This window comes from Pseudomonas farsensis, from assembly GCF_014268805.2.
GTDB classification, from domain to species: Bacteria; Pseudomonadota; Gammaproteobacteria; order Pseudomonadales; family Pseudomonadaceae; genus Aquipseudomonas; species Aquipseudomonas farsensis.
This window is the reverse complement of the sequence record NZ_JABWRF020000001.1, coordinates 746,225-803,895: the sequence shown is the minus strand read 5'-3', so window position 1 is coordinate 803,895 and position 57,671 is coordinate 746,225. Positions and strand designations below refer to the sequence as shown.

The following is a 57,671-nucleotide window of genomic DNA, read 5'->3' as shown; positions in this document are numbered from 1 at the left end:
TCGTCAGCGCTGACCAGCAAGCCTTGCAGCAGTGCACTACGCACATGCACAGTGAGCCCGCGCTCGGCGCGCGCCCGCTCGATGCGGGGCAACAGGGCGTCCCAGCGACCATCCAGCAGGTTCAGCGGCAGTTGAACATAAGCCACATCCGCCTGCTCCAGCGCCTGCTCCAGCTCGGCCGGGTTCTGCACCGAAACGCCCAGCTCAGCCACCACGCCAGCCCGCACCAGCTCAAGCAGCTCGGCCCACACCCGGCCATTACAGGCTCGAAGATGCTCGGCGCGATGCAGCATCAGCACATCGAGGCGGGCCACCCCCAGTTTCTGGCACGACTCGAACACACTGGCGCGTACGGCTGCGGCGACCACCGCAGACGGGCTACCCTCCGGCAGTTCGGCCAGCGGCGAGAGCTTGGTGATGACCTTGGCCCGCCCTGCCCAGCCATCGGCCAGCGCCGCGCCGACCACCGCCTCGCTATGCCCGTAGGCTCGCGCGGTGTCGATGCACGCCACACCGTGGCGAATGGCGCCGCGAATGATCGCGCACGCCTGTTCGATCGACGGCATGCCGGAACCGTTATTGATGCCATAAGGCATGCCCAGCTGTACCGTGCCCAATACCAGCTTGTGCAACAGCGTTCTGATAGCCGGCGTCTGTGGGTCGGCGAACAGGTGCTGGCACAGGGTTTTCCAACTGACCCCGACCGGGTCCTGCACCTGGGCGAACACCCGCGTTACCAGCAGGTAGTCATCCAGGCAATCGACCGTGCAACGCCCGGCACTCCAGCCCGCGTCACGGTAGCGTTGAAAATAGCGCTCACCGTGCTTGCGACGCAGCATCGGCGTGACATGTTCGTGGTCATGGGCGCTCGGTGACTGGGTCAGCGTCCAGCGCAGCCCTTCGAGCCAGAACACCTCAGCACTCAGCCCATAAGGCAGCCCGGACTGTTCACCATTGCAGCACAGATAGCCTTGGCCACCGTCGAGGAAGGCCTGCTCCAGCTCATCGAGCAGCGCACCGTCGGGGAATACATTGTCCCCGGTCAGGCGAAACACCACGGTACGGTCCGGATAACCGGCAAGGCTGTCGACCATGCGCTGCAGCGGGCTTTGCAGGCTGCCCCGATGGCAGGCCAGGCCGTACTTGAGCGCTGCGGCGGCGAGCGCATCGTCGCTGGCCTCACTGGAGGTCGCCAGCACGACCGGGCGGCCTGTATTACCGGCCCGCAGCCCCGCCAGCACCGCCAACGGGATGCCGCCAACGGGCAACAATACCTTGCCAGGCAACCGCGTAGACGTGGTTCGAGCCTGCAGAACTGCGACCGAGCTCATGCCAGCACGTGCTCAAGGGCCGCCAGCACCGCGTCCTGCTGTTCCAAAGTCATGGTCTGGAACATTGGCAGGCTGATCGCCTCGCGGTAGTAGTTTTCGGCTTGGGGGAAATCCCCGGCCTTGAAGCCCATGCGCGCATACCAAGGTTGCAGATGCACTGGAATGTAGTGCAGGTTGACGCCAATGCCCTGCTCACGCAGCGCTTCGAACACCTGACGGTGGGACTTGCCAGCGCCCGCCGAAGCCAGCCGGATTACATAAAGATGCAGCCCGGAATAGCTGTCCGGGTGCTGCCAGGGAGCCTGCACCGGCAACTGCGCAAGTTTCTCATCGTAACGCCGAGCCAGCTCGTGACGGCGCGCCACATAGCTGTCCAGTCGATCCATCTGGCTCAACCCCAAAGCCGCCTGCAGCTCGGTCATGCGGTAATTGAAGCCCAGTTCGATCTGCTGGTAATACCACGGGCCATCGGCCTCATGAGTCATCGCTGCCGGGTCACGGGTAATCCCATGGCTGCGCAACAATGCCATACGCGCAGCCAACTGGTCATCATTGGTGACGGCCATGCCGCCCTCGGCGGTAGTGATGATCTTGACCGGGTGGAAGCTGAACACAGTGATGTCGCTGTAACGCCCATCACCGATGAAGCCATCGCGGTACTTGCCGCCAATGGCGTGGGACGCATCCTCGATCACCCGGAAGCCGTAGCGCTGCGCCAGTGCATGGATGGCCTGCATGTCGCACGGCTGCCCGCACAGGTGCACAGGCACAACCACTTTGGGCAGCCGACCTTCGCGCTCTGCCACCTCCAGCTTGGCCGCCAGGGCATTCGGGCAGAGGTTGTAAGTGCGTGGGTCGATGTCCACGAAGTCAACCTGGGCACCGCAGTACAAACCGCAGTTGGCAGAGGCAACGAAAGTTATAGGCGTGGTCCACAGCCAGTCGCCAGGCCCGAGCCCCAACGCCAGGCAAGCGATATGCAGCGCCGAGGTGGCGCTATTGACCGCCAGGGCATGACGCGCGCCGACATGCCCGGCAACCCGCTGCTCGAACCGGGGGACCATGGGCCCCTGGGTCAGGAAATCGGACTGCAGCACTTCGACCACGCTGTCGATATCGGCCTGGGTGATGTCCTGGCGACCATAGGGGATCATGGCTCAGATGCTCCCGATCTTGTCTTTGTTGATGTCGATCCAGGCCTGCAGTTGCTCATCGCTCATCCACTCGCTGTTGTTGTCGCTGGCGTAGACGAAGCCCTCGGCGACCTTGGTGCCATCCTTGATGCGTTTGGGGCAGGTGGCCCAGTCGTTGATCACCGGCAGGATCTTGAAGTGCTCGGGGTATTCATAGGTGGTGTACGAGTCTTCGGCGCTGATCATCTGCTCATGCAGCTTTTCGCCCGGACGAATGCCGACAACCTTCTGCGCAGCATCCGGGGCAACTACGCGCGCCAGGTCGGTGACTTTCATGGACGGGATCTTCTTGACGTAGATCTCACCACCTTCCATGTCGTCAAAGGCATGCCACACCAGCTCGACGCCCTCTTCCAGCGAAATCATGAAGCGGGTCATGCGCTCATCGGTGATCGGCAGCTCGCCCTTGTCCTTGATCGACATGAAGAACGGGATGACCGAACCACGGGAGCCCATGACGTTGCCATAACGCACTACCGCCATACGGGTCTCATGGCCACCGGCGTATGAGTTACCAGCAACGAACAGCTTGTCGGAGGCCAGTTTGGTGGCCCCGTACAGGTTGACCGGGCTGCTGGCCTTGTCGGTGGACAGCGCCACAACGCGCTTGATACCACGGTCGATGCAGGCATCGATCAGGTTCATGGCGCCGTTGATGTTGGTCTTGATGCATTCGAACGGGTTGTATTCGGCGGTCGGCACGATCTTCGTGGCTGCGGCGTGAACCACGTAATCGACGCCATCAAGGGCACGGTAAAGGCGCTCTTTGTCGCGGACATCACCAATGAAGAAACGTACGCGCGGATCACCTTCGAACTTCTTGGCCATGTCCCACTGCTTCATCTCATCGCGCGAAAAGATGATGATTTTTTTAGGGTTGTATTTGGCCAGGGTCATTGGCACAAAAGTATTGCCGAACGAGCCGGTACCACCGGTAATCAAAATGGTCTTGTTGGTTAGCATGTTACGGCTTCCCTAGATGACGTCCTGGCGATCGACAGGACGGAATGAGCGAAACGGTGCCGGGGTCAGCCGCAAGAACGACCACACCTTCCAGCACAGTATGAAAACAAATGCACAACACACCCCCACCGGAACGGCCAGGCCACCCAGCCATGGCGACAGCGAGGCACCTAAAATAACGAACACGGCCAGGCCGAGCACATGGCTCTGGATGATCGGCTTGTCCAGCGACTGCGCATAAAGGGCATAGTGGGGAACCATGCCCAGGCCATAGATGCAGGTCCCCGCGAGCAACCACGGGAACAGCGACCCATGCTCGACGTACAGCGGCTTGTCGAGCCAGGAGAGTAACGGGTAGATCAATGCCAGAGCGCAAAGCACGAAACCGAGCGACAGCAATACAGTGTGGCTGAACAGCTTTTTCAGTTGCGCCACGAAAGCCACCGGGTCGTGCGCGTGGTAGGCCTTGATCAGAGCCGGGTAGCTAAAGGCGAATACGCCGGCGTCCAGAAATGCAACTAGCGCGGTACTGATACTGGCAAACAGCACATAGGCGCCAAGGGTATCGAGATCGACCAACGCCTGAAACCAATACCGATCCAAGGTGAACAGCGCTCGAAGCGACAACGTCGCGACCAGCATCGGCGCAGCCACGGCGATACCACGGCGCAGCCAGGGCCAGTCCACCGACGCATGCCAGCCCCCGATACCGAGCCTGGACAATTGCCAAACGGCCGCCACAACACCGAATGCAGACCCAGCGACCCACGCTTGGAGCACATGTTCAAGCGTGCGCCATGCGGGGTCGAGCATCATCATCAACGCGACCACGATCGCCCACAGCCCGGATCGCAAAAACAGGCTGAGGGTTGCAATCAGCTGATAGCCACAGGTAATCAGCAGGCGCATGAGTTCCTGATTGAGATGTTCCAGCACCAATAGGCAAACAAACCAGGGGAGCAAGACCCAAGGTAGCCACCCGGCTGCAAACACGACAAGGGCCACAGGCGCCAGCCCCCCATAAAGGAGCACGCAGAGAACGGCCTGAGACTTGAGATACCCACCCCACCCTGTGCGCTCACGCGTGAGCAGTTCGCGCGTCGAGTAGGCGTGAAAATCAAGCCCTACCGCATACAGCGCATAGCCAACCGTCGCTGCCAGCAGCCCGTAGATACCCACTTCCCCGGGCGTCAGGAAACGCGCGAGCAGGAAGACCAAAAGGAATTTCGCCAGCAAGGTCGACGCACGCAAGAAGATATTGATTAAAGGCAGCAAGCTTGGAATCCGCACAATACAGAAAACGCTCTCGAAAAGGAGGGCTACAGCAATTTGCCACCAACCCCAATACTGCCCGACAGCAAAATCGAAGGATTATAACGCCATCAACCCCGCCGTTCATCCTTTTCTGTCTATCCGACGATTGAGCAAGCTCAGCCGACAGCCATATCGGGGCACGGCTCGAAAACTCGAGACGCAGGTCATGCAAGCCGAATAGCACCGGAATCTCGCCCATCGTTGCTGACGCACGAAGCCATTCTGATATGATTTCAATGCAACCTCACCTACCCTGCCTTTTTACACAGCGCCTGGCGAGCCACTAGCGGTGCTACGAACTCGTTGACATAAGCGCTCAATCGCTCCAGAGCAGTCAATTGATAAACCCGAAGCAACACACAACAAAGCGTGACAAGCAGTAGAACCTAGGGCCAGCAGCTGCCACCGTGCTTTGCTTGACGACGCAGGAGGCGTTCATCCAAAGTGTGCGCCTTATTGATGAAAGGGCCTCCTAATGAGTGACAAGATCGTTAAGACGCTAGCCTGTGAGTGGCAAGCCGCAGGTATCGAGCGTGGCGACATCATACTCATCCACAGCAGTATTTCCAGGCTCTTGCGCCGCTTGGTAAAGTCGGGTGCTAAAGCAGACCCCGCCCTCATCGTCCAAAGCCTGCTGATTGCGCTTGGAGAGGAAGGCACGCTGGTCGCCCCGCTCTTCAACTTTGATTTTACCCAAGGCATTGCGTTCGACATACGAACCTCAAAGAGCGCCATGGGCGCACTGACGGAAAGTGTCCGGCAATGGCCTGGCGCAGTTCGCACCGGCCACCCCATCTACTCGTTCGCCATCGTTGGCAAACACGCACCCGCCTTTGCGGGCATTGATAATTTCAGCGGTTACGGTGCGGACTCGCCATTTGCCGTACTCCACCAACTGGATGGGAAAATTGGCGTTATCGACTTACCTGAACAACACAGCATGACGTTCTACCATTATGTAGAAGAGTCATTATCCGCCCCTTATCGATATCACAAGACATTCTCCGGCCCCTACACCGATGCCGAAGGCCTTACCTCCGAAAGGCGGTACGGCCTTTTTGTAAGGGATATTGAGCAAGGCGTACTGACACACGTAAACCCCATGGGCGAGCTGCTGTGGGAGAACGGTTTCTACAGCGGCACCCGCCCAGGTATAGGTTCTGGCATGCGCGTTGTTAAAGCAGCCACGGTTTTCAATGAAGCTTCCAGGATTTTGAAGGAAGGAAAGGCAAAAGGCATTCTCTATGAAGTACAACAGTAACTTTACCGACATTGAGGTCGGCGAGTACTGCCATACCTTGGCACAACGCTTGTTCCCGATCTGCCGCAGCCTCACGGGTCCGGGCGTGCGCGAAACCCTTGCAATCATTGGCGAACACCTGCCCGGCCTTCAGATCGAAGAAGTACCGAGCGGCTATCAAGCATTCGACTGGAACGTCCCGAACGAATGGCATATCAAGGATGCCTACCTCGAGGACGCCAACGGCAACCGGCTTATCGACTTCAAAACCAACAACTTGCACGTCCTGGGCTATTCAGAGCCCATCGACACTGTTTTGACACTGGAAGAACTCCAACAGCATCTTTATTCGCTCCCAGCGCAACCGGAGGCGATTCCCTACATCACGTCCTACTACTCCCGACGCTGGGGTTTCTGCCTGACCCATACGCAACGCCTAGCCCTGAAACCCGGTAACTACCGCGCCGTAATCGACGCAGAACTCAAGCCAGGCGTTCTCAACTATGCGCACATCGTAATCCCGGGAGAAAGCACTCAAGAAGTGTTCCTGTCCACTTACGTGTGCCACCCATCCATGGCCAACAACGAGCTGTCTGGCCCAGTGGTGACAACGGCCTTGATCAATTGGCTAATGTCACTGCCTTCACGGAAGTACACATACAGGGTTGTCTTCATTCCCGAGACAATTGGCTCAATCGTCTATCTGAGCAAACACCATACGCAACTCAAACAACAGGTGATCGCCGGCTTCAATATTTCCTGCGTTGGCGATGATCGCTGCTACTCATTCCTCCCCTCGCGCAACGGCGAAACGCTGTCAGACAAAGCCGCTAGACACGCCCTACAGCACATCGACCGGAATTATAAACGCTACACGTGGATGGATCGCGGAAGCGACGAACGCCAGTACTGCGCCCCCGGCATCGACTTGCCAATCGCCACCATCATGCGCAGCAAATACGGCGAGTTCCCTGAGTACCACACCTCACTGGATGACCTCACCCTGGTCACCCCTGCCGGGCTCGGCGGAGGCTTCGCCGCTCTTCGCGACGCATTGGAAATCATCGAAAACAATCAGACACTCAAGTGCACGGTACTCTGTGAACCTCAGTTAGGAAAACGCGGTCTTTATCCTACAATCAGCACAAAGGATACTGCCGGCAAGGTCCGTACGATGATGGGGCTTATCTCGTACTGTGATGGCACCCTCAGCCTGCTGGAAATCGCGGAGAAAATAGATCACCCCTTCCAAGACCTGGTGCGAATCGCCAAACCGCTGATCGAGAACGGTTTACTGGCACCCTTCGACAAAAGCCAACACTGAGCCCCCTCCCGCGCTGGATGATCCTTCAGCAGCGCGGTGGCTTCCTCCTTCAGGCAACTCCATGCCAGCACAACAAAATCACCCAATGCTGTGAGATCATTGCGCGCAAGAGCATGAGCTCAAAGGAAACACTGAGGGTTATGGAACTTTTTAGAAAGCGCATGCTGGCGCTCCCCCGCCGCTACAAGCGGATACTGCAAGTGATCACCGACGTGCTACTGCTCTGGCTAGCGCTGAGCATGTCGTTCGTCGTGCGCCTTGGCTTCGATGACCTGAGCAACCCACTGCTTGCTCACCCCTGGCTGTATGCAGCAGCTCCCTTGGTGGCTATACCTATCTTCATCCGTTTCGGCATGTACCGGGCGGTACTACGCTATTTCGGCAACGACGCCCTTATCACCATCGCCAAGGCCGTTACGCTTTCGGCCTTGGTGCTGGCCTTGGTGGTGTACTGGTACAGCAACCACGAGACCGTGGTGCCGCGCTCCATCGTATTCAACTACTGGTGGCTAAGCACCGTGATGATCGGCGGCCTGCGGCTCATCATGCGCCAGTACTTCCTCGGCGACTGGTACGCCACCAAGCAACACATGCCGTTCACCAGCCGTGACCACGGCCTGCCAAAGGTAGCCATCTACGGCGCAGGCACCGCTGGTAACCAGCTGATGGCCGCCCTGCGCCTGGACCGGACGATGTACCCCGTGGCATTCATCGACGATGACGAAAGCCTCAGAAACCGTGTGATTTCCGGGCTCCAGGTCTACAGCCGCAAAGACATCCAGCGCATGATCGACGAAACGGGCGCAGACGAGATTTTACTGGCGATTCCGTCGGCCAGCCGCTCCCGGCGCCGGGAAATCCTCAACTTGCTGGAACACTTCCCCCTGCATGTACGCAGCGTACCGAGCGTCATGGACCTGGCCAGCGGCCGGGTAAAGGTTGACGACATTCAGGAGGTCGATATCGCCGACCTGCTCGGTCGCGACAGCGTACCCGCACAGAATGACCTGCTGGCACACTGCATCACCAACAAGGTTGTGATGGTAACTGGCGCCGGGGGATCGATTGGCTCGGAGCTGTGCCGCCAAATAGTCACTCTCAAGCCAAAGGCATTGCTGCTGTTCGAGCATAGCGAGCTCAACCTGTACAACATTCAGAGTGAGCTGGAACAGCGCATCGAGCGCGACGCCCTTCGCGTGCAACTGCTGCCATTTCTGGGCTCCGTACGCAACCAGAAGCACCTGCACGACACCATGCTGCTGTGGCATGTCAACACCGTCTACCACGCAGCCGCCTATAAGCACGTACCCATGGTTGAGCACAATATTGCCGAAGGCATCCTCAACAATGTGATCGGCACGCTCAACACAGCCCAAGCAGCCCTGCAGGCGAACGTTGCCAACTTCGTGCTCATCTCAACCGACAAGGCCGTACGCCCCACCAACGTCATGGGCAGCACTAAACGCCTGGCAGAGCTGACACTTCAAGCATTGAGCAAAGAAACCGCGCCCGCATTGTATGGCGATTCTGCAAACGTAGCCCAAGTCAACAAGACCCGCTTTACCATGGTGCGTTTCGGAAATGTTTTAGGATCGTCCGGCTCAGTGATCCCCTTGTTCCACAAGCAGATCAAGGCCGGTGGCCCCCTCACCGTAACCCACCCGAAGATCACTCGTTATTTCATGACCATTCCGGAGGCAGCACAACTGGTTATCCAGGCCGGCTCCATGGGCCTAGGTGGCGACGTGTTCGTACTCGACATGGGCGACCCGGTAAACATAGCAACCTTGGCCGAAAAGATGATCGTGCTTTCCGGCCTGAGCGTGCGCTCGGAGCAAAACCCGCACGGCGATATCGCCATCGAGTTCACCGGCTTGCGGCCTGGCGAAAAACTCTATGAAGAACTACTGATCGGCGACAACGTCTCGCCAACCCAGCACCCGATGATCATGAGCGCCAATGAGGATTACATAGGCTGGGAGGCGCTCAAGGGCAACCTGTCACTGCTGCTGGACGCTGTGGCCAGAGAGGATTTCAACCGGGTTCGCCAACTATTGAGAGAAACTGTCAGCGGCTACTCCCCTGAAGGGGAAATCGTGGATTGGGCCTACCAACGGCGCCGCTCCGACAGCCACTGAGCGCACCCCAGTCAAGGTATTTCAAACTGAACATCACGCCCAAGCTCCGCAAAACGGAGCTTCAGGGCATTGCTCAGCACAGCCTTGGCCCTCGCCTCGCCATGCACCAGCAGAATTTTCCCGGCGGCAGATCCCGACGCAAACTGCACCAACCCCGCCTGATCCGCATGCCCCGAATACCCACCCAAACTCATCACCTTGGCCCTGATGTCATACATCCGCCCATCCAGATCAATCTGCACAAACCCTTCCGCCCCCTCGCTCGCCTGAATCACCGCCCCCGGCGTGCCCTTGGCCTGATACCCCACAAACAGCACCTCATGCCGCGAGTCCTCGAGCATGGCCTTGAGGTAATTGACGATGCGCCCACCCGAACACATGCCATTGCCGGCAATCACGATAGCTGGCCGCCCGGTGCTCTTGAGGTAGTTCACCACCTGCTGGTGGCGGGCATGGGTGTCGATGCTGATGAGCTGCCGAAAGCCTAGCGGTTCGCGCCCCTGCACGACCCGGTCGCGGGCCTCGGCGCGCCAGAACTGGTGCAGTTCGCGGTACACATCGGTGATACGCCGCGCCAGGGGCGAGTCGAGGATGATCGGCAATTGCGACCAGTCAGGGAAGTCGCCCGCAGCACTACCGCCAGGCTTGTTCAACAAGGACTTGCGGTGAAGGATGTCTTCCAGGTCATACAGCAGCTCCTGCGTACGGCCCAGGCTGAACGCAGGGATAAGAACCGTGCCTTGGTCGAGCAGTGCCCTGTCGATGGCGGCTTCCAGCGCCTTGCGCCGGTCGCTGCGGTCGGCGTGCAGGCGGTCACCGTAGGTGCTTTCGAGCACCAGCACGTCGGCACGTTCAGGCGGCTGCAGCGGGCGCAGCAAGGGGTTGTCGGGCGCACCGAGGTCACCTGAGAACACGACGCGCGTGTTACGGCCACCCTCGCCTACCTCGCACTCGACGTAGGCCGAGCCGAGCAAGTGGCCAGCGCGCTGCAAACGGATGGCGCAGTGCACCTGTGGCTGATCGACGACGGTGTACCACTGCTCGAACGCCAGCACTACGATGTGTTGCTGCAGAAACGCCAGGTAGCGCGCCACCTGGGCCGCGTCGCTACTGACTTCCAGCTTGTAGGCGTCTTCGAGTATCAGCGGCAATAGCTTGGCGGAGGGCTCGCTGCAGTAGATCGGGCCGCGAAAGCCTGCGGCGAACAGCGCCGGGATGCGGCCGACATGATCAAGGTGCACGTGGGTGACCACCAGCGCCTGGACGCCGCTGATATCGAAACCAAGCTGACCGCGTGGCGCTGCGTGCGCAGCATCCGCGCCCTGCTCCAGGCCGCAATCAATCAGCAGGCTGGTGGTGCTGTCGAGATGAAGCTGGTGACAGGAACCAGTGACGCCGCGCGCGCCACCGTGATGGGAAATGGAGGGAAAAGCCATAGCACCGAGTCCTTTGCAGCATAGGGAAGAAGTGCACTATTAAGTCACTCCTTCCTGCGCTGACACAGGGCATGAAAACCCCAGTCTCGGTAGGAAAGTTCTTTAGTTTTCGGCCAACGCCTGCTGGCGAGCCGAAGCGCGAATCTTGCGCTTGCCGCGCATCAAGCCGTAGGCGCCGAGCAGCGGGCCCACCGCAAGGCCCAATACCAGAGCCACGAGCACCACAACCGCTACAGGCACGGCCGGCGCAGCCCAGCCGAACAACACCAAGGCGACGGTTTGCTGGTTTTCCAGCACGAAGAACAGCACAACGGCTGCCAGCAGCAGCACAAACAACGCCAGCACGGCGCGCTTCAGATTATGCATTGCAGGGATCCTTTGGTTCAGACTGACTCATGCTCGTCTTCATCTTCATTTACCCGATCACGCAATTCCTTGCCGGGCTTGAAGTGAGGGACGTACTTGCCTTCGAGGCTGACCGACTGGCCGGTCTTGGGGTTACGCCCGACGCGCGGTGCACGATAATGCAGCGAGAAGCTGCCAAAACCGCGAATCTCGATGCGATCACCGGTGGCAAGGCATTGAGCCATCTGTTCAAGCATGGTCTTGATGGCAAGCTCTACGTCCTTGGACGAGAGCAGCCCCTGATGGGTGACAATACGTTCGATCAGCTCCGACTTCGTCATATTTTTCCCTTCGTTATCAAGCAGCTAGATCATTGCTTAATCAGTTTGTAGCACGCCCCGGCAGATTTGAACAGGGCGGTTCTTGACTAAACAAAAAAATTCAAGATTGATACGGCAGGAAATCTGCAATTAGCCAGGCGGGCCGCAGAGAAGCGTCGAACAGCGCAGCGGTAAATAGCAGGCATAAAAAAAGGGTGGCCCGTAGGCCACCCCTTTTTACCGATCAAACAGAACTCAGTTCTGTTTGGCCATTGCTTCGCGCAGCAGCGCAGCCATGGTGGTATCGGCAGCCGCTTCCGGAGCGTTTTTCAGGCTCTGGATGGCTTCGCGCTCTTCAGCATCGTCCTTCGACTTGATGGACAGGCTGATAACGCGGGATTTGCGGTCGACGCTGATGATCTTGGCTTCGATCTCTTCGCCTTCCTTCAGCACGTTACGGGCGTCTTCAACGCGGTCACGGCTGATTTCGGAAGCCTTCAGAGTAGCTTCGATGTCGTCGCCCAGGGTCACGATAGCGCCCTTGGCATCAACTTCCTTGACGATACCTTTAACGATAGCGCCTTTGTCGTTGATCGAAACGAAGTTGGAGAACGGATCGTCTTCCAGCTGCTTGATGCCCAGGGAGATGCGCTCGCGCTCTGGGTCAACCGACAGGATGACGGTTTCCAGCTCGTCGCCCTTCTTGAAGCGACGCACGGCTTCTTCGCCGGCTTCGTTCCAGGAGATGTCGGACAGGTGAACCAGACCGTCGATGCCGCCGTCCAGGCCGATGAAGATACCGAAGTCGGTGATCGACTTGATGGTACCGGAGATCTTGTCACCCTTGTTGAACTGGCCGGAGAAATCTTCCCACGGGTTCGATTTGCACTGCTTGATGCCCAAGGAGATACGACGACGCTCTTCGTCGATGTCCAGAACCATGACTTCCACTTCGTCGCCAACCTGAACGACTTTCGACGGGTGGATGTTCTTGTTGGTCCAGTCCATTTCGGAAACGTGTACCAGACCTTCAACGCCTTCTTCCAGCTCAGCGAAGCAGCCGTAGTCGGTCAGGTTGGTAACGCGAGCAGTCACACGAGTGCTCTCTGGGTAGCGGGCTTTGATAGCAACCCACGGATCTTCGCCCAGTTGCTTCAGGCCCAGCGAAACGCGGTTGCGCTCGCGATCGTACTTCAGGACCTTGACGTCGATCTCGTCGCCAACGTTGACGATTTCGGACGGGTGCTTGATACGCTTCCAGGCCATGTCGGTGATGTGCAGCAGACCATCAACGCCGCCCAGGTCAACGAACGCACCGTAGTCGGTGAGGTTCTTGACGATACCTTTGACCTGCTGGCCTTCCTGCAGCGATTCCAGCAGAGCTTCGCGCTCGGCGCTGTTTTCGGCTTCCAGGACACTGCGACGGGAAACGACAACGTTGTTGCGCTTCTGGTCCAGCTTGATGACCTTGAATTCCAGCTCTTTGCCTTCGAGGTGGGTGGTGTCGCGCACTGGGCGGACATCAACCAGGGAGCCCGGCAGGAACGCACGGATGCCGTTAACGTCGACAGTGAAGCCGCCTTTAACCTTACCGTTGATAACGCCCTTGACCACTTCTTCGGCAGCGAAAGCAGCTTCCAGAACAATCCAGCACTCGGCGCGCTTGGCTTTTTCACGGGACAGCTTGGTTTCGCCAAAGCCGTCTTCGACCGCGTCCAGCGCAACGTGAACTTCGTCACCAACTTTGATAGTCAGTTCGCCAGCTTCGTTGTAGAACTGCTCGAGCGGGATGACGCCCTCGGACTTCAGGCCAGCGTGTACGGTAACCCAGTCGCCGTCGATGTCGACAACGATACCGGTGATGATCGCACCCGGCTGAAGATTGAGGGTTTTCAGGCTTTCTTCAAAGAGTTCTGCAAAGCTTTCGCTCATTTTAATTCCTGTAGATTCGGACGCAAAAAAACGCCCATAGCCACATTCCAGACAATGTGGGTTTCGTTAAGTAAAGAAAAGCGGACAGGCCGTTGACTGGTGCCCCTGCCTGCTCTCCTCTCCATCAGGCCAGATCGCGCTGAGCGAGCTCGCTTCTGATGCGTTGCAACACCTGTTCAATGGACAGCTCCGTGGAATCCAGCTGAATGGCATCGGCCGCCGGCTTGAGCGGGGCCACTGCGCGCTGGGTATCACGCTCATCGCGTGCACGGATCTCATCTAGCAGACTCGACAGACTAACATCTTCGCCTTTGCCCTTCAACTGCAGGTAACGGCGGCGCGCCCGTTCCTCGGCGCTGGCGGTCAAAAAGACTTTCAGGGGGGCATCGGGGAACACCACCGTGCCCATGTCGCGCCCGTCTGCAATCAGGCCCGGCGCTTCGCGGAAGACGCGCTGGCGCTGCAGCAGGGCTTCACGCACCGCGGGCAGCGACGCAACCATCGAGGCACCGGCCCCGACGGTTTCGGTACGGATCACATTACTGACATCCTCACCTTCGAGAATGATCTGCTGCAACTTGCCAGGCTCGGCCGCGATGAACTGCACATCGAGGTGGGCAGCCAGCGCCTTGAGCAGCTCTTCGTTGGTCAGGTCGACGCCGTGATTGGTGGCGTTGAACGCCAGCAACCGGTACAGCGCGCCAGAGTCCAGCAGCTTCCAGCCAAGCTCGCGGGCGATCAGGCCTGCAACGGTACCTTTGCCCGAGCCGCTTGGGCCGTCAATGGTGATGACCGGCGCCTGCGCGTTCACGACTTGGCCTCTTCTGCCACGCGAATGCCGACTTGCTCGCAAAGCGCCAGGAAGTTAGGGAACGAGGTGGCGACGTTGGCGCAGTCATGGATGCGAATCGGCGCGTTGGCACGCAGCGAGGCAATGCTGAACGCCATGGAAATACGGTGATCGCCATGGCCGTGCACTTCACCGCCGCCGATCTGGCCGCCATCGATGATGATGCCGTCAGGGGTTGGCTCGCATTTGACGCCCAGCGCGAGCAGGCCATCAGCCATTACCTGGATCCGGTCGGACTCCTTGACCCGCAACTCTTCCGCGCCGCGCAGCACGGTGCGCCCTTCGGCGCAGGCAGCGGCAACGAACAGCACCGGGAATTCGTCGATTGCCAGTGGCACCAGGTTTTCGGGGATTTCGATCCCCTTGAGCCTGGCACCGCGCACGCGCAGATCGGCCACCGGCTCACCGCCGACTTCACGCTGGTTTTCCAGGGTGATGTCGCCGCCCATCAGGCGCAGGATGTCGATCACCCCGGTGCGGGTCGGGTTGATGCCAACGTGCTCAAGCACCAGGTCAGAGCCTTCGGCGATGGACGCAGCCACCAGGAAGAACGCCGCCGAGGAAATATCCGCAGGCACTTCGATGCGCGTGGCGCTGAGCTTGCCACCTGCCTGCAGCGAAGCCACCGGGCCATTGGACTGCACCTGGTAGCCGAAGCCACGCAGCATGCGTTCGGTATGGTCACGGGTTGGCGCAGGCTCGGTGACGGTGGTCACGCCCTCAGCGTACAGGCCCGCCAGCAGCAGGCAGGATTTGACCTGGGCACTGGCCATCGGCAGCGTGTAGTTGAGCGCCTTGAGCTTCTGGCCGCCACGAATGGTCAGCGGCGGGCGGCCTTCAGGGCCAGTTTCGACCACTGCGCCCATTTCCCGCAGCGGGTTGGCCACGCGGTTCATCGGGCGTTTGGACAGCGAAGCGTCGCCAGTCATGGTCACATCGAACGGCTGGGCGGCCAGCAGGCCCGACAGCAGGCGCATCGAGGTGCCGGAGTTGCCCAGGTAGATCGGGCCAGGTGGCGGCTTCAGGCCATGCAGGCCGACACCATGAATGGTGACGCGGCCATGGTGCGGGCCTTCGATGACCACACCCATGTCGCGGAAGGCCTGCAGCGTGGCCAGGGCGTCTTCGCCCTCGAGGAAACCTTCCACTTCGGTGGTGCCTTCGGCCAGCGAGCCGAGCATGATCGAGCGGTGCGAAATCGACTTGTCGCCCGGTACGCGAATCCGTCCGGACACGCGTCCACCAGGTTGGGTCAGGAAAATCAGGTCGTTGGCGTTCATAGCGTCCACATAGGCCCGGCGGGCCAGGATTTTACTGAAATGCTCGCGGGCAACCCGGGCGCGGGTGAATACACCCAGCAGTTGGTGCCCATCCCCTGCATCGACCGCGTCGCGCAAGGCGTCGAGGTCACTGCGAAATGTATCGAGTGTGCGCAGGACCGCCTCGCGGTTGGCGAGGAAGATGTCGTGCCACATGATCGGGTCGCTGCCGGCGATTCTTGTGAAATCGCGGAAGCCTCCCGCAGCGTACCGGAAGATATCCAGGTTTTCATTGCGCTTGGCCAGCGAGTCGACCAAGCCAAAGGCCAGCAGGTGCGGCAGGTGACTGGTTGCTGCCAGCACCTCGTCGTGGCGCTCCACCGGCATGTGCTCGACATCGGCATCCAGCGCACGCCACAGGCGGTCGACCACGGCCAGCGCGGCAGGGTCGGTTTCGGCCAGCGGCGTCAGAATGACTTTGTGGCGGCGGAACAGCGCGGCGTTGGAGGCCTCTACCCCGCTCTGCTCGGACCCGGCAATCGGGTGGCCGGGCACAAAATGGGTAAGGCGCGCGGCGAACGCCTCGCGTGCAGCGCGCACCACATTGCCTTTGGCGCTGCCGACATCGGTGATGACCGCATTACCCAAATCGATTTGCGCCAGCCGCGCCAGCAGCTTTTCCATGGCCAGGATCGGCACTGCCAGCTGGATCACGTCAGCACCGACGCACGCTGCGGCAAGGTCTTCCTCGCAGCGGTCGACCACGCCCAACACCACGGCCTGGCGACGCGACTCGGCATCCAGATCGACGCCCACCACTTCGCGGCACAGCCCGCTTTCGCGCAGGCCCTTGGCAAAGGAGCCGCCGATCAGGCCCAGGCCCACCACGACGAGGCGGCCGATGATCGGCGCAGGATTGTTTGTTACAGCATTAACCACGAGTGCGAACCCTGTTCATGTATCAAGAGAGTCTTGCAGCCCATCGCAGGCGACCTGGATGGGCCATCAGGCCAACCTCAGAGCACCGCCTTCGGATACGAACCCAGCACCTTCAGCGCCACAGCCTCCTGGCTGATCTGCTCCAGCACCGCCTTGATCAGCGGATCACGGTGATGGCCGACGAAGTCGATGAAGAACACATAGGTCCACTTGCCGCTGCGCGAGGGGCGCGTCTCGATGCGAGTGAGGTCGATACCGTTCTCGTGGAAAGGCACCAGCAGCTCATGCAGCGCACCGGGCTTGTTGCTCATCGAAACGATGATCGAGGTCTTGTCGTCGCCGGTTGGCGGCACTTCCTGGCTGCCGATCATCAAGAAGCGCGTGGCGTTGTCCGGGCGGTCTTCGATTTTTTCGGCAAGGCGGGTCAAACCATAAAGGTTGGCCGCCATATCACCGGCGATCGCCGCAGAATTCCACTCGCCCTTCACCCGCTTGGCGGCCTCGGCGTTGCTCGATACCGCCACGCGCTCGACGTTCGGGTAGTGTGCGTCCAGCCACTTGCGGCACTGGGCCAGCGACTGCGCGTGGGAGTAGATGCGGGTAATACTGTTGGTCTTGGTGCTTTCGCCCACCAGCAGGTGATGGTGAATACGCAACTCGACTTCGCCGCAGATGACCATGTCGTGCTCAAGGAAGCTGTCCAGCGTATGGCTGACCGCACCCTCGGTGGAGTTTTCCACCGGCACCACGCCGAAGTTGACGGCGCCTGCCGCCACTTCGCGGAACACTTCGTCGATAGCTGCCATTGGCCGGCTGACCACGGCGTGACCGAAGTGCTTCATGGCTGCCGCCTGGGTGAAGGTGCCTTCCGGGCCCAGGTAGGCAACTTTGAGCGGCTCTTCAAGGGCCAGGCACGCCGACATGATCTCGCGGAACAACCGCGCCATCTCTTCGCTACCCAACGGCCCCTTGTTGCGCTCCATGACGCGCTTGAGCACCGCCGCTTCACGCTCGGGGCGGTAGAACACCGGGGTTTCGCCCTCGGCCAGCGCAGCGGTTTTCACCCGCGCGACTTCCAGGGCGCAGCGGGCGCGCTCGCTGATCAGCTCGAGGATTTTCTCGTCGAGGCTGTCGATGCGTACACGCAGCGCCTTGAGTTCCTGTTCGGCCATCAGCCGTGCTCCTTCTCGAATTCAGCCATGTACTGCACCAGCGACTCGACCGCATCCAGGCCCAGGGCGTTGTAGATGGAAGCGCGCATGCCGCCGACCGAGCGGTGGCCTTTGAGGTTGAGCAGGCCGCGAGCGTCGGCACCGGCCAGAAACGCCTTGTCCAGGCGTTCGTCAGCCAGGCGGAACGGCACGTTCATCCACGAACGGGCGTTGTGGCTGATCGGGTTGCTGTAGAAGTCGCTGGCGTCGATAAAGCCGTACAGACGGTCTTTCTTGGCGCGGTTGCGCTGCTCCATGGCCGCGACACCGCCCTGCTCCTTGAGCCACTCGAACACCAAACCCGAGAGGTACCAGGAATAGGTGGCCGGGGTGTTGTACATCGAGCCGTTGTCGGCCGACACCTTGTAGTCGAGCATGGTCGGGCAGCTGCTGCGGGCGTGGCCCAGCAGGTCTTCGCGAACAATGACCACCACCAGCCCGCTTGGGCCGATGTTCTTCTGGGCACCGGCGTAAATCAGGCCGAATTGCGACACATCGGTCGGGCGCGAAAGAATGTCCGAAGACATGTCGACGACCAATGGCACGTCACCGGTTTCGGGCACCCAGTCAAACTGCAGGCCGCCAATGGTCTCGTTGGACGCATAGTGCACATAAGCCGCGCCTTCGGTCAGCTTCCACTCGTTCTGCCCGGGAATAGCCAGGTAGTCATAAGGCTTGGCGCTGGCGGCAACGTTGATATTGCCGAAACGGCGCGCTTCTTCGATGGCCTTTTTCGACCAGATGCCGGTCTCGATGTAGTCGGCAGTGGCGTTTTCCGGCAGCAGGTTCAGCGGAATCTCGGCGAACTGCTGGCTGGCACCGCCCTGCAGGAACAGCACTTTATAGTTCGAGGGGATGGATAGCAGGTCACGCAGGTCCTGCTCGGCCTTTTCGGCGATGGCCACGTAGTCGTCGCTGCGATGGCTCATTTCCATCACCGACAGACCCTTGCCATTCCAGTCCAGCATTTCGGCCTGGGCACGCTGCAGCACAGCGTCGGGAAGCGCGGCAGGGCCTGCGCAGAAGTTAAAGGCTCGTTTGCTCACATCCACTCTCGCTCTGCCAAATAGGACAAATCGTAACTTCAACGCCCCGCCGCCCCTAAAGAAGGGCCGGCGTTGCGTCTTTAATCAGTCAAACGGGGCGACCTTGGTCGCCCCGTTCGGGTTGTTGCACAGGCTTACTCTTGCGGCGCCTCTTCGGCGCCGAGGTTGTCGTCGCCTGCTACATCCAGCACATCGACCTCGGCGTCTTCGCCCTCGACAATGTCGTCGAGCTCTTCCTCGGACGGCTCCTGGATACGCTCAAGGCCCACCAGCGTCTCGTCGCTTGCCAGCTTGATCAGCGTAACACCCTGGGTGTTACGGCTGAGGCTGGAAACCTCACCAACCCGTGTGCGCACCAAGGTGCCCTGGTCGGAGATCAGCATGATCTCCTCGCCTTCCTGCACCTGGATAGCGCCGATCAGCAAGCCGTTGCGCCCTTTGGTACCCATGGCGATAACGCCCTGACCACCACGGCCGCGACGCGGGAACTTGGACAGCGGCGTGCGCTTGCCAAAACCACGCTCGGAGGCGGTGAGGATCTGCGCACCGGACTCCGGGATCAGCATCGAGATGATCTGCTGGCCCTTGCCGAGCTTCATGCCGCGCACACCACGGGCGGTACGGCCCATTTCACGCACAACGCTTTCGGCGAAGCGGATCACCTTGCCGGCGTCGGAGAACATCATGACCTCCTTGGCGCCGTCGGTGATGGCCGCGGCGATCAGGGTGTCACCCTCTTTGAGCTTCAGGGCAATCAGGCCGCTGGTACGTGGGCGGGCAAACTGCGCCAGCGGGGTCTTCTTGACGGTACCGGAAGCAGTGGCCATGAAGATGTACGCACCGGTCGGCTCGGCAGCCCACTCAGGGGTATCGCCTTCTTCTTCGTCGATTTCGTCGACTTCGACCAGCTCACCCTCAAGCACGGTGTCGTCGCTGTCCTCGAGCTCTTCGTCGGGGTCTGCGTGCTGCTGCAGCGCTTCAAGGTCGATCTGCAGCATGGCGGTGATGCGCTCGCCTTCTTCAAGCGGCAGCAGGTTCACCAGCGGGCGGCCACGGGCAGCGCGGGATGCCTCGGGGATTTCGTAGGTCTTCTTCCAGTACACCTTGCCCTTGCTGGAGAACAGCAACAGGGTGGCGTGGCTGTTGGCGACCAACAGGTGCTCGATGTAGTCCTCGTCCTTGACGCCGGATGCCGACTTGCCTTTACCACCACGGCGCTGGGCCTGGTAGGCGGACAGCGGCTGGGTCTTGGCATAGCCACCATGGGAAATGGTTACCACGCGCTCTTCTTCGGGGATCATGTCGCCGTAGTTGAGGTCGTGGCTGGCATTGAGGATTTCGGTGCGGCGCACATCGCCGTACTCGGCACGAATAGCCTCGAGCTCTTCGCGGATCACTTCCATCAGGCGCGTGGCGCTGCTGAGGATGCGGATCAGCTCGCCGATCTGCGCCAGGATTTCCTGGTACTCGGCCAGCAGTTTTTCGTGCTCAAGGCCGGTCAGGCGGTGCAGACGCAGGTCAAGAATGGCCTGGGCCTGTTCCGGCGACAGGTAATACTTGCCATCACGCAGGCCGTATTGCTCGGGCAGGTCTTCCGGGCGGCACGATTCGGCGCCGGCACGCTCGACCATCACCTGCACGGCGCTGGACTCCCAGGCAGTGCTGACCAGTGCTTCCTTGGCCTCGGACGGCGTCGGCGAAGCCTTGATCATGGCGATGACCGGGTCGATGTTGGACAGCGCAACCGCCTGCCCTTCAAGGATGTGGCCACGCTCGCGTGCCTTGCGCAGTTCGAACACGGTACGCCGGGTGACGACTTCGCGGCGGTGACGCACGAACGCTTCGAGCAGGTCCTTGAGGTTCAGCAGGCGCGGCCGGCCGTCGATCAGGGCAACGATGTTGATGCCGAACACGCTCTGCAGCTGGGTTTGCTGGTAGAGGTTGTTGAGCACCACCTCCGGCACCTCGCCGCGGCGCAGCTCGATGACCACGCGCATACCGTCCTTGTCGGACTCATCGCGCAGCTCGGTGATGCCTTCGATCTTCTTCTCTTTGACCAGCTCGGCGATCTTTTCGATCAGCCGCGCCTTGTTCAGCTGGTACGGCAGCTCGGTGATGACGATCTGCTGGCGGCCACCGACCTTGTCGATGTCTTCGATGCTCGAGCGGGCGCGCATGTAGATGCGGCCACGGCCAGTGCGGTAGGCCTCGATGATGCCTTGGCGGCCGTTGATCTGGCCGGCAGTCGGGAAGTCCGGACCCGGGATGAACTGCATCAGCTCATCGACCGTGATCTCGGCGTTGTCGATCAGCGCCAGGCAGCCGTCGATGACCTCACCCAGGTTGTGCGGCGGGATGTTGGTCGCCATACCCACGGCAATACCGCTGGAACCGTTGACCAGCAGGTTGGGGATACGGGTCGGCATGACCGCAGGGATCTGCTCGGTGCCGTCGTAGTTGGGCACCCAGTCGACCGTTTCCTTGTGCAGGTCGGCCAGCAGTTCGTGGGCCAGCTTGGTCATGCGCACTTCGGTGTATCGCATGGCCGCGGCGTTGTCGCCGTCGACCGAACCGAAGTTGCCCTGACCATCGACCAGCAGGTAGCGCAGCGAGAATGGCTGCGCCATGCGCACGATGGTGTCGTACACGGCCGTATCGCCGTGCGGGTGGTACTTACCGATCACATCACCGACCACACGGGCGGATTTCTTGTACGGCTTGTTCCAGTCGTTGCCCAGCTCGCTCATCGCGAACAGCACGCGACGATGCACGGGCTTCAAGCCGTCGCGCGCATCGGGCAGTGCTCGCCCGACAATCACGCTCATCGCGTAGTCGAGGTAAGACTGTCTCAGTTCGTCTTCGATATTGACCGGTAGGATTTCTTTGGCCAGTTCGCCCATGAGAAGCCTGATTCCTTTTTCTGGTGAAACTTCGCGTGATCCCACTTGGGACGAACGAAGCTCGCCGCCGCAGCGTGAAGGGGTGCGACGACATACGACAAATCAATGAGTTGTGCCATGGATCTGCGCAATGAAAGCCGCGATAACGAGCGGCCTTGGAAACTGCCGGATGTTACCACAAAGGCCGCCCGCATGGGAGATATGGCAAGGCGCCGCATCGTGCAATCGGCCCGCTTGGCGCGCCCCCATGGCAAGGGCCGCGCCAGGCCACTGGCAAACGCCGTCAGTGCAGGCGTTTACGGCACATCAGCTGGGCAAGTTTGGCCGCATCCGGGCGCTCGACGATGCCTTTTTCGGTGACGATCACATCAATGAGGTCTGCCGGAGTGACGTCGACAACCGGGTTGTACGCCTCGATATCGGCGGTCACCTGGATGCCCGCAACTTCCAGCAACTCTTCTTCGCCGCGCACCTCCAGCGGGATGTCCTCGCCGGTGGCCAGGTTCAGGTCGATGCTGCTGCTCGGCGCCACCACCATGAAGCGCAGGCCATGGTGCATGGCAGCGACTGCCATCTGATAAGTGCCGATTTTCGCCGCCACGTCGCCATTGGCAGCGATACAGTCAACGCCGACCACCACCCAGGTAATGCCTTTGGTCTTCATCAGGTGCCCGGCGGCGGCATCGGCGACGATGGCCACCGGCACGCCGTCTGCGGCCAACTCCCAGGCGGTCAGGCGCGAGCCCTGCAGCCAGGGGCGCGACTCGCAGGCATAGACCTGCTCGACCATGCCTTCCATGGCGGCGGCGCGGATCACCGCCAGCGCCGTGCCGAAGCCCCCCGAGCCCAGCGCCCCAGCGTTGCCGTGGGTCAACAGTGCCTGCTCGCTGCCTTGATGCTTGCGGATCTGTTCCAGGCCAAACTGCGCCATGGTCAGGTTGGCTTCACGGTCGCTCTGGTGGATGGCCACCGCCTCGGCCTCCATGACCGCCAGCAGGTCGTCGCCTGGGCGTACGCGCTGCAAGCGCTCGCGCATGCGGTTGAGCGCCCAGAACAGGTTGGCCGGGGTTGGGCGTGCTTCGCCAAGCAGCAGGAAGTCCTCTTCCAGCGACTCCTCCCAGCTATCGCCCTCGGCCAGGCGCTGACGCAGGGCCAGCACCAGGCCGTAGGCTGCGCATATGCCAATGGCCGAGGCGCCGCGCACGGCCATGTCACCGATGGCCTCGGCCACCTGCGCCACGTCGGTGCAGGCCAGCCAGTGCTGCTCGAGCGGCAGCAGGCGCTGGTCGAGCAAATGCAGCGCGCCATCACGCCACTCGATGCTGGTCACCGTCTCCGCTGCCAATAGTTGCTCGCGCATCGCCACTCCCGTCACCCAGCCATCAAAAGCCGGCGATTATAGCGACCCTGCGCCCTGGACGCTCGGGTATACTGCGCGTTTCGCCCAACCGAGCCCGGTAGATGCCACGCACGCCCACCTCCACCTTGCTTGTCGACCTGCTGCTGATACCGCAATGGCTGGTGCCGGTCGAGCCTGCCGGCGTGGTGCTTGAGGGCCACGCACTGGGCATCAGTGATGGCCAGATCGCCTGGCTGGGCCCGCGCGAACGGGCGCCTCAGGCCCAGCAGGTGCGTGAGCTGCCGGGCTGCCTGCTGACCCCGGGCCTGGTCAACGCCCACGGCCACGCCGCCATGAGCCTGTTCCGCGGCCTTGCCGATGATCTGCCACTGATGACCTGGCTCAAAGAGCACATCTGGCCGGCCGAGGCACGCTGGGTCGACGAAATCTTCGTCAGCGACGGCACCGACCTTGCCATTGCCGAGCAGCTCAAGGGCGGCATCACCTGTTTTGCCGACATGTATTTCTTCCCGCGGGTCGCTTGCGAACGCGTGCAGCAAAGCGGCATCCGCGCACAGGTCGCCGCGCCCTTGCTGGACTTCCCCATCCCTGGGGCGGCCAGCGTCGATGAGGGCCTGCACCAGGCTATCGAGCTGTTTGGCGAGCTGCGTGACCACCCACGCATCCGCATGGCCCTTGGCCCGCATGCGCCGTACACGCTCAGCGATGCCAGCCTTGAGAAAATCCGCATCGTCGCCGACCAGCTGGACGCGCCGGTGCATATGCACATCCACGAGACTGCCGGCGAAGTCGAGCAGGCACTTGCCGACAGCGGCGAACGGCCACTGGCCCGCCTCGCCCGCCTTGGCTTGCTCGGCCCCAACCTGCAGGCCGTGCACATGACCCAGGTCAGCGACGATGATCTGGCGCTGCTGGTAGAAAGCAACACCAGCGTGGTCCACTGCCCCGAGAGCAACCTCAAGCTGGCCAGTGGCTTCTGCCCGGTGGAGCGCCTGTGGCAGGCCGGGGTGAACGTGGCGGTCGGCACCGACGGCGCGGCCAGCAACAACGACCTCGACCTGCTCGGCGAAACCCGCACCGCAGCCCTGCTGGCCAAGGCCGTGGCAGGTTCGGCCACCGCACTGGATGCCCACCGCGCCTTGCGCATGGCCACCCTCAACGGCGCCCGGGCGCTGGGGCTTGAAGCAATATGCGGCTCGCTGGAGGTCGGCAAGGCTGCCGACGTGGTGGCGTTCGACTTGTCGGGCCTGCTGCAACAACCGGTGCATGACCCGGTCTCACAATTGATCTACGCGACCGGTCGCGACTGCGTCAAAGACGTCTGGGTCGCCGGCCAGCCCTTGCTGCTGGACCGCCACCTGACGCAAATGGATGAAGCGGCGCTTGCGGCCAATGCCCGCGCCTGGGGCGCGCGCATCGCCGGGCGCCAGGAATGAACAGCCACACGCCTTGGCGTGTGGCTGTGACAGTATTTATAGAAGCTTTCAGAGGACTGTTCAGATGAGCAACGTCGACCACGCCGAAATCGCCAAATTCGAAGCCCTGGCACACCGCTGGTGGGACCGCGAAAGCGAGTTCAAGCCGCTGCACGACATCAACCCGCTGCGGGTCAACTGGATCGATGAGCGGGTCAGCCTGGCTGGCAAGAAGGTGCTGGACGTCGGTTGCGGCGGCGGCATTCTCAGCGAAGCCATGGCCCAGCGCGGCGCCAGCGTCACCGGCATCGACATGGGCGAGGCACCGCTGGCCGTGGCCCGCCTGCACCAGTTGGAGTCGGGCGTCGAGGTCGAGTACCGGCAGATCACCGCCGAAGCCCTGGCCGAGGAAATGCCCGAGCAGTTCGACGTGGTCACCTGCCTTGAAATGCTCGAACACGTCCCCGACCCGTCTTCGGTAATCCGCGCCTGCTACCGCATGGTCAAGCCGGGCGGCCAGGTGTTCTTCTCCACTATCAACCGCAACCCCAAGGCGTACTTGCTGGCCATCATCGGCGCCGAGTACATCCTCAAGATGCTGCCGCGCGGTACCCACGACTTCAAGAAATTCATCCGCCCTTCCGAGCTTGGCGCCTGGAGCCGTGTGGCCGGCCTTGAAGTGAAGGACATCATCGGCTTGACCTACAACCCGCTGACCAAGCACTACAAGCTGAGCAACGACGTTGACGTCAACTACATGATCCAGACCCTGCGCGAGGAATGAGCATGCGCCTTCGAGCAGTACTCTTCGACATGGACGGCACGCTGCTGGACACCGCGCCGGACTTCATCGCCATCTGCCAGGCGATGCTTGCCGAGCGCGGCCTGCCTGCGGTCGATGACGCGCGTATTCGCGGGGTGATTTCCGGTGGCGCCCGCGCCATGGTCGCCGCCACCTTCGACATGGCCCCTGAGGCCGAAGGTTTCGAGGCCCTGCGCCTGGAGTTCCTGGAGCGCTATCAGCACGACTGCGCGGTGCACAGCAAGCTGTTCGACGGTATGGCCGAGCTGCTCGCCGATATCGAGCAAGGCAATATGCTGTGGGGCGTGGTCACCAACAAGCCGCTGCGCTTCGCCGAGCCGATCATGCAGCGCCTGGGCCTGGCCGAGCGCTCGGCGCTGCTGATCTGCCCGGACCACGTGAAGAACAGCAAGCCCGACCCCGAGCCGCTGATCCTGGCCTGCAACACCCTCAAGCTGGACCCGGCCAGCGTCTTGTTCGTCGGTGACGACCTGCGCGATATCGAGTCCGGGCGTGACGCCGGCACTCGCACCGCCGCCGTGCGCTATGGCTATATTCATCCGCAGGACAACCCCAACAACTGGGGGGCAGATGTGGTGGTGGACCACCCGCTGGACCTGCGCAAGGTGATCGACAGCGCGCTGTGCGGCTGCTGAGTTGCAACGGCTGCAGGCGTTAGCCGCAGCCCCCGGAGAAAACAGGGAAATCTCAATGTTCGACTACACCGCCCGCCCCGACCTGCTCAAAGGCCGCATCATCCTGGTCACCGGCGCCGGCCGTGGCATCGGCGCTGCCGCCGCCAAGGCGTATGCCGCACTGGGTGCCACCGTGCTGCTGCTGGGCAAGACCGAAGCCAACCTCAACGAGGTCTACGACCAGATCGAGGCCGCCGGCCATCCACAGCCTGCGGTGATCCCGTTCAACCTGGAAACCGCCCTGCCCCACCAGTACGACGAGTTGGCGGTAATGATCGAGGAGCAGTTCGGGCGCCTCGACGGGCTGCTCAACAATGCCTCGATCATCGGCCCACGCACGCCGACCGAGCAGTTGTCGGGCGATAACTTCATGCGTGTGATGCACGTCAACGTCAATGCCACGTTCATGCTGACCAGCACACTGCTGCCGCTGCTCAAGCTGTCCGAGGATGCCTCGGTGGTGTTCACCTCCAGCAGCGTCGGGCGCAAGGGCCGGGCCTACTGGGGCGCCTACGGCGTATCGAAGTTCGCCACCGAAGGCCTGATGCAGACCTTGGCCGACGAGCTCGAAGGTGTGGCGCCGGTGCGCTCCAACAGCATCAACCCCGGCGCTACCCGCACCGCCATGCGCGCCCAGGCGTACCCGAGCGAGAACCCGCAGAACAACCCGCTGCCTGAAGAAATCATGCCGGTTTACCTGTATTTGATGGGGCCGGATAGCAAGGCAGTGAATGGCCAGGCGCTGAACGCGCAGTAAGGTGAGTGATTGCCGGGGCTGCTATGCAGCCCATCGCAGGCCCCGCTCAACCGCACCATTGCTGGTTGGACCCAATCCTGTGGGAAATGATAGAGAGTTGTGGCGAGCGGGCTTGTCCCGCGTTGGGCTGCGCAGCAGCCCCTTGGCTTTCAGGGCTGCTGCGCAGCCCAACGCGGGACAAGCCCGCTCGCCACAAGGAGATATGTCTGGCGAAAACAGGGGTGTACAAAACCATGGGGGGATCCCCACGGTAACTTACCCCGCCGCCAACGCCGGGCGCAGGCGCCCTTGCTGGCGGCCCTCGGTCTGCATGCAGCGTTCCAGGAACAGGAACATGCAGTCGTAGCTCTTGCAAATGGCTCGCCGCAGCTCGGTACGCAGCCCCAGGGTTGGGTTTTCACCAACCAAGGTACAGATGATCTCCAACGCCTCCCAAGGGTGCGCATCGTCATACTGCGCGTGCATCTTCAGCCACTTCATCGCGCGCTTGCGCCCCTCCTCCGGGAAGCCCTCGGCGTAGCCCCCCGCACACACCACCGCCGACCACTCACCCGTGGCGCCCTCGATGGCGTAATTGGTCGCAGCCATGGCAATCGCCAGCGACTCGGTACTGCACACGCGCCAGCACCAATCATTGAGGCCATTGAGCTCGGGCGGTACTTCCTGGGCCTGCAACTCATGCAAATGAATGCCATGGGCCTGACACCAGTGCACCCAGTAATCGGCATGGTTGAGTTCAACACGGATATTGCGCATCAACCAGCGCCGCGCCATATCCTCGCCCGCATGGCGGCCATAGCGGGTCTTGGTCAGGTTATGGGCCATATACAGCGAGAACTGCTCAACCACCGGCCAGCCACCAATCAAGTATTGGCGAATGGTCGCCGGGCGCAATTGCCCGTCGCGCAGGCGTTGATAGAACTCATGTTCCACCACCCGGCGCTTGCTTTCGCGACAATCATTAATCAGTTGTTGGGCCCAGTCTGGATAACTGGCCGGATCCATCAATGGTCCAATCCTTATGAACGCATCAATCACTGTCGACTCCTTGGTTCCCTGTGAAGTCCGGGCGCAGCTTAGCGAAAGGTCCCTGGCGCCCGGTGTAACAGGGGCCTCGCCGCAATCCGTTGGCGCTGCAAGCTGTCGCAGGTAAGCACTTGCGGGCGTTCGATGAGATAGCCCTGGGCGTAGTCAACGCCGATTTCCTGCAACGCCTGCTCGATGAGCGGCGTCTCGACAAACTCGGCAATGGTCCGTTTGCCCATGACGTGGCCAATGTGATTGATCACTTCGACCATCGCCCGGTTGATCGGGTCGTCGAGCATGTCTTTGACGAAACTTCCGTCGATCTTCAGGAAGTCTACAGGCAAATGTTTCAAATAGGCGAATGACGACATCCCGGCGCAGAAGTCATCCAACGAGAATTTGCAGCCCAAACCTTTCAATTCATTAATAAAGCGAATCGCACTTCCCAAATTGGCGATAGCGCTGGTTTCGGTTATTTCAAAACAGATTAAGCGAGGCGGAATGTCGTACTCGGCAAACAGCCGGTGCAGGTACTCAAGGAACTTGTCATCGCCAATACTGGTACCCGAAAGGTTGATCGCGCAGACCGCCAACGGCCCTTCACGGCCTTCATCCAGGCACTGCCGGATGACCTGGAACACGCCGCGCACCACCCAACGGTCGAGCGCGGTCATCAGGCCGTAGCGCTCGGCAGCGGGGATGAAACTGTCCGGCAGGATGGTGCGGCCGCTTTCATCGTGCAGGCGTAGCAGAATCTCGATATGGCCGGTTTCATCCTGCCCGCGCAACGGCGCGATTTCCTGGGCATAGAGGCAAAAGCGGTTTTCTTCCAGCGCCACGTGCAGGCGTTGTATCCAGGCCATTTCGCCAAAGCGCATGGACAATTCGCTATCGTCGGCGTGGTACACCTGTACCCGGTTGCGGCCCTTTCCTTGGCCATGTAGCAGGCCATGTCGGCGGCGCGTAGCGAGGCTTCAAGCGTGTTCGGCGCCTGGGCAATATGCACCAGGCCAATGCTGACGGTGGTCACGAACGGCCTGCCCTTCCACACGAAGTGCAGGCTCTGCACCGCCTGGCGCAGTTGCTCGGCGATGCGCTCGGCCTGCTCGGGCGCGCAGCTTTCGAGCAGGATGCCAAACTCATCGCCGCCCAGCCGGGCCAGGGTGTCGCCCTCACGCAAGCCTGACTGCAACACCGCGCAAATATGACGCAGCAGTTCATCACCTGCTGCATGGCCACAGGTGTCGTTTACCAACTTGAACTGGTCCAGGTCCAGGAACATCAGCGAATGCCGACCTGCCTGGCGCGACAGCACATTGAGCGCCTGCTCCAGGCGGTATTCGAACTCGCGGCGGTTGGCCAGGCCCGTCAGGGCGTCATGGGTCGCCTGCCATGACAGGTTGGCGATGTACTGGCGTTCCTGGGTCATGTCATGCAGCACGATGACCATGCCACTGATCTGGCCATCGGTCAGAATCGACGAGCCGACCAGGTTGACCGACACCGTGCTGCCGTCCAGACGCTGGATCAAGCGGGCATGCTCGGCGCCACCCTTGAGGCTGCCATTGAGCACCTGCTCGACCAAGGTGGGGCTGCGCGCTCGGCGCCTTCCTCCAGCAGGCTGAACAGTGCCGACAGCGGCAAGCCCTGGGCCTGGCCTGCCTGCCAGTGGGTGAGGTGCTCGGCGGCTGGGTTCATGTAGGCGATGCAGCCGTCGACGTCGGTGGTGATCACCGCATCGCCAATCGAGCCGAGCGTGATCTGCGCCCGCTCCTGTTCCTCTTGCAGGGCACTGGCAAATGCCTGGCGCTGGGCCAGCAGCTTGCTCGAGCGGCGCCAGGCCATGGTAATCAAGAACAACGCGGTGATCAGGTTGGTCAGCATCAGCACCTTGAGCAGCACCCGCGAGCCTTCACCGAGGGCGTCACTGAAGGCTTTCGCCGCCGGCGTTACGCCGTCGTTGATGGCGACGATGCGCGCCTTCCAGTCGGTCACCTGGCGGGCATCGACCGCGCCGGTGGCAAAGCCCTGGCGCATCTGCCCGGCCAGCACATCGAGCTGGCTCAGGTAATCGTCGCCGATGTCCCAGTAGTCGATGGCCGTCTGCAGGTAGCTGACATTGCGAAAGTTGCGGTAGAACCAGATGATCCGGGCCACATCCTCAGGGTGGTTGCCGCCTTGCAGGATGCCTTGGCGTGCAGCCTCAAGGTCGGGCACCGGCTGATCGAGGGCAACGCGCAGCTCGCGGTCGCCCTGGGGCACCAGAATGGCCTGGCGATAACGCTGGTAGGTGAGCGGGTGGCGGTCGTCGGCGTACAGGCTCAGGTAGTAGATGGCGTCTTTCTGCGCCTTGGACCACAGGCTCTCGCCGGCAACATAGGCGCGCATCGCAGACAAGGCATAAAGGCTCAGGCTGCCCAGCAGCACCTGGAACGCTACAACGGCGACAAACGGCCAGATAATGCCCAGCAGCCGTGGCGCTTCGAGAGTCCGATTTCCCTTCATGTAATCCCTGTCACTGCGGCAGATAAGGCACGAATCGACCTAGACATCGCTCAGCGTAGGCCATTTGCTCTGAAGCAGCGACAAGTGGCGAGCGGCAAGCGACAAGAAAAAGCAGTGCCGCTGCAGTTGGAGGTTTGCCGCCGATTCGCTCAGGTCTGCTGCAGATGGCCGTAGAGCTTGGCGTAAAGCCCGCCGTCGGCGATCAACTGCTGATGGTCGCCGTCCTCCGCCACGCGGCCGCCGTCGAATACCAGCACACGGTCGGCCTGTTTAACGGCCGACAGACGGTGGGCGATGATCAGGGTGGTGCGCCCGCTCAGAAAGCGCGCCAGCGCCTGGTGCAGGTTGTACTCGGTGGCGGCATCCAGCGCCGAGGTGGCTTCGTCGAGGATCACCACCTTCGGCTCGGCCAGTACCATGCGGGCGATGGCCAGGCGTTGGCGCTGCCCGCCCGACAGGCGCACGCCGGAGCGCCCGACGATGCTGTCCAGGCCCTGAGGCAGTGCGGCGATGGTCGCATCGAGCTGGGCGATACGCAGCGCCTGCCAGCAGGCCTCGTCGCTGCACTCGCGGCCCATGGTCAGGTTGGCGCGCACGCTGTCGTTGAACAACGACGGGTGCTGCAGCACCACTGCGACGTTTTCACGCAGGGTTTCCAGGCCGATTTCCTGAAGGCTGGCGCCGCCAAAGCGGATGGTCCCGGCCTGTGCGCTGTACAGCCCCAGCAGCAACTGCACCAAGGTGCTCTTGCCGCCGCCACTGGCGCCGACGATTGCCACCTTTTCGCCAGGGGCGATGGCCAGGTTCAGTTGGTCCAGCACCGGTTCATCGGCATAGGCAAAGCGCAGGTCACGCACTTCGATGCCGACCGTTTCGCGGGCGCTGAACGGGTCGCAGGCCGCGGCGTACTGCGGCTCGTCAGCCCGCGACAGCAGCTCGTTGAGGCGGCTCAGGGCGCCACCTGCGGCGTAATAGGCGTATTGCAGGTTGAGCAGTTGCTCCACCGGGCCAATCATGAACCACAGGTAGCTGAACACCGCCAGCATCTGGCCGATGGACAGGTCGGAAAACAGCACGGTGAGCATGGCCGCCGCGCGGAAAATGTCGATGCCGAACTGGAACAATAGCCCGCTGGGCGCGGCCGCTGGCGTCGCTCTTCCACTGCGAGGCCACCGCATAGTCGCGCACTTCACGGGCGCGCAGGCCAAGCCGGCCAAGGAAGTAACCCTGGCGGTTGCTCGCGCGGATTTCCTGGATGGCATCGAGGGTTTCGGTCAACGCCTGGGTAAAGCGCCCGGTGCTGTCGTTTTCGAGCTTTTTCAGGTGCTTGACGCGCTTGCCCAACTGCACGGTGAAAAAGATCACCAGCGGGTTGAACAGCAAAATCAGCAACGCCAGCTTCCAGTGCATCCACATCAGGATGGCCGCGGTGCCGGTGAGGGTCAGCATCGCCACCAGGAAGCGGCTCAAGGTTTCGCCGACAAATTTGTCGAGGGTGTCCAGGTCGGTGACCAGATGGGTGGTCACGGTACCGCTGCCCAGGCTTTCGTATTCCTTGAGCGAGATGCGCTTGAGCCGTTCGATCAGGCGGATGCGCAAGCGGTAGACGATGTCCTTGGCCAGGCCCGCGAACAACCTGGCTTGCACCACGTTGCAGGCCAGCGCCGAGACGCGCAGGCACAAGGTGGCGCAGAGCATCAGGCCAATATAGCCGGCCGGCACCTGCCAGCCAGCGGGCAGCAGGTTGTTCATCCACTTCAGCGCCGCGTCACCATTGCCCAGCAGCACTTCATCGACCAGCAGCGGCAGCAACAGCGGAATCGGCACGCTGCACAGTGCGGCGAACACCGCTACCAGGTTGGCGCTCCACAGGGCCTTTTATGCTGCAGCGCCAGGCGGCGGATTTCGGCCCAGCTCAGGCGATCTGGCGCCGCCGGCGGCTGCCCTGGTGTCGGGCCGGGCGAGCCTGGCGCATCAAGCACAGGCGGCCTGCTGCAGCCAGCGAGCAAGCAAAGGTTGCAGGCTCTCCAGGGGTTGGTAGCCATTGGTCACCAACGCCAACTGGCCGTTGCGCTCGGCCAGCAGCGTCGGGAAGCCGGCAATACCCAGGTCTCGGGCCCAGGCGATATCGTCGACCGTGGCCTTACGCACCTGCGGGCAGGCGAACTGCTGGGCAAACGGCTCGCGGGCAAAGCCTGCCTGCTCGGCCAGGTCGACCAGTTGCGGGGCGCGGGTGACGTCGATGCCCTGCTCGTAGAACCCGTGCTGGATCAGCTTGAGCAACGCCCACATGCGCGGCTCGTCAAGCTCGCGGGCAGCTACCAGGGCGCGGCAGGCAGGCTCGGTGTCGTAGACAAAACCGTCGGGCATCGCGCCTTCGAAGCTGAACGGCTGCCCGGTGGCATCCTGCACCGCCTGCCAGTGCTCAAGGATGTACTTGCGCGTCGAGGTATCCAGCGCACTGCTGCCGCTGCGCAGCCCGCCTGGCACCAGGTGGGTGGCCACCCCGGCCTCGCGCGCCTGGGCGAACAGGGCCTCGGCCACTGGGGCAAAACCCCAGCACCAGGAGCACATCGGGTCCATCACATAGAGCAGGCGTGCGGACATCGGTCAGGCCTCGGCTTTGTAGTTGAAACCGATCGGGTGTGGCAGGTTGCGCGCCTTGGCCAGTTCGATCTGCTTTTGCCGGTCGATGGCACTGCGGCGGGTCTTCTCACTGAGGGTGTCCCAGCAATGCGGGCAGCTCACGCCAGGCGAGTAATGCTCGGACTCGCGGTCCTTGGCATCGACCGGGTGGCGGCAGGCGTGGCACTGGTCGTACTCGCCCTCGCTGAGGTCGTGGCGCACGGTGACGCGGTTGTCGAACACGAAGCAGTCGCCGTCCCACAGGCTTTCTTCCTGAGGCACCTCTTCGAAGTACTTCAGCACCCCACCCTTGAGATGATAGACGGCTTCGAAGCCCTCACCGAGCATGTAGCTGGAGGCTTTTTCGCAGCGGATACCGCCGGTGCAGAACATCGCCACCTTCTTGTGTTTGGCGGGGTCGAAGTTGGCCTTGATGTACTCGGGGAACTCGCGGAAGGTCTCGGTCTTGGGGTCGACCGCGCCCTTGAAGGTGCCGATGGCCACTTCGTAGTCGTTGCGGGTGTCGATCAGCAGTACTTCGGGGTCGCTGATCAGCGCGTTCCAATCCTTGGGCTCGACGTAGGTGCCGACGGCTTTGTTCGGGTCGACGCCCGGCACGCCCAGGGTGACGATCTCTTTTTCAGCTTGACCTTGGTGCGGTAGAACGGTTGTTCGTCGCAGTACGACTCTTTATGGTCGATGTCGACCATGCGCGGGTCGTTGCGCAGCCAGGCCAGCAGGCCGTCGATGCCTTCGCGGGTGGCGGACACGGTACCGTTGATACCCTCTTCAGCCAGCAGCAGCGTGCCTTTGACGTTGTTGTCGAGCATTGCCTTGAGCAGGGGCTCGCGCAGTTCGACGTAGTCTGTGAGGGTGACGAATTTGTACAGCGCCGCCACGACGATCGGTTGGGTCATTTGCGTTGAATCTCCAGGTGGCTGCCCTCGTAAGGGGCGAACCGGGCGTTTACATGAACAGGGTTGGGGCTGCCCCGCTTTCGCGACAAAAGGCCGCTCCCACAAAGACATTGCTGCCTGTGCAGGAGCGGCCTGGTGCCGCGATGGGCCCGCAGCGGCCCCGAAGGATGGCGAAGTCTAGCAGAATCCCTGGCGGGAATCAGTGCCCGCCGCCTGCGCACACCGGCGAAGCCGGCGCCACCCCAACCACTGCCCACTCTTCAGGGGTGTAGGTGTGGATGGCCAGGGCATGGATCTGCCCCATCAGCTCGCCCATGGTGGCGTAGACCTTCTGGTGGCGCTTGACGCTGTTGAGCCCGGCAAACTGCGCGCTGACCAGCACGGCTTTGTAGTGCGACTCCTGGCCACGGCTATGCATGTGGCTTTCGTTGTGCACTTCAAGGTGCTGGTCACCCAGCGCGGCCAGTTGCTGCTCGATACGTTGCTGCATGCTCATCGCGTCAGGCTCACTTCTTGGCAGGCGCTACGGCTTTGCCGGCGTTCGGGTCGAGTTCCTTGGTCATGTCGTCAAGCAGCTTGTTGACCACAGGTACCGCAGGTTCCAGGCTCTGCTGGGTCAGCTGGGCCGACGCTGGGTAACCTTGGGCATTTCACGCAGGACTTTCTTGCCCAGCGGCGACTCGTAGAACTTGACCAGGTCGTTGAGCTCGGCCTCGGTGAAGGTCGCGGTGTACAGGTTGACCATTTGCGGCTTGAGCTTTTTCCAGCCAATGGCGTTGTCCAGGGCAGCATTGGCCTTGGCGGTGTAGCTGTCGAGGACGTTCTTCTTGGTGGCCGGTGCCTTGGTTTGCTCGAAGCGCTGGGCAAACATCTGCTGGACCTGCATGTACACCGGGGTACCCAGCTTGTCGGCATTGGCCAGGGTCAGGAATTTCTCGGCGGCAGCGTTGTGGCTGGCAGTTGCGGCGAGTACCTGGCCGCTGGCGCAAACCAGGGCAACGGCGGCACAGAGGACACGGAGACGGGTCATTGCATTTCCTTCAAGAAAGGGAGGCGGGTACCTCAGAGTAGAGCATTCTGCGCCGTGGTGGCGATGTGCTCAAGTGGCACGACGAGCGACTGAACCGCTCGGTCGATTCAGGGCCTAAACTGCGAGTTCTGGTTAATTCAAGGAGAGCGCGCAGCATGAGCCGTATCGAGACAGACAGCCTGGGCCCGGTCGAAGTTCCTGAGCAGGCCTACTGGGGCGCGCAGACACAGCGCTCGCTGATCAACTTCGCCATCGGCAGCGAACGCATGCCGCTGGCGGTGCTGCACGCCCTGGCGCTGATCAAGAAAGCCGCCGCCCGGGTCAACGACCGTAATGGCGACCTGCCCGCCGACATCGCCCGGCTGATCGAACAGGCTGCCGATGAAGTGCTCGCTGGCACCCACGACGATCAATTCCCGCTGGTGGTATGGCAGACCGGCAGCGGCACGCAAAGCAACATGAACGTCAACGAGGTGATTGCCGGGCGTGCCAACGAGCTGGCAGGCCAAGGCCGCGGCGGTAAGGCGCCGGTGCACCCCAACGACCACGTCAACCGCTCGCAAAGTTCCAACGACTGCTTCCCTACCGCCATGCACATCGCAGCCGTGCAAGCGGTGCACAACCAACTGCTGCCCGCGGTCGCCGAGCTGTCTTCCGGGCTGGCCGAGCTGTCAGCCCGCCATCACCAGTTGGTCAAAACCGGCCGCACACACATGATGGATGCCACGCCCATCACCTTCGGCCAGGAAGTCTCGGCGTTCGTCGCCCAGCTCGACTACGCCCAGCGCGCTATCCGCGCCACCTTGCCGGCGGTGTGCGAGTTGGCCCAGGGCGGTACGGCGGTGGGCACCGGGCTGAATGCCCCGCACGGGTTTGCCGAAGCCATCGCCGCAGAGCTGGCGGCGCTGTCGGGCCTGCCTTTCGTCACCGCGCCGAACAAGTTCGCCGCCCTCGCCGGGCACGAGCCACTCACCAGCCTGGCCGGTGCGCTCAAAACCTTGGCCGTGGCGCTGATGAAAATTGCCAACGACCTGCGTCTGCTCGGCTCCGGCCCGCGCGCCGGGCTTGCCGAAGTGCGCCTGCCGGCCAACGAGCCGGGCAGCTCGATCATGCCTGGCAAGGTCAACCCGACCCAGTGTGAGGCGTTGTCGATGCTGGCCTGCCAGGTGCTTGGCAACGATGCGGCGATTGCCTTTGCGGCAAGCCAGGGGCACCTGCAGTTGAACGTGTTCAAGCCGGTGATCATCCACAACCTGTTGCAGTCGATCACCTTGCTCGCCGATGGCTGCCGTAATTTCCAGGAGCATTGCGTGGCCGGCATCGAGCCCGACCCCGCGCAAATGGCCGCCCACCTGGAGCGCGGGTTGATGCTGGTAACGGCGCTGAACCCGCACATTGGTTATGACAAGGCAGCAGAAATCGCCAAGAAGGCTTACAACGAAGGCAAGACCCTGCGCGAGGCCGCACTTGCGCTCGGCTACCTGAGCAATGAGCAGTTCGATGAATGGGTAAGGCCGGAGAATATGCTCGCGCCGGGTGGCAAGGGCTGACCTGCGGTGCCGGGGCTGCTCTACGCGGTTGGTGTAGGAGCGGCCTTGTGTCGCGAACAGGGCCGTATAGCGGCCCCGGCGATATCAATGTGAAGCACAGATTTCAGGGGCGCTTCGCCCCCTTTCGCGACACAAGGCCGCTCCTACAGTGGCGCCATATTTCACCCAGCCCGCGCCGCCCTCGCCCGCCAGCCGGCCACAATCGACGGCCCAAGGGCAACCAAGGCCGAGCCGAGCACCACCGTCAACGCGCCGAAATAACCCAGCGCGTTGATGTCCTCGGCATGCACATAGTCAGGCCACAGCCAGGCCGCAATGGCCACGGCCACAAAGGTCACCAGCGGCGTCAAGGCAAGGGTCGCGCTGACCCGCGAAGCTTCCCAGTGCGCCAAGGCTTCGGCGAATGCGCCATAGGCCACCAGGGTATTCAGGCAGCACGCCAGCAGCAGCCAACCCTGCAACGGGCTCAGTTGCAACGCCTCCAACGGGTGTACCCACGGCGTCAGCAGGGCCGCACAGCCGATATAGATCACCATCATCACCTGCTGCGAGTTCCAGACCGTCAGCAGCTGCTTCTGGCTCAGCGCATAGAACACCCAGATGCTGGTGGCCAACACCACCGTCAGCACCCCGGTGGTGTAGGTACCGAGCGAGCCCAGCAACTCTGCCAGGCGCTGATTGAAGAACAGCCCGAAGCCCGCCAGCAACACCACCAGACCAATGCCTTGGCCGACGCTGAAACGCTCCTTGAACACAAACACGCTGGCCACCAGCAACAGCACCGGCCCCAGTTGCACCACCAGTTGTGCAGTGCCGGGGCTGAGCAGCTTGAGGCCGACCAGGTACAACACGTAGTTGCCCAAAAGCCCGAATATCGCCACCACCACCAAACCCTTGCGCTTGTGGCCCAGTGCGCTGAACGAGGGCAGCCGCCGATTGGCCGCAAGCCATACGAACAGCAATGTGCCAGACACCGTCAGGCGGTACCAGGTGACGGTCACCGGGTCCATCACTTGCAGCACCTGTTTGAGCTTGATGGGCAAGATGCCCCAGAGCAGCGCAGTCAGCAGGGCAAGCAGCAGGCCGAAGACCCAACGGCCAGAAGTGGTGTGCATGGTGTCCTCGATCAGGCCCGGGGTGGGGGTGACTTGATTCTAGGGGCTTGATGCAAGTTGCTGGGGACTGGATGCGGGAAAAGAATTCATTGGGTCATTCCTTGAAGGCATGGCCGCAACAAAACGTGGGAGCGGGCTTGCCCCGCGATGGCAGGACCATTGATCGCGGGGCAAGCCCGCTCCCACAAAGACGGCCCCCACAAGCCCGCTCACGGCAGAAAATCGCGGCCTACTTCTTGTCCTTGGCGAATGCGTCTTCCAGCGCCTGGTTGATGGTACGCAGCACTTTTACCCGCGCCCAGCGCTTGTCGTTGGCCTCAACCAGCGTCCAGGGTGCAATCTCGGTGCTGGTGCGGTCGACCATATCGCCTACCGCCTCGCTATACACATCCCACTTTTCGCGGTTGCGCCAGTCTTCCTCGGTGATTTTGTAGCGTTTGAACGGAATCTGCTCACGTTCCTCAAAGCGCTCAAGCTGGGTCTGCTGGTCGATCGACAACCAGAACTTCACCACCACAATGCCGGCATTGCGTAACTGCTCTTCGAAATCATTGATTTCGCCATAGGCACGCATCCAGTCCGCCGGCGTGCAAAACCCCTCGACCCGCTCCACCAGCACCCGGCCATACCAGGAGCGGTCAAAGATGGTGAACTTGCCGCGCGCCGGGATATGCCGCCAGAACCGCCACAGGTAAGGCTGCGCGCGCTCCTCTTCTGTGGGCGCGGCAATCGGCACGATGCGGTATTGGCGCGGGTCCAGCGCCGCCGCCACGCGGCGGATCGCGCCGCCCTTGCCGGCGGCATCGTTGCCTTCGAACACGGCCACCAGGGCGTGCTTGCGCATGTGCTTGTTGCGCAACAGGCCGGCCAGGCGCGCCTGCTCGGTGACCAGTTGTTCTTCGTAATCGCGTTTGTCCAGGCGCAGGGTCATGTCCAGCGCACCGAGCAGGCTCTTGTCGTCGATACTGCGCCCCAGCGGCGCCACATTGCCTTCATGTTTGCGCGGTTTGTTGGCAAGCGCCGCCTGCAGGCTTTCGAGCAGGATGCGCCCCACCGCCAGGCTGCGGTAATGCGGGTCGACGCCCTCAACCACATGCCAGGGCGCATAGTCGCGGCTGGTGCGGCGCAGCACGCGCTCGCCAAAGCGCACGAAACGGTCGTAGGTTTCGGACTGCTGCCAGTCCAGCGGGCTGATGCGCCAGTTGTGCAGCGGGTCCTGCTTGAGGGCCTTGAGCCGCGCCTTCATCTGTTTTTCGACAGGTGGAACCAGAACTTGATGATCAACGCGCCTTCATCGCAGAGCATTTGCTCCAGGCGCTCGGCACCGGCAATCGCCTGGTCCAGCACGGCGTCCTTGAAGCGGCCATGCACGCGGCCTTCGAGCATCTGGCTGTACCAGTTGCCAAAGAACACGCCCATGCGCCCCTTCGGCGGCAGCGCGCGCCAGTAGCGCCAGGCCGGCGGGCGGGCGAGTTCTTCGTCGGTCTGCTGGTCGAAAGTGCGCACCTCGATCAGGCGCGGGTCCATCCACTCGTTGAGCAGCTTGACCGTCTCGCCCTTGCCGGCGCCTTCGATGCCGTTGATCAGCACGATCACCGGGAAACGCGACTGCTGCTTGAGCTCGTACTGGGCTTCGAGCAGTGCCTCGCGCAGGGCTGGCACCTCGGTTTCAAAGGTTTCCTTGTCGATGCTGTGACCGATTTCGGCGGATTCGAACATGGATGGCTCCTTCACTGGATAACCAAGACTAGCGGAAATCCTGCCTGCCTGTAACGGCGTGGCGGCCCGCTTGCCCGGTAATCCTGGCAATGGCGTAAAATCGCCCATCCGCCGCTACCGAGCCTGCCATGTCCGCCCCACACGAATACGCCCAGATCGACTGGGACGACCACGGCCGCCCTTATTCCCGCCAGTACGACGACGTGTACTTCTCCAGGGAACAAGGCCTGGACGAAACCCTCTATGTGTTCATCGAGCAGAACCAGTTGCGCCAGCGCTTCGCCGCCCTGGCCGCCCATCAATGCCTGGTGATCGGCGAAACCGGGTTTGGTACCGGCATGAATTTTTCTGCGCCTGGCAGCTGTTCGCCGAGCTTGCCCAGCCCGAGGCGCGCCTGCACTTCGTCAGCGTCGAGAAATACCCGCTGACCCGCGAAGACCTCACCCGCGCCACCCAACTGTGGCCGCACCTGGCCGCCTTCACCGAGCCGCTGCTGGCGCAGTACGTGGCGGTGCACCCCGGTTTTCAGCAGTTCAGCCTCGATGGCGGGCGCGTCACGCTGACGTTGATGATCGGCGATGCGCTTGAGCAACTGCCGCAGCTCGACGCACGCATCGATGCCTGGTTTCTCGACGGCTTTGCCCCGGCCAAGAACCCGGACATGTGGACCCCTGAGCTGTTCGCGCAACTGGCGCGGCTGTCGCACCCAGGCACCACGCTGGGCACCTTTACCACCACCGGCTGGGTGCGCCGCTCGCTGGTGGAGGCAGGCTTCAGCATGAAGAAAGTGCCGGGGCTTGGGAAAAATGGGAAGTCATGCATGGGGTGTTCAGGGCTGAGCCCAGCCCGGCACCAGCCCCTGGTACGCACGCCCCGCCGCCCTGCCCGGCCCGCGTGAGGCGCTGGTGATCGGCGCCGGCCTTGCCGGCAGCGCAACTGCGGCCAGCCTTGCCGCCCGTGGCTGGCAGGTCAGTGTGCTGGAACGCCACGCAGGCCCTGCGCAAGAGGCGTCCGGCAACCCGCAAGGGGTGCTCTACCTGAAGCTGTCTGCCCATGGCACGGCGCTGTCGCAGTTGATCCTCGCAGGCTTTGGCTACACCCGCCGCTGGCTGCACCGGCTGCAACGTGGCATCGACTGGGACGGTTGCGGCGTGCTGCAACTGGCCTTCGATGAGCAGGAAGCGGCACGCCAGGGCAAACTCGCAGCGGCGTTCGACCCCAGCTTGCTGCATGTGCTGACCCAGGAAGAGGCGCAGACCCTTGCCGGTATCGGCCTGCCATCGGGTGGGTTGTTCTACCCCGAGGGCGGCTGGGCGCACCCGCCGGCACTTTGCCGGGCGCAGCTTGAGCACCCGCGTATCAGGCTGCTGAGCCACGCCAATGTGCTGGAGCTGCGCAAAGCCGGGGGCTCTGGCAGGCCTGGGACGCCGGGCAATTGCTGGCCAGCGCGCCACTGGTGGTGCTGGCCGGTGCCGCCGATGTGCGCAGTTTTGCAGCCTGCGCGCAGTTGCCGCTCAAGCGCATTCGCGGGCAGATCACCCGCTTGCCAGCCACCCCTGCCAGCCGGGCGTTGAGCACGGTGGTGTGTGCCGAGGGCTATGTGGCGCCGCCACGGGGCGATGAGCACACGCTCGGTGCAAGTTTTGATTTCAGCAGCCAGCACACCGAACCGACCGTTGCCGAGCATCAGGGCAACTTGCGCTTGCTGGAGGAAATATCGGCAGACCTTGCCGGGCGCCTTGGCGCAGGTGAGCTGGACCCCGCTGTGCTTGAGGGGCGCGCGGCGTTCCGCTGCACCAGCCCGGATTACCTGCCGATTGTCGGGCCCCTGGCCGATGCCCAGGCGTTCGAGGCGGCCTTTGCTGCGCTGCGTAAAGATGCGCGGCAGGTGCCGCAGGTCGACTGCCCGTGGCTGGAGGGGCTGTATGTGAACACCGGGCATGGGTCGCGGGGTTGGTGACAGCGCCGTTGGCAGGGGAACTGATTGCCGCCTGGGTGACCGGGGAGCCGCTGCCGGTGCCGAGGGGCGTGGCTGAGGGCTGTCATCCGAACCGGTTTGGGCTGCGCAGGTTGATTCGCGGGAAATAGGGGCCTTGCTGGCCTCATCGCAGGCTGGCGCCAGCTCCCACAGGAATCTCGGCCCGGCCCTGATATTGCGGCTGCACGCGGTCTCTGTGGGAGCTGGCGATAGCCTGCGATGAGGCCAGTACAGGCTTTTGCAAAACCATGAACGCTCCCACGCCCGCCCGTCGTATATAACAGAATGATCTAAAACTCTCACAACCCACCCCGGTCCTTACCTAAGTGCGCCTATTTCAGGGCGCCCTTTCCTCAACGGCAAAACCGGTAAGGACTTATGTGCGGATTAGCAGGAGAGTTTCGTTTCACCCCCCTCGGCCAAGCGCCTCGCCCGGCGGACCTCGCCGCCGTGGAGCGCATCACCCACCATCTGGCGCCACGTGGCCCGGATGCCTGGGGCTTCCATAGCCAAGGGCCGATAGCCCTCGGCCACCGTCGGCTGAAGATCATGGATCTGTCCGACGGCTCGGCGCAGCCGATGGTCGACAACACCTTGGGCCTGTCGCTGGCGTTCAATGGGGCCATCTACAACTTCCCCGAACTGCGCCAGGAGCTGCTCGACCTGGGCTACTCGTTCTGGTCCGACGGCGACACCGAAGTGCTGCTCAAGGGTTATCACGCCTGGGGCGCCGCGCTGTTGCCCAAGCTCAACGGCATGTTCGCCCTGGCCATCTGGGAGCGCGACAACCAGCGCCTGTTCCTGGCCCGCGACCGCCTCGGCGTCAAGCCGCTGTACCTGTCGCGCAGCGGCGAACGCCTGCGCTTCGCCTCGACGCTGCCGGCGCTGCTCAAAGGCGGCGATATCGACCCGGTCATCGACCCGGTGGCACTCAACCACTACCTCAACTTCCACGCCGTGGTGCCCGCGCCGCGTACGCTGCTGGCCAACGTGCAAAAGCTCGAACCCGGCACCTGGATGCGCGTCGACCGCCACGGCGAAGTCGAGCAGCAGACCTGGTGGCAGTTGCAATACGGCCCTCGCGCCGATGAAAAGGATCTGGACCTCGAAGGCTGGACCACTCGTGTGCTCGACGCCACCCGTGACGCAGTGGCCATCCGCCAACGTGCGGCGGTAGATGTTGGCGTGCTGCTGTCTGGCGGCGTCGACTCGAGCCTGCTGGTCGGGTTGTTGCGCGAAGTTGGCGTGGAGGACCTGTCGACCTTCTCCATCGGCTTTGAAGATGCCGGCGGCGAACGCGGCGACGAGTTCCAGTACTCCGACCTGATCGCCCGCCACTACGGCACTCGCCACCACCAGTTGCGCATCGCCGAACACGAGATCATCGACCAGCTGCCGGCCGCCTTCCGCGCGATGAGCGAGCCGATGGTCAGCCATGACTGCATCGCCTTCTACCTGCTGTCGCGCGAAGTCGCCAAGCATTGCAAGGGCGTGCAGAGCGGCCAGGGTGCCGACGAGCTGTTTGCCGGTTACCACTGGTACCCCAAAGTCGACGGCGCCGACGATGCCTTTGGCGCCTACCGCGAGGCATTCTTCGACCGCAGCCATGCCGAATACCGCGAAACCGTGCAGGCACCGTGGCTACTGGACAACGACGCCGCTGGCGACTTCGTGCGCGAGCACTTCGCCCGCCCAGGTGCGCCGGATGCTGTGGACAAGGCGCTGCGCCTGGACAGCACAGTGATGCTGGTCGACGACCCGGTCAAACGTGTCGACAACATGACCATGGCTTGGGGCCTTGAAGCGCGCACGCCGTTCCTCGACTACCGCCTGGTTGAGCTGTCGGCGCGCATTCCGGCGCGCTTCAAGCTGCCCGATGGCGGCAAGCAGGTGCTCAAGCAGGCCGCGCGCCGGGTCATCCCGCATGAGGTGATCGACCGCAAGAAGGGCTATTTCCCGGTGCCCGGGCTCAAGCACCTCGAAGGTGCCACCCTTGGGTGGGTACGCGATCTGCTGACTGACCCGAGCCAGGACCGTGGCCTGTTCAACCCGGCCATGCTCGACCGACTGCTGAGCAACCCCACGGCCAGCTCACCCCACTGCGCGGCTCCAAGCTGTGGCAGTTGGCGGCCCTGAACCTGTGGCTCAGCGAACAAGGAATCTGATCGATGAAAGCCCACGAAATCGCCTACGGCCAGCGCCTTCTGCGCGGCCAGGCGCCCTCCTACGAGCGTCTGCAGGCGCGCCTGGCCGGTGACGGCAGCGAGCCGCACGACCAGCCGCGTGCCGTGCACTGCGGCTGGGGCCGGCTGCTGATCGGGCACACCTACCCAGACCCGGTATGCCTGGCCGAAGCGCTGCTTGAGGAACGCCCCGGCGAACGTGATATCGCGCTCTACGTGGCGGCGCCGCAACAGGTGCTGGCCCAGGCACCGCAACAGTTGTTTCTGGACCCCTCCGACACCCTGCGCCTGTGGTTTACCGACTACCGCCCGGCGCAGCGGGTGTTTCGCGGGTTTCGTATCCGCCGTGCGCAGACGGCCGCCGACTGGCAAGCCATCAACACCTTGTACCAGGCCCGCGGCATGCTGCCGGTCGACGCCGACCTGCTGACCCCGCGCCACCTCGGTGGCCCGGTGTACTGGCTGGCCGAGGACGAAGACACCCATGCAGTGATCGGCAGCGTCATGGGGTTGAACCACAGCAAGGCCTTCGACGACCCCGAGCACGGTTGCAGCCTGTGGTGCCTGGCGGTAGACCCGCACTGCACCCGCCCAGGCGTGGGTGAAGTGCTGGTGCGTCATCTGATCGAGCACTTCATGAGCCGCGAGCTGGCCTACCTGGATCTGTCGGTACTGCACGACAACCGCCAGGCCAAGCGCCTGTACCACAAGCTGGGTTTTCGCAACCTGCCGACCTTTGCGGTCAAGCGCAAGAATGGCATCAACCAGCCGCTGTTCCTCGGCCCGGGGCCTGAAGCGGAGCTCAACCCGTACGCGCGCATCATCGTTGACGAAGCCTTGCGCCGGGGCATCGACGTGCAGGTCGACGACGCCACTGCCGGGCTGTTCACCCTGAGCCTGGGTGGGCGGCGAATCCGCTGCCGCGAGTCGCTCAGCGACCTCACCACCGCCGTGACCATGACCCTGTGCCAGGACAAGCGCCTGACCCGCAAGGTGCTGGACCAGGCTGGTTTGCAAGTGCCGGCGCAACAACTGGCGAGCAATGCCGATGACAACCTGGGCGTTTCTCGACGAGCACGGCGCGGTGGTGGTCAAGCCGGTGGACGGTGAACAGGGCCAGGGGTGGCGGTGAATCTCACCTGCATCGACGAACTTGGCCGTGCCGTGGAGCACGCCCGGCAGTTCGATAGCCGGGTGCTGCTGGAAAGCTTCCACCCGGGCCTTGACCTGCGCATCGTGGTGATCGGTTTTGAAGTGGTGGCCGCTGCGGTGCGCCACCCGGCCCAGGTGATCGGGGATGGCAAGCACAGCATTCGCGAGCTGATCGAGGCGCAGAGCCGGCGGCGCATGGCGGCCACCGGTGGCGAAAGCCGCATTCCGCTGGACGATGAAACCGAGCGCACGCTCAAGGGCGCAGGCTTTGGTTACGCCGACATCCTGCCTGCCGGTGAGCGCCTGGCCGTTCGCCGCACCGCCAACCTGCACACCGGTGGCACCCTTGAGGACGTCACCGGGCGCCTGCCTGCACCCGGTGCTGGCCGACGCCGCCGTGCGTGCGGCACGGGCGCTGGAAATACCGGTGGTCGGGCTGGACTTCATGGTCAGCGATGCGCAGAGCCCGGACTACGTGATCATCGAAGCCAACGAACGTGCAGGCCTGGCCAACCACGAGCCGCAACCGACAGCCGAGCGCTTCATCGACCTGCTGTTCCCCCATAGCCGAGCACCGGGGCCTGATTTGCCTGACCGGGCCTCATCGCAGGCTGCCGCCAGCTCCCACAGGGATCTGCGCCACACCTCAATACTGGGGCTGTGTGCGGTTTCTGTGGGAGCTGGCGCCAGCCTGCGATGGCCACCGCGGCCCCCATTCACCCCACCATGTGCTCAATCGAGGAGTCCCTATGCCTGAACGACACCCCGAACCCGATCTGGACTACATGAAAAAGTCCTGCTGGAGATGCTCGCCATCCCCAGCCCCACCGGCTTCACCGACACCATCGTGCGCTACGTCGCCGAACGCCTAGACGAGCTGGGCATCCCCTTCGAGCTGACCCGGCGCGGCACCATCCGCGCCACCCTCAAGGGCCAACGCAGCTCCCGGACCGCGCCGTCTCGGCGCACTTTGACACCATCGGCGCCAGCGTGCGGCAGTTGCAGGACAACGGCCGGCTGGCACTGGCGCCGGTAGGCTGCTGGTCGAGCCGCTTCGCCGAGGGCAGCCGGGTCAGCGTCTTCACCGACACCGGCGTACTGCGCGGCAGCGTGCTGCCACTGATGGCCAGCGGGCATGCGTTCAACACCGCAATCGACCAGATGCCCGTGAGCTGGGACCACGTCGAGGTGCGCCTGGATGCCTACTGCACCAACCGCGCCGATTGTGAGGCGCTGGGCATTGGTATTGGTGACTTCGTGGCCTTCGACCCACTGCCGGAGTTCACCGACAGCGGCCATATCAGCGCCCGCCACCTGGATGACAAAGCCGGCGTGGCTGCGCTGCTGGCGGCCCTCAAGGCCGTGGTCGAAAGTGGCCACCAACCGCTGATCGACTGCCACCCGCTGTTCACCATCACCGAAGAAACCGGCTCTGGTGCCGCAGGCGCCCTGCCCTGGGACGTCAGTGAATTCGTCGGCATCGACATCGCCCCGGTGGCCCCCGGCCAGTCGTCCAGTGAACATGCAGTGAGCGTGGCCATGCAGGACTCCTCCGGCCCCTATGACTACCACCTGTCCCGGCACCTGCTCAAACTTGCTGCCGACCAGGAACTACCGGTACGCCGCGACCTGTTCCGCTACTACTTCAGCGACGCCCACTCGGCAGTCACTGCAGGCCACGACATCCGCACCGCGCTGGTGGCGTTCGGTTGCGATGCCACCCATGGCTACGAACGCACCCATATCGACAGCCTGGCGGCTTTGAGCCGGCTGCTGTGCGGCTACCTGCTGAGCCCGCCGGTGTTTGCCAGCGACTCGCACCCGGGCAATGCCTCGCTTGAGCGCTTCAGCCACCAGTTGGAGCACGACGCGCAAATGGAAAGCGATACACGGGTACCGCCCGTCGACAGCCTGGTGGGCAACAAAGACTGAAGTGAGCGGCGTGCGTGCTGCACGTACGCCGCGCTTCGCGTAGCATCGAGCAACCTTTGCCGAGACCCTCACCACCACCATGCTGATCCCCTACGACCAACTCGAAGCCGAAACCCTCACCCGCCTGATCGAGGACTTCGTCACCCGCGATGGCACCGACAACGGTGATGACACGCCGCTTGAAACCCGCGTGCTGCGCGTGCGCCAGGCGCTAGCCAAGGGCCAGGCATTCATCCTGTTCGATATGGAAAGCCAGCAGTGCCAATTGCTGGCCAAGCACGATGTGCCTCGGGAACTGCTGGGCTGACCGCCTAGCTTTCGCCCTCGCGCCGTTGCTGCTCCTTGATGCGCCGATACACCTCAGAGCGATGCACCTGCACATCACGCGGGGCGGTGATACCCAGGCGCACCTGGCCGTTGTCCAGTGCCACGACCTGAATCCTGATGTGCTCGCTGATGAGGATGACCTCGCCGACTTCACGTCCGATTACCAGCATGCTCCGTACCTCCACAACAGGAAAAATCGGAGCCTGCTACATGGCACTTCGCCTCTACAATCCTCTGCGGGCGAAATAGACCAAGCCTACAACTAAGGGTAAATATTCCTACACACCGCAACAGTCAGCTCAATTTGTCGGTTTGCGTGCCTTGGCGCGCATCTTCTGCGCCATATCGGCCATCTCGTCATACAGCTTCTCAGGCGCCTGGCACTTCAGTTGCCAGGCCTGGCGCCCCGCTTCGTGGGGCAGAATCAAAATTCACCCGCCTCGACCTGGCGGTGAATGTGCTCGGCAATGTCCGCAGCGCTAATGGGCGAGCCTTCCAGCAACTTGCCAACCTGCGCCTTCATGGCAGGGTTCGGCCCCTGAACGAATCCAGCAGGTTGGTCTGGAAGAACGACGGGCACACCACGTGCACCGCCACCTCGACCTGGCGCAGTTCCACCAAAAGGCTTTCCGACAGCGCCAGTACCCCGGCCTTGGCCACGTTGTAGTTGCTCATGCCCGGCCCCTGCATCAGCGCGGCCATGGAGGCAATGTTGATAATCCGCCCGCGGCTGCGCTCAAGCAGCGGCAAGAACGCCTTGCAGCCTTTGACCACGCCCATCAGGTTGACCGCGATCTGCCAGTCCCAGTCCTCCAGCGACAGCTCGGCGAAAAAACCGCCAGAGGCCACGCCAGCATTGTTGACGATCACATCGCAGCCGCCAAAGCGTTCCTCGCAGGCCTGGGCCAGCGCGGTCAGCTGGCTGTAGTCGCGTACATCGCAGCGCTGCACGAAGCCGTCGCCACCGGCTGTACGCACCAGGTCCAGGGTTTCTCGAAGGCCGGCCTCGTTGACGTCGGCCAGCGCCAGTTGCCAGCCGTCACCAGCCCAGCGCACGGCAATTTCGCGGCCCAGGCCCGACCCGGCCCCGGTGATCATCATTCGGTTATGCATGGGTGCAGCCCGGTTGTTGTGGGAATCGCTGGAGTCTAGCCAGACTTCAGGGGCGCCAGGTGCGGCATCAGGAGGGTGAATATGGGGGTATCGCAGCCGTGCACAGCGAAACGGCAACAACAGGCGAATATCGATGGAATCTTTGCTCACCCGCACCGGTCGGAATCTGTAAGCGGCTGGCAACGCCCAGCGCTTGACCCTCAATCACGCAAGGATTCCGCCATGACCACGATCCTCATCATCATCCTCATCCTGCTGCTGGTCGGTGGCTTACCGGTCTTCCCTCACTCCCGTTCATGGGGCTATGGCCCGTCGGGTATCATCGGTGTGGTGCTGGTGGTGCTGCTGATCCTGGTGTTGCTGGGCCGCATATAGGCCTGCAGTCATCGCGCTAACGAAAACGCCCCGCATCTGCGGGGCGTTTTCAGTTCAGCTCAACCTCAAGCGATCAGTGGGAAACCGCGCCGCTGGCGCCAAGACCGGTCTGCGAACGGACGAACTGCGGGTAGAACAGTGCGCGCTCGTTTTCGGCTGCCTTGGACTTGTCGGTGACCGAGAAGAACCAGATACCGACGAAGGCGATCAGCATGGAGAACAGCGCCGGGTACTCGTACGGGTAGATGGCTTTCTCGTGGCCGAGGATCTGCACCCAGATGGTCGGGCCGAGGACCATCAGGCCCACCGCGCTGACCAGCCCCAGCCAGCCGCCGATCATGGCGCCACGGGTGGTGAGTTTCTTCCAGTACATCGAGAGCAGCAGTACCGGGAAGTTGCAGCTCGCCGCGATGGAGAACGCCAGGCCCACCATGAACGCGATGTTCTGCTTCTCGAAGAGGATGCCCAGGCCGATCGCCAGTACGCCCAGGGCGATGGTGGTGATCTTCGATACGCGGATCTCATCCTTGTCGTTGGCCTTGCCCTTGCGCCATACGCTGGCATAAAGGTCGTGGGACACCGCCGAGGCACCTGCCAGGGTCAGGCCGGCAACCACTGCCAGGATGGTGGCAAAGGCCACTGCCGAGATGAAGCCAAGGAAGATACTGCCGCCCACGGCATCGGCCAGGTGCACCGCCGCCATGTTGTTGCCGCCCAGCAGGGCGCCGGCAGCGTCCTTGAAGTCTGGGTTGGTGCTGACCAGCAGGATCGCGCCGAAGCCGATGATGAAGGTCAGGATGTAGAAGTAGCCGATGAAGCCAGTGGCGTACAGCACGCTCTTGCGCGCTTCCTTGGCATCACTGACGGTGAAGAAGCGCATCAGGATGTGTGGCAGGCCAGCGGTACCGAACATCAGCGCCAGGCCCAGGGAGAACGCCGAGATCGGGTCTTTGACCAGACCGCCCGGGCTCATGATGGCCTCGCCTTTGCTGTGCACCTTGATGGCTTCGGAGAACAGGGTGTTGAAGTCGAAGCCTACGTGTTTCATCACCATCAGTGCCATGAAGCTGGCACCAGACAGCAACAGCACGGCTTTGATGATCTGCACCCAAGTGGTGGCCAGCATGCCGCCGAACAGCACGTACATGCACATCAGGATGCCCACCAGGATCACCGCAACGTGGTAGTCCAGGCCGAACAGCAGCTGGATCAGCTTGCCGGCACCGACCATCTGCGCGATCAGGTAGAACGCCACCACCACCAGCGAGCCGGAGGCCGACAGGGTGCGGATTTCTTTCTGCCCAAGGCGGTAGGAGGCAACGTCGGCGAAGGTGTACTTGCCGAGGTTACGCAGGCGTTCGGCGATCAGGAACAGAATGATCGGCCAGCCGACCAAGAAACCGATGGAGTAGATCAGGCCGTCATAGCCCGAGGTGAACACCAGCGCGGAAATACCCAGGAACGAGGCCGCCGACATGTAGTCGCCGGCAATCGCCAGGCCGTTCTGGAAACCGGTAATACGGCCGCCTGCTGCATAGTAGTCAGAGGCCGATTTGTTGCGCTTCGAGGCCCAGTAGGTAATCCCCAGGGTAAAAGCCACAAAGGCGACGAACATGGCGATGGCGGCAACGTTCAGCGGCTGCTTGTGCACTTCGCCGGTGAGCGCATCAGCGGCCCACACAGCGGGGGCAAAGGCCCCGCAGGCCAGGACGGCCAGGGTTTTGGCGTGTCGGATCATTGTTTGGCCTCCTCGAGAATGGCCTTGTTCAGCTCGTCGAACTCGCCGTTGGCGCGACGCACGTAGATGGCGGTGAGCACAAAGGCCGAGATGATCAGGCCAACGCCCAGGGAATGCCCCAGGTGATCGACGAATCAGGGCTGAGCTTGGTGCCAAGCAGGTGCGGACCATAGGCGATGAGGAGGATGAAACCACTGTAGAGGCCGAGCATGATTGCCGAGAGAATCCAGGCAAAACGCTCGCGCTTGCTGACCAGTTCCTTGAAGCGCGGACTGTTCTGTATCGAGAGGTAAATGCTGTCGTTCATTGTTTTTGTCCTAGCAGCACAGATTAGGGAGAACCCGACTCCACTTTATGCTGCCGTACAACGCCAACCAGACGACCTTAGTCTTAGATGCAACGGTGTTTTGCAGATTGCGTAACAAAAGTTCGAAGACATCGCGGGGCCGTGCTCAACCGCAATATTGCTGGTTGGACCCAATCCTGTGGGAAATGATAGAGAGTCGTGGCGAGCGGGCTTGTCCCGCGTTGGGCTGCGCAGCAGCCCTGAAAACCCCAGGGGCTGCTGCGCAGCCCAACGCGGGACAAGCCCGCTCGCCACAAAGGAGCTCCCCACAAGCAGATATATCTGGCGGGAACAGGTTTGTACAAAACCATAGAAACTCCCATGAGGCCAATTGCCTCGGAAAAACCCTAAAAGCACAAGGGGCAAGCAGCGCCCCCAAAAGCCACACAGGCCTCGTGGGAGCGGGCTTGCCCCGCGATGAGTCTTTGAATGCTACCGGTTACTTACCCGTCCACTCCTTGACCCGCTCCGGGTGCTTGGCAACCCAGTCTTCAGCGGCTTTTTCAGGCTTGGCGCCTTCCTGGATGGCCAGCATCACTTCGCCGATCTCATCCTTGGACTGCCAGCTGAACTTCTTCAGGAACTCGGCAACTTCCGGGGCTTTGGTCGCCAGTTCCTTGCTGCCGATGCTGTTTACGGTTTCAGCAGCGCCATAGACGCCTTTAGGGTCTTCGAGGAACTTGAGCTTCCACTTGGCGAACATCCAGTGCGGCACCCAGCCGGTAACGGCAATGGACTGCTGCTTGGCATAGGCGCGGCCCAGTTCGGCAGTCATTGCAGCGCCGGAGCTGGCCTGGAGTTTGTAACCGGTGAGGTCGTAGTCCTTGATGGCTTGTTCAGTCTTGATCATTACACCGGAGCCGGCATCGATGCCGACCAGCTTCTGTTTGAAGCTGGTATCGGTTTTCAAGTCTGCAATGCTGTTGGCCTTGACGTATTCGGGGACGATCAGGCCGATCTTGGCGTCTTTGAAGTTGGGGCCGTAGTCGACCACGTTGTCTTTGTTCTTGGCCCAGTACTCGCCGTGGGTAACCGGCAGCCAGGCGGAGAGCATGGCATCGAGTTTGCCCGTGGCAACGCCTTGCCACATGATGCCGGTGGCCACCGCCTGCAACTTGACGTCGTAGCCGAGTTTCTGCTTGATCACTACGGCGGCTACGTTGGTGGTGGCGACACTGTCCGACCAACCATCCACATAACCGATGCTAACTTCTTTGGCCATTGCTTGCGCAGTGCTCATGGCCAATACCAGGGCAGTACTTACGCCCAGGAAACGTCGCTTATTCATCAAAGCATCCCCTCGTCAGGTCTTGGAGATTGCATCATCGACCTGCCAAGGCGCACGACCTGCTCTGTCAGCGACCTCCAGCGTACGATCAACGACAGCACTGTGCCATTAGCGCCATCTGGCCGCCGATGCCTGCGCGATCCTTGCATGCCAAAGGCTTGGCGCCGGGCTACTATCACAGGCTTTGGTTGGCCACGGCCAAGCCTTTCACCGAATCAGACGATGGACCGCCCGATGCCTCGCCCTCTTTACCTGCTCTGCTGCCTGCTCGCGCTCACCGGCCTCGCGGCCCTCTGGTATGGCCTCGGCAAACCAGTGCACCTGCCCGATGCCGCCAGCCCCACGCACAAGCTGCAATGCGCCTCCTATACCCCATTCGACAAGGACCAGTCGCCGTTCGACCAGCCGTTTCGCCTGCGCCCTGCACGCATGGACGCCGACCTCGCATTGCTGGCCGAGCGTTTCGAGTGTATCCGCACCTACTCGCAGACCGGCCTTGAAGCCATCCCGGCGCTGGCGCGCAAGCATGGCCTGAAAGTGATGCTGGGGGCGTGGGTCAAATGCCAACCCGGTCGACACCAACAAGGAAATCGCGCTGTTGATCGACGCCGCCAACGCCAACCCGGATGTGGTCAGCGCGGTGATCGTCGGTAACGAGTCGCTGCTGCGCAAAGGTCACCGGCGAGCGCCTGGCGCAGTTGATCAAGCGGGTCAAAGGCCAGGTAAAGGTGCCGGTGACCTACGCCGATGTCTGGGAATTCTGGCTGCAGCACCCGCAGGTAGCACCTGAAGTGGACTTTCTGACCATCCACTTGCTGCCGTACTGGGAAGATGACCCACGTGGCATAGACGCGGCCTTGGCGCATGTTGCCGAGGTGCGCGAGGTATTCGGCAAGCGCTTTGCCCCCAAGGACATCCTGATTGGCGAGACGGGCTGGCCGAGTGAAGGCCGCCAACGTGAAACCGCGGTGCCCAGCCGGGTCAACGAAGCGCGGTTCATCCGCGGCTTCGTTGCCATGGCCGAGACCAACGGCTGGCGCTACAACCTGATCGAAGCCTTCGACCAGCCATGGAAACGCGCCAGCGAAGGTGCGGTGGGTGGTTATTGGGGGCTGTACGACGCGGATCGGCATGACAAGGGCGTGCTCGAAGGCCCAGTGAGCAACCTGGCGTTGTGGCCGCAGTGGTTGCTGGCCTCGGGGCTGCTGTGGCTGGCGACCCTGATTTTCGCCGGGCGCCCGGCCGATAGCAGCGCGGCGCTGCTGTTGCCGCTGCTGGCGGCGCTGGGCGCAGCCAGCCTGGGCCTGTGGGGCGAGTTGGTGCGCCTGAACGCACGTTTTGCCGGCGAGTGGCTATGGGCCGCGCTGCTGGCCGGGCTCAACCTGCTGGTGCTGGCCCACGGCGCGCTAGCCCTGGCCCAGCGCGAGGGTTGGCGGCAGCGGGCATTCGCCTGGTTGCAGGGGCATGCCGGCAAGTGGCTGTTGGCAGCGGGGTTCGCGGCGGCGGTGAGCATGCTGGCGATGGTCTTCGACCCGCGCTACCGCAGTTTCCCCAGTGCACTGCTGTTGCCGGCGCTGGTGTATGCGGTACGGCCAGTGCGGGCGCGGCGTGCCGAGGTGGCCTTGCTGGCGTTGATCATTGGCGCCGGGGTGGCGCCACAGCTGTATCAGGAAGGGTTGAGCAACCAGCAAGCGTGGGGCTGGGCGCTGGTCAGCGTGCTGATGGTGGCCGCGCTATGGCGCAGTTTGCGCATGCGCACAGCCAGTTGAACCAGCCCCCACACGCTATCGTGGGAGATCACCCAGCCCTTCCGGGCTGCGCTGCCGCGCAGAGAACTGGGCAACGTGGGAGCGGGCTTGCCCGCGATGCGATGTTGGCAGTGCTATCGCTATCGCGGGGCAAGCCCGCTCCCACGTTTCGATGTAAATCAGTCAATTAGCGTTTTTCTATGGGAGCCGGCGCCAGCCTGCGATTAGGCCGGCAAGGTTCAGCGCCGCGCCCTGACCAGACGCAACCCGGCCAACACCACGGTAAACACGGCAATGCTGGCGGTATACAGCACCAGCGCCGGCACACCGAGGAGCAATGCCACCAGCGCCAACCACCAACCGGCCCGCCGGGGACGCACTGGGCGATCAGTGCCAGACCCAACCCCGCCCAGGCAATAACCTGGAAGTGAATCAACAGCCCCAGCTGCGAACGCACCTGGCATTGCCAGTACTGCCGGGGGCGGCGCACAGCCCGACCCAACTGGCATCTTCCATCAGCCCGTAGCGCACGCCATAGCTGGCCGCCAGCCACGCAACCAGCAAACCCAGCAGCACACAGCCCTGCAGCAGACGAGACATCCGGTTCTCCAATAGCGGTCATCGAAACGATGCATGATCGCCCAGCGCCCGACTTAAGGCAAAATCATGGCCATGCAGCTATGTTGCTCAATACCAGCAACACCCGCACGACAACATCTGGGGCGACAAACACCCGCGCACCTGGCAACTTTGGCAAGGGCGCTGTGGTCCTAAATCCGGTACCGCACCTGCTTACTATTTCTGGGGAAATGAATGTTTCGATCTTTGCGCCTTGTCGCCCTGCTAGGGGGCCTGCTTATGGCTGCGGCCGCCTCGGCGCGGGATATCGACGCCGCCAGCTACGGCTACCCATTGACCAACCCGTTCGAGGCGACCATCGCCACTACGCCTCCGGAGCAACGCCCGACGCTGCCCGAGGACGATGAAATCGACCAGTCCGACTACAGCCTCACCCTGCGCCCGGAGCGCGAGTTCACCCTGCCGGACAATTTCTGGGCGGTGAAAAACTGCGCTACCGTCTGGCCAAGCAGGACCACGAGGCGCCGTTGATCTTCCTGATTGCCGGCACCGGCGCGCCGTATTCGAGCTCGATCAACGAATACCTGAAAAAGCTGTTCTACCAGGCTGGCTACCATGTCGTGCAGCTGTCCTCCCCCACCAGCTACGACTTCATGAGCGCCGCCTCGCGCTTCGCCACCCCTGGCGTATCACGCGAAGACGCCGAAGACCTGTATCGGGTCATGCAAGCGGTGCGTGCCCAGCACCCGCGCCTGCCGGTCAGCGAGTACTACCTCAGCGGCTACAGCCTCGGCGCCCTGGACGCAGCGTTCGTCAGCCACCTGGACGAAACCCGCCGCAGCTTCAACTTCAAGCGCGTGCTGCTGCTCAACCCGCCGGTCAACCTGTATACCTCCATCAGCAACCTGGACAAGCTGGTGCAGACCCGGGTCAAAGGCATCGACCGCGGCACCACCTTCTACGAGCTGATGCTGGAAAAACTCACCCGTTATTTCCAGGACAAGGGCTACATCGACCTCAACGAGGCGCTGCTGTATGACTTCCAGAAGTCGCGCCAGCATTTGTCCAACGAACAGATGGCCATGCTGATCGGCACCTCGTTCCGCTTCTCGGCCGCCGATATCGCGTTTACCTCCGACCTGATCAACCGCCGCGGCCTGATCATTCCGCCGAAATACCCGATCACCGAAGGCAGCAGCCTGACGCCGTTCTTCAAGCGCGCCTTGCAGTGCGACTTCGACTGCTACCTGACCGAGCAGGTGATCCCGATGTGGCGCGCGCGCACCGACGGCAACAGCCTGCTGCAACTCATCGACCAGGTGAGCCTGTACGGCCTTGAAGACTACCTGCACAACAGCCCGAAGATCGCCGTGATGCATAACGCCGACGACCTGATCCTGGGCCCTGGCGATATTGGTTTCCTGCGCCGGGTGTTCGGGGATCGCCTGACCCTTTACCCTCACGGTGGCCACTGCGGCAACCTCAATTACCGCGTCAACAGCGACGCCATGCTGGAGTTCTTCCGTGGTTAACCGCCTGCTGCTCGTCACCGCCCTGCTCGCCAGTGGCCATGCCCTGGCCGAGGAAGTCGCGCCGCGCACCAGCGTGGTCGAGGCTGACAACACCGCCAGCCTGACCGCAGAGTCCGATGGCTTCCTCGACCCACTGCGTGAGCTCAAATTCAACCCAGGCCTGGACCAGCGCGAGTTCGAACGCTCGACGCTGGCGGCGCTGAATATCTACGACCCGCTGGAGTCGATGAACCGGCGTATCTATCACTTCAACTACCGCTTCGACCAATGGGTGTTCCTGCCGGTGGTCGACGGCTACCGCTACGTGACGCCGGGCTTCGTGCGTACCGGGGTGAGCAACTTCTTCAACAACCTGGGTGATGTGCCGAACCTGTTCAACAGTGTGCTGCAGCTTAAAGGAGAGCGCTCGGCGCAGATCACCGCGCGGCTGATGTTCAATACCATCATTGGCGTTGGCGGCCTGTGGGACCCGGCGACCAAGATGGGGCTGGCGCGCCAGAGCGAGGACTTTGGGCAGACCCTGGGCTATTACGGGGTGCATGAAGGGCCCTATTTGGTGCTGCCAATCTTCGGGCCTTCGAACCTGCGCGATACCACAGGGCTTGTGGTGGATTACGCCGGTGAGCAGGCGGTGAATTACCTGGATGTGCCGGACACAGCCAGCGACCACCCGAGATCACCTTGTTGCGCGCAGTGGACAAGCGCTATACCACCAACTTCAGGTACGGCCAGACCAACTCGCCGTTCGAGTACGAGAAAGTGCGGTACGTGTATACCCAGGCGCGCAAGTTGCAAATCTCTGAGTGATTGCTGGGGGCAGCTGCAAGCCTCGCGCTTGCAGCGGCCTCAAAGCCCCAGGAACTGGCACAGCTCGCGCTTCTTGGCCAAGGCGTCCCTGCGCCCCAGTTCGATCAGCTCGCTGCAGTAGCTGGCCTCGAACAGCAGGTAACTCAACACCCCCGCACCACTGGTCTTGGTCGCTCCAGGCCCGCGCAGGAACATGCGCAGCGCCGCCGGCAGGTCGCGGCGGTGGCGGGCGGCGATCTCGTCCAGAGGCTGGCTAGGCGCGACCACCAGCACCTCGATAGGCGCCAGCCCCAGGCGCCGGGTGTCCAGGTGTGGGGGCAGCAGATGGCTCAGGTGGTTCAAGCGCTGCAACAGCTCGATGTCGTCTTCGAGGCTGTCGATGAACGTGCTGTTGAGCATGTGCCCGCCTATCTGCGCCAGGCTCGGCTGCCTGCCACTGAATATGCGCGTCGCCGGCTGCGGCACGGCCGGGCGCTGCGGGTTGCCGCTGACCCCCACCACCAGCACCCGGCTCGCCCCCAGGTGCAACGCCGGGCTGATCGGCGCCGACTGGCGCACCGCACCATCACCAAAGTACTCCTCGCCCAGGCGCACCGGGGCGAACAGCAACGGGATAGCGGAACTTGCCAACAAGTGATCGACGCTAAGTGGCGTCGGCATGCCGATACGCCGGTGGCGCAGCCAGGGTTCGATGGTGCCTTGCCCCTGGTAGAAGGTCACGGCCTGGCCGGACTCGTAACCAAAGGCCGTCACGGCGATAGCCCGTAGTTGCTTGGAGGCCAGTGATTCGGCGATACCGTCAAGGTTCAGGTGCTCGTGCAGCAGCCCGCGCAATGGCCGGCTGTCCAACAGCGCCACCGGCACCTGGCTGCCGAGCCCAAGCAGGCTGTGGCCGAAGAATCGGCTGGCCTGGCGAATGACGCCGGGCCAGTCGCTGCAGCACCAGGTGGCTGCGAAAGTTCTGCCAGAAATGCGTCAGTTGCTGCACCGACTCGGCGAAGCGGGTGGCGCCACTGGCAAGCTTCACGGCATTGATGGCGCCTGCCGAGGTGCCGACGATAACCGGGAACGGGTTGGCCGCGCCGGCCGGAAGCAGGTCGGCGATGCCGGCAAGTACGCCGACCTGGTAGGCGGCACGGGCGCCGCCGCCAGAGAGGATCAGGCCAGTAGTTGGGGTCATGGGTCCTTCCTGGATCACGCGGGCGCAGGGCTCGCAAGCCGGCCGCAATAGGGGTTATTTCTTGTTGTCGTAAAGCCGCGGCTCGCCATCAGGGCGTGATTTGAAGCGCCGATGTGCCCATAGATACTGCTCGGGG

Annotated in this window: 31 protein-coding genes and 17 pseudogenes (2 of these 48 running past the window's edge); 17 read left to right on the top strand and 31 right to left on the bottom strand. The window is 62.5% G+C overall.

The genetic code is table 11. The annotated features are described in order from the left end of the window. The 4 genes in view from HU719_RS03560 to HU719_RS03545 are tightly spaced (at most 12 nt apart) and all read right to left on the bottom strand, a layout consistent with a single transcriptional unit that may run on beyond the window. Window positions 1-1,331, bottom strand: the 5' portion of a protein-coding gene (locus HU719_RS03560) for an aldo/keto reductase (RefSeq protein WP_186535780.1). Its footprint begins 301 nt before the window's first position; only the first 1,331 of its 1,632 coding nucleotides appear in the window; the start codon lies at window positions 1,329-1,331; the stop codon falls past the left edge of the window. Beyond that, on the bottom strand, window positions 1,328-2,485 hold the full coding sequence (pseC, locus tag HU719_RS03555) for a UDP-4-amino-4,6-dideoxy-N-acetyl-beta-L-altrosamine transaminase (RefSeq protein ID WP_186535779.1): 1,158 nt from the start codon (window positions 2,483-2,485) through the stop codon (window positions 1,328-1,330). Before pseC ends, HU719_RS03560 begins: the two co-directional genes overlap by 4 nt. Window positions 2,486-2,488: 3 nt before the next feature. Then, a complete protein-coding gene (gene pseB, locus HU719_RS03550; protein ID WP_186518134.1) occupies window positions 2,489-3,487 on the bottom strand; it encodes a UDP-N-acetylglucosamine 4,6-dehydratase (inverting) in 999 nt (332 codons plus the stop codon). Between the two features lie 12 nt (window positions 3,488-3,499). Next, complete coding sequence (locus HU719_RS03545) at window positions 3,500-4,762, bottom strand: lipopolysaccharide biosynthesis protein (RefSeq protein ID WP_189659862.1); 1,263 nt, start codon at window positions 4,760-4,762, stop codon at window positions 3,500-3,502. A gap of 514 nt (window positions 4,763-5,276) precedes the next feature. On the opposite strand from HU719_RS03545, the gene HU719_RS03540 reads away from it, so the two are divergent. From HU719_RS03540 to HU719_RS03530, 3 genes are all read left to right on the top strand, one after another. Continuing rightward, window positions 5,277-6,062 (top strand): AAC(3) family N-acetyltransferase, encoded by a 786-nt coding sequence (locus tag HU719_RS03540; RefSeq protein ID WP_186518136.1) that lies wholly within the window; start codon window positions 5,277-5,279, stop codon window positions 6,060-6,062. Further along, window positions 6,046-7,365 (top strand): DUF4910 domain-containing protein, encoded by a 1,320-nt coding sequence (locus tag HU719_RS03535; protein WP_186518138.1) that lies wholly within the window; start codon window positions 6,046-6,048, stop codon window positions 7,363-7,365. The genes HU719_RS03540 and HU719_RS03535 overlap by 17 nt, the downstream gene beginning before the upstream one ends. A gap of 140 nt (window positions 7,366-7,505) precedes the next feature. Continuing rightward, window positions 7,506-9,503 (top strand): polysaccharide biosynthesis protein, encoded by a 1,998-nt coding sequence (locus HU719_RS03530; RefSeq protein ID WP_186535818.1) that lies wholly within the window; start codon window positions 7,506-7,508, stop codon window positions 9,501-9,503. 11 nt (window positions 9,504-9,514) lie between these two features. On the opposite strand, the gene HU719_RS03525 is transcribed toward HU719_RS03530, so the two are convergent. The 10 genes from HU719_RS03525 to mtnA all read right to left on the bottom strand — a co-directional run bounded on the left by HU719_RS03525 (window position 9,515) and on the right by mtnA (window position 23,101). Beyond that, a complete protein-coding gene (locus HU719_RS03525) occupies window positions 9,515-10,939 on the bottom strand; it encodes an MBL fold metallo-hydrolase (protein ID WP_186535777.1) in 1,425 nt (474 codons plus the stop codon). 102 nt (window positions 10,940-11,041) lie between these two features. Further along, entirely contained in the window at window positions 11,042-11,305 is a 264-nt protein-coding gene (locus tag HU719_RS03520) for a lipopolysaccharide assembly protein LapA domain-containing protein (RefSeq protein ID WP_186535776.1), read from the bottom strand. 17 nt (window positions 11,306-11,322) lie between these two features. Continuing rightward, on the bottom strand, window positions 11,323-11,625 hold the full coding sequence (ihfB, locus tag HU719_RS03515; RefSeq protein WP_186518144.1) for an integration host factor subunit beta: 303 nt from the start codon (window positions 11,623-11,625) through the stop codon (window positions 11,323-11,325). Between the two features lie 234 nt (window positions 11,626-11,859). Next, window positions 11,860-13,536 (bottom strand): 30S ribosomal protein S1, encoded by a 1,677-nt coding sequence (gene rpsA / locus HU719_RS03510; protein ID WP_186518145.1) that lies wholly within the window; start codon window positions 13,534-13,536, stop codon window positions 11,860-11,862. Window positions 13,537-13,660: 124 nt separating this feature from the next. Next, window positions 13,661-14,347, bottom strand: coding sequence for a (d)CMP kinase (gene cmk / locus HU719_RS03505; protein WP_186535775.1), 687 nt, complete (start codon window positions 14,345-14,347; stop codon window positions 13,661-13,663). Beyond that, complete coding sequence (locus tag HU719_RS03500) at window positions 14,344-16,551, bottom strand: bifunctional prephenate dehydrogenase/3-phosphoshikimate 1-carboxyvinyltransferase (protein WP_346656559.1); 2,208 nt, start codon at window positions 16,549-16,551, stop codon at window positions 14,344-14,346. Before HU719_RS03500 ends, cmk begins: the two co-directional genes overlap by 4 nt. A gap of 110 nt (window positions 16,552-16,661) precedes the next feature. Then, the gene (pheA, locus tag HU719_RS03495; RefSeq protein WP_186518148.1) at window positions 16,662-17,756 is read right to left on the bottom strand and encodes a prephenate dehydratase; all 1,095 of its coding nucleotides are present in this window, start codon (window positions 17,754-17,756) and stop codon (window positions 16,662-16,664) included. After that, window positions 17,756-18,841: a 3-phosphoserine/phosphohydroxythreonine transaminase gene (gene serC, locus HU719_RS03490; RefSeq protein ID WP_186535773.1), complete on the bottom strand. Its 1,086-nt coding sequence runs from the start codon at window positions 18,839-18,841 to the stop codon at window positions 17,756-17,758. The genes pheA and serC overlap by 1 nt, the downstream gene beginning before the upstream one ends. 134 nt (window positions 18,842-18,975) lie before the next feature. Further along, window positions 18,976-21,741 carry a DNA gyrase subunit A gene (gyrA, locus tag HU719_RS03485; protein ID WP_186535771.1) on the bottom strand — a complete coding sequence of 922 codons (2,766 nt, stop codon included), beginning with the start codon at window positions 21,739-21,741 and terminating at the stop codon, window positions 18,976-18,978. Window positions 21,742-22,024: 283 nt separating this feature from the next. After that, the gene (gene mtnA / locus HU719_RS03480; RefSeq protein ID WP_186535769.1) at window positions 22,025-23,101 is read right to left on the bottom strand and encodes an S-methyl-5-thioribose-1-phosphate isomerase; all 1,077 of its coding nucleotides are present in this window, start codon (window positions 23,099-23,101) and stop codon (window positions 22,025-22,027) included. Between the two features lie 101 nt (window positions 23,102-23,202). Here mtnA and HU719_RS03475 point away from each other — a divergent pair, with 101 nt between their 5' ends. The 4 genes from HU719_RS03475 to HU719_RS03460 all read left to right on the top strand — a co-directional run bounded on the left by HU719_RS03475 (window position 23,203) and on the right by HU719_RS03460 (window position 26,770). Next, the gene (locus tag HU719_RS03475; protein WP_186535767.1) at window positions 23,203-24,537 is read left to right on the top strand and encodes a TRZ/ATZ family hydrolase; all 1,335 of its coding nucleotides are present in this window, start codon (window positions 23,203-23,205) and stop codon (window positions 24,535-24,537) included. Window positions 24,538-24,601: 64 nt separating this feature from the next. Next, on the top strand, window positions 24,602-25,300 hold the full coding sequence (ubiG, locus tag HU719_RS03470) for a bifunctional 2-polyprenyl-6-hydroxyphenol methylase/3-demethylubiquinol 3-O-methyltransferase UbiG (protein ID WP_186518156.1): 699 nt from the start codon (window positions 24,602-24,604) through the stop codon (window positions 25,298-25,300). Between the two features lie 2 nt (window positions 25,301-25,302). Beyond that, window positions 25,303-25,974 carry an N-acetylmuramic acid 6-phosphate phosphatase MupP gene (gene mupP, locus HU719_RS03465; protein ID WP_186535766.1) on the top strand — a complete coding sequence of 224 codons (672 nt, stop codon included), beginning with the start codon at window positions 25,303-25,305 and terminating at the stop codon, window positions 25,972-25,974. 55 nt (window positions 25,975-26,029) lie between these two features. Further along, complete coding sequence (locus tag HU719_RS03460) at window positions 26,030-26,770, top strand: YciK family oxidoreductase (RefSeq protein ID WP_186518158.1); 741 nt, start codon at window positions 26,030-26,032, stop codon at window positions 26,768-26,770. 255 nt (window positions 26,771-27,025) lie between these two features. Here HU719_RS03460 and HU719_RS03455 read toward each other — a convergent pair whose 3' ends face one another. The 7 genes and pseudogenes from HU719_RS03455 to HU719_RS03425 all read right to left on the bottom strand — a co-directional run bounded on the left by HU719_RS03455 (window position 27,026) and on the right by HU719_RS03425 (window position 34,873). Next, window positions 27,026-27,808: an iron-containing redox enzyme family protein gene (locus HU719_RS03455; protein WP_186536984.1), complete on the bottom strand. Its 783-nt coding sequence runs from the start codon at window positions 27,806-27,808 to the stop codon at window positions 27,026-27,028. A 38-nt stretch (window positions 27,809-27,846) separates the two neighbouring features. After that, window positions 27,847-30,301 (bottom strand): annotated as a pseudogene (locus HU719_RS03450) (EAL domain-containing protein). A 149-nt stretch (window positions 30,302-30,450) separates the two neighbouring features. Continuing rightward, window positions 30,451-32,283: pseudogene (locus HU719_RS03445) on the bottom strand (ABC transporter ATP-binding protein). After that, on the bottom strand, window positions 32,276-32,908 hold the full coding sequence (locus HU719_RS03440; RefSeq protein ID WP_186521373.1) for a DsbA family protein: 633 nt from the start codon (window positions 32,906-32,908) through the stop codon (window positions 32,276-32,278). The pseudogene HU719_RS03445 and the gene HU719_RS03440 overlap by 8 nt, the downstream one beginning before the upstream one ends. Before the next feature lie 3 nt (window positions 32,909-32,911). Further along, window positions 32,912-33,843, bottom strand: a pseudogene (trhO, locus tag HU719_RS03435) (oxygen-dependent tRNA uridine(34) hydroxylase TrhO). Between the two features lie 199 nt (window positions 33,844-34,042). Then, window positions 34,043-34,339 (bottom strand): BolA family protein, encoded by a 297-nt coding sequence (locus HU719_RS03430; RefSeq protein WP_186521376.1) that lies wholly within the window; start codon window positions 34,337-34,339, stop codon window positions 34,043-34,045. 10 nt (window positions 34,340-34,349) lie between these two features. Continuing rightward, window positions 34,350-34,873, bottom strand: a pseudogene (locus HU719_RS03425) (DUF2059 domain-containing protein). Between the two features lie 155 nt (window positions 34,874-35,028). On the opposite strand from HU719_RS03425, the gene HU719_RS03420 reads away from it, so the two are divergent. Next, complete coding sequence (locus HU719_RS03420) at window positions 35,029-36,423, top strand: class II fumarate hydratase (RefSeq protein ID WP_186521380.1); 1,395 nt, start codon at window positions 35,029-35,031, stop codon at window positions 36,421-36,423. A gap of 161 nt (window positions 36,424-36,584) precedes the next feature. Here HU719_RS03420 and HU719_RS03415 read toward each other — a convergent pair whose 3' ends face one another. Then, complete coding sequence (locus HU719_RS03415; protein ID WP_186536988.1) at window positions 36,585-37,538, bottom strand: DMT family transporter; 954 nt, start codon at window positions 37,536-37,538, stop codon at window positions 36,585-36,587. Window positions 37,539-37,767: 229 nt separating this feature from the next. Further along, window positions 37,768-39,257 (bottom strand): annotated as a pseudogene (gene pap, locus HU719_RS03410) (polyphosphate:AMP phosphotransferase). A gap of 128 nt (window positions 39,258-39,385) precedes the next feature. Between pap and mnmC the strand changes: the two are divergent. From mnmC to HU719_RS03385, 5 genes and pseudogenes are all read left to right on the top strand, one after another. Beyond that, a pseudogene (gene mnmC / locus HU719_RS03405) lies at window positions 39,386-41,345 on the top strand (bifunctional tRNA (5-methylaminomethyl-2-thiouridine)(34)-methyltransferase MnmC2/FAD-dependent 5-carboxymethylaminomethyl-2-thiouridine(34) oxidoreductase MnmC1). 268 nt (window positions 41,346-41,613) lie between these two features. Further along, a pseudogene (locus HU719_RS03400) lies at window positions 41,614-43,400 on the top strand (N-acetylglutaminylglutamine amidotransferase). A gap of 3 nt (window positions 43,401-43,403) precedes the next feature. Continuing rightward, a pseudogene (ngg, locus tag HU719_RS03395) lies at window positions 43,404-45,141 on the top strand (N-acetylglutaminylglutamine synthetase); the annotation flags it as partial. Between the two features lie 178 nt (window positions 45,142-45,319). Beyond that, window positions 45,320-46,502: pseudogene (locus HU719_RS03390) on the top strand (osmoprotectant NAGGN system M42 family peptidase). 79 nt (window positions 46,503-46,581) lie between these two features. Beyond that, window positions 46,582-46,809 (top strand): YheU family protein, encoded by a 228-nt coding sequence (locus HU719_RS03385; protein WP_186521393.1) that lies wholly within the window; start codon window positions 46,582-46,584, stop codon window positions 46,807-46,809. 4 nt (window positions 46,810-46,813) lie between these two features. On the opposite strand, the gene csrA is transcribed toward HU719_RS03385, so the two are convergent. Together csrA and HU719_RS03375 are read right to left on the bottom strand one after the other, a co-directional pair. Further along, window positions 46,814-46,999 (bottom strand): carbon storage regulator CsrA, encoded by a 186-nt coding sequence (gene csrA / locus HU719_RS03380; protein WP_186521395.1) that lies wholly within the window; start codon window positions 46,997-46,999, stop codon window positions 46,814-46,816. Between the two features lie 129 nt (window positions 47,000-47,128). Continuing rightward, window positions 47,129-47,942 (bottom strand): annotated as a pseudogene (locus HU719_RS03375) (SDR family oxidoreductase). Between the two features lie 222 nt (window positions 47,943-48,164). On the opposite strand from HU719_RS03375, the gene HU719_RS03370 reads away from it, so the two are divergent. Beyond that, window positions 48,165-48,317 carry a DUF3309 family protein gene (locus HU719_RS03370; protein WP_186521398.1) on the top strand — a complete coding sequence of 51 codons (153 nt, stop codon included), beginning with the start codon at window positions 48,165-48,167 and terminating at the stop codon, window positions 48,315-48,317. 73 nt (window positions 48,318-48,390) lie between these two features. Here the strand turns inward: HU719_RS03370 and HU719_RS03365 are convergent, their stop codons facing one another. From HU719_RS03365 to HU719_RS03355, 3 genes and pseudogenes are all read right to left on the bottom strand, one after another. After that, a complete protein-coding gene (locus HU719_RS03365; protein ID WP_186521399.1) occupies window positions 48,391-50,055 on the bottom strand; it encodes a cation acetate symporter in 1,665 nt (554 codons plus the stop codon). After that, window positions 50,052-50,362 (bottom strand): annotated as a pseudogene (locus tag HU719_RS03360) (DUF485 domain-containing protein). The gene HU719_RS03365 and the pseudogene HU719_RS03360 overlap by 4 nt, the downstream one beginning before the upstream one ends. A gap of 478 nt (window positions 50,363-50,840) precedes the next feature. Then, window positions 50,841-51,689, bottom strand: coding sequence for a glycine betaine ABC transporter substrate-binding protein (locus tag HU719_RS03355; protein ID WP_186521401.1), 849 nt, complete (start codon window positions 51,687-51,689; stop codon window positions 50,841-50,843). Between the two features lie 222 nt (window positions 51,690-51,911). On the opposite strand from HU719_RS03355, the pseudogene HU719_RS03350 reads away from it, so the two are divergent. Further along, a pseudogene (locus tag HU719_RS03350) lies at window positions 51,912-53,458 on the top strand (glycoside hydrolase family 17 protein). Window positions 53,459-53,676: 218 nt separating this feature from the next. Here HU719_RS03350 and HU719_RS03345 read toward each other — a convergent pair. Beyond that, window positions 53,677-54,037 (bottom strand): annotated as a pseudogene (locus HU719_RS03345) (hypothetical protein). 213 nt (window positions 54,038-54,250) lie between these two features. On the opposite strand from HU719_RS03345, the pseudogene HU719_RS03340 reads away from it, so the two are divergent. Beyond that, window positions 54,251-55,548: pseudogene (locus tag HU719_RS03340) on the top strand (serine/threonine protein kinase). After that, window positions 55,541-56,355 (top strand): annotated as a pseudogene (locus HU719_RS03335) (MlaA family lipoprotein). Before HU719_RS03340 ends, HU719_RS03335 begins: the two co-directional pseudogenes overlap by 8 nt. 39 nt (window positions 56,356-56,394) lie before the next feature. Here HU719_RS03335 and HU719_RS03330 read toward each other — a convergent pair. Both HU719_RS03330 and HU719_RS03325 read right to left on the bottom strand, forming a co-directional pair. Next, a pseudogene (locus HU719_RS03330) lies at window positions 56,395-57,535 on the bottom strand (patatin-like phospholipase family protein). A 54-nt stretch (window positions 57,536-57,589) separates the two neighbouring features. Continuing rightward, window positions 57,590-57,671: pseudogene (locus HU719_RS03325) on the bottom strand (lipid A biosynthesis lauroyl acyltransferase) (it continues 849 nt past the right edge of the window).

Bases quoted from the DNA above. Each gene is read 5' to 3' on its own strand.
- HU719_RS03415 (WP_186536988.1), bottom strand. From the start codon at position 37,538: ATGCACACCACTTCTGGCCGTTGGGTCTTCGGCCTGCTGCTTGCCCTG.
- HU719_RS03440 (WP_186521373.1), bottom strand. From the start codon at position 32,908: ATGTCCGCACGCCTGCTCTATGTGATGGACCCGATGTGCTCCTGGTGC.
- HU719_RS03430 (WP_186521376.1), bottom strand. From the start codon at position 34,339: ATGAGCATGCAGCAACGTATCGAGCAGCAACTGGCCGCGCTGGGTGAC.
- mtnA (WP_186535769.1), bottom strand. From the start codon at position 23,101: ATGCGCGAGCAACTATTGGCAGCGGAGACGGTGACCAGCATCGAGTGG.
- HU719_RS03370 (WP_186521398.1), top strand. From the start codon at position 48,165: ATGACCACGATCCTCATCATCATCCTCATCCTGCTGCTGGTCGGTGGC.
- HU719_RS03365 (WP_186521399.1), bottom strand. From the start codon at position 50,055: ATGATCCGACACGCCAAAACCCTGGCCGTCCTGGCCTGCGGGGCCTTT.
- mupP (WP_186535766.1), top strand. From the start codon at position 25,303: ATGCGCCTTCGAGCAGTACTCTTCGACATGGACGGCACGCTGCTGGAC.
- pseC (WP_186535779.1), bottom strand. From the start codon at position 2,485: ATGATCCCCTATGGTCGCCAGGACATCACCCAGGCCGATATCGACAGC.
- rpsA (WP_186518145.1), bottom strand. From the start codon at position 13,536: ATGAGCGAAAGCTTTGCAGAACTCTTTGAAGAAAGCCTGAAAACCCTC.
- csrA (WP_186521395.1), bottom strand. From the start codon at position 46,999: ATGCTGGTAATCGGACGTGAAGTCGGCGAGGTCATCCTCATCAGCGAG.
- ubiG (WP_186518156.1), top strand. From the start codon at position 24,602: ATGAGCAACGTCGACCACGCCGAAATCGCCAAATTCGAAGCCCTGGCA.
- HU719_RS03475 (WP_186535767.1), top strand. From the start codon at position 23,203: ATGCCACGCACGCCCACCTCCACCTTGCTTGTCGACCTGCTGCTGATA.
- HU719_RS03385 (WP_186521393.1), top strand. From the start codon at position 46,582: ATGCTGATCCCCTACGACCAACTCGAAGCCGAAACCCTCACCCGCCTG.
- pseB (WP_186518134.1), bottom strand. From the start codon at position 3,487: ATGCTAACCAACAAGACCATTTTGATTACCGGTGGTACCGGCTCGTTC.
- HU719_RS03530 (WP_186535818.1), top strand. From the start codon at position 7,506: ATGGAACTTTTTAGAAAGCGCATGCTGGCGCTCCCCCGCCGCTACAAG.
- HU719_RS03355 (WP_186521401.1), bottom strand. From the start codon at position 51,689: ATGAATAAGCGACGTTTCCTGGGCGTAAGTACTGCCCTGGTATTGGCC.
- HU719_RS03540 (WP_186518136.1), top strand. From the start codon at position 5,277: ATGAGTGACAAGATCGTTAAGACGCTAGCCTGTGAGTGGCAAGCCGCA.
- HU719_RS03460 (WP_186518158.1), top strand. From the start codon at position 26,030: ATGTTCGACTACACCGCCCGCCCCGACCTGCTCAAAGGCCGCATCATC.
- HU719_RS03535 (WP_186518138.1), top strand. From the start codon at position 6,046: ATGAAGTACAACAGTAACTTTACCGACATTGAGGTCGGCGAGTACTGC.
- ihfB (WP_186518144.1), bottom strand. From the start codon at position 11,625: ATGACGAAGTCGGAGCTGATCGAACGTATTGTCACCCATCAGGGGCTG.
- HU719_RS03520 (WP_186535776.1), bottom strand. From the start codon at position 11,305: ATGCATAATCTGAAGCGCGCCGTGCTGGCGTTGTTTGTGCTGCTGCTG.
- pheA (WP_186518148.1), bottom strand. From the start codon at position 17,756: ATGGCCGAACAGGAACTCAAGGCGCTGCGTGTACGCATCGACAGCCTC.
- gyrA (WP_186535771.1), bottom strand. From the start codon at position 21,741: ATGGGCGAACTGGCCAAAGAAATCCTACCGGTCAATATCGAAGACGAA.
- HU719_RS03420 (WP_186521380.1), top strand. From the start codon at position 35,029: ATGAGCCGTATCGAGACAGACAGCCTGGGCCCGGTCGAAGTTCCTGAG.
- HU719_RS03525 (WP_186535777.1), bottom strand. From the start codon at position 10,939: ATGGCTTTTCCCTCCATTTCCCATCACGGTGGCGCGCGCGGCGTCACT.